Below are 56,453 nucleotides of genomic sequence, written 5' to 3'. Positions count from 1 at the left end.
AGTCCCGGACTCCGTCACGATCGACGACACCGACGTCGCGCTTCGCGAGTTCGTCGTCACGACGCGCAACCAGCGGACGCTCACGCCGGCGGAACGCGACCGCGTGAAGGACGTGCGTGACCGCCTCGGCACCGAGCGGGAGCGTCGACGCGAACGCCTCGCAACCGCCGACCTGACGGTCGACGAAGCGACCGCGCTCGCCGACAGCATCGTCGGCCTCGACCGCGCGCTCGCCGCGCTCGCCGACCTCAGCGAGCGCAGCCTCGAGGCGGACCGGCACGAGCGACACGTCGAGTCCCATCGCGCCTGGCTCGACTTCCTCGACAACATCCAGCGGTAGGTGCGTTCCGGGCCGCGCGGCGTCGAGAACGTCCGCCATAACGATACGTCGTGGAGACGTCACCTCGTCCGAACAGATGCGGTCTCGGAAGACGACTCCCACGCGACACAACCTCCACGCCATCGAGGACCGCATCGAACTCGCGGAACGCGGCCATCACGTCCTGGAACGCAAGCGCGACGGGCTCGTGCTCGAGTTCCTCGACCTCCTCGACGAGTACCAGGACGCGCAACGCGAACTGCAGTCGCGGTTCGAGCGCGCCCAGTCGCTGTTCGACCGCGTTCGCGCGCTCGAAGGCCAAGTCGTCATCGACGGACTCGTGCGTGCTCGCAGCGTCCACCCCGAGATAACGACGTCTCGAAAACCCATCCTGGGGGTGGCGCTCCCGCAGTTCGAGGCCACCGGCGTGCGAACCGACCTCGCGCATCACGGGTACGGGTTGCTCGGAATGAGCCCGGTCGTCGACGAGCTCGTGGACGCGTACGAGGCGCTCGTCGAGCAACTCGTCGCGTTCGCGGAACTGGAGACGGCCGCTTTGCTGCTCGTGGACGTCATCGAGACCACGCAGCGACGCGTCAGGGCTCTCGAACACGCTGTCATCCCTCGGTTACAGCACGACGCCGAACGTATCCGACGGCGTCTCGACGAGCGCGCGCAGGAGGAACGCGTCCGGCAGAAGTGGTTCAAGGAGAAGCAGGAACGCCGGCGCATCCACGCCGACCCTCCCGGTGGCCGCGTTCGACCGCATCGGAACGGCCGGAGCGACGAGGACGAACGCTGAAGATCGACGCGACAGTGGTGCGTGACGACTGTCGATGTCGGCGTCGAGCGATTATCGCTGCCAGTCGGTGTCGAGTTCGAGGGCGCGCTCCAGGAGGCCGTCCGCGTAGACCTCGCTCGTCTGGTCGGGGTGGCGGGCGTGGATGGTACGGACGGTCTCGACGGTGTTCGCGAAGTTCTTGAACGTCGCCTCGTCGACCATCTGCCCGTCGACGGTCACCGCCCCGGTGCCTTCTGATTTCGCCTGATTGAAGCGCTCTATCTTCGAGACGTCGCGCTCGAGTTCGGTCGGCGTCGGCATGTGGATGCGGTTCGCCTGGATGGTCTGCTTGGGGTAGAGGCTCCAGGAGCCGTCGAGCCCGACCGCGGCCTCGCGCTCGACCTGGTCCGCGTACGCCGGGGCGTTGTAGTACGTGACGCCGGCGCGTTCCTCGAAGAGCTTGTCGAACGGGCCGCCGACGGCGACGACGTCGTTCGCGCTCGCCTCGTTCGACAGCGCTTCGAGGAGGCCGTCCCAGCGCGGGCGGTCGCCGTCGATGGCGCGCCCGCCGAGTTCGGCGGTGTAGTCGACGGGTCCGAAGACGAGGCCGGCGAGGCGACCGCCACCGTGAGCGTCCTCGTTCCCGAGCATCGCGATGTCCCGGAGGTCCGAGCGCGCGGCGGCGGTCTCGACGATGACTGAGAGCTCGGTCGACCCCTCGGGGAGGCCCGCTGCTTCCTCGGCGCGTGCGACGACGTCGATGGCTCGCTCGACGTCCGCGACGCGGCCGACCTTCGGGACGACCACGCCGGTGAGTTCCTCGCCGACGGCTTCGAGGAGCGTCCGGATCTCCTCCTCGCCGCGGTCGCGGAGCCCGGCGTCGTCGTACGCCCACTGGACGCGCGGCCAGATCTCGCCGGAGAACTCGACGCCGCCGTCGAGACGGTCGATGGTGTTCTCGAGCCCCTCGGCTTTCATGTCGGGTGCGGTCCCGTCCTCGAGGTCGGGGACGAGCCAGTCGGGCGCCTGGAATCCCTCCGAGGCGAGCGCGGAGTCGAGGTACTTCGCCGTGTTCTCCTTGGGGACGGCGGCCGGTGCGGTCTGGAAGGTGCGTGCGATTCTCATCTGAGTCAGTTGCCTGCGTTCGTCGTCGAGCGTTTCTGTATCTGTGCGGTGCGCGTCCCCGAGTACACGGGGGTGTCGTCCTGGTTGAACGCGACGTGCTCGAACTCGACGACACCGTACCGGTCGTCGCCGTCGTCGCGAGCGTCGCGGACGTGCGTGAAGCAGTACACGGTGTCGCCGGGCGTGACGAACGTGTGGAAGCGCTCGTCGTCGAACCCGACCTCGCGCCACGTCGCCTCGTCGCTGCGAGCGTGCCCGAGTGCGGTCGAGCGCGTCACGTCGCCGTACGCGACGAGGTCGCCGGACGGGGAGTCCGCCATCACGGCCGCGTCGTGGTGCTGTTTCGCGGTGTTCAGCGTCATCAGCGGGAGCTGGCTGACGGTGACGGCGTCCATCGTCCGACCGCGCTCGTGGCGGTACGCGACCGCGGCGTCGCCCCCGTGCCTGTCCTCCGTCGTCGCGAGCGCCGCGGCGAAGTCCTCGAAGTGCTCGCCGTCCGGTTCGACGAACGTCCCCGGAAGGCCGAGATCCATCGTCTCGCCGCCGTCCGGTTCGACGTCGTCGAGGGACTCGTGCTCGCCGCCGTCGGTCGCCGGCGGGGTCCGTCGCGGGATCATGTTCGTGCGCTCGTAGGACAGCAAGCGGTCGCCGGTGTCGGCGTCCACGCCCTCCGTCCGCCACGTGACGATGCCGTAGTCGGGGCGCGACGAGGACGTCGCGGTCGACTCGACGGTCGACCGCACCTGGAGTGCCGTCCCCAGGGGTACCGCGTCGGCGTGGAACCGGAGGTCGGTACGGCCGAGGAAGTACCCGCCCTTCTCGGAGAGGTCCTCGACGGTCGGCCCCATCACCGCCGCGGTGAGGTAATCCGGATGCGCGGGCACCGTCTCGAACCCGCGCTCGCGGGCCGCGTCCGGCCGCCAGTACGCCGGGTCGTGGTTGAGCGTCTGGCCCGCCCACGTCTCGCTCGCGTGTCGCGTGAGCGTCAACCCGGGTTCGTGCTCGAGTTCGTCGCCCTCCGCGAAGTCCTCGAAGCAGTTCCCCTTCCCTTTGGTATCGACGCGGTCGAGTGCCGCGCGGAACGTCTCGCCGTCACTGAGGTCGAAGTCGTCTGTCATGTAGATGAATCGGTAGCGTGTACCAGCTCAGTCGTCCGCGACGGCGCGCGTCGTCGCGTCGGCGTCGTCGCGAGCGAGTGCGCGCCGCATCTCGTTCTCGACGACCATGTAGCCCTCGTCGAACCCCATCCCGGGTTTCGCGAGCACCTGGAACGCGTCGGTCGCCAGCGCGACGTGCGCGCAGGCTCGCGCCGAGGTCACGGTCTCGTTGCACGTCCCGCCGAGGTACGCGCGGACGTCCGTGCCCTCGCAGTACCGCACTGCCTCCCCGGAGCGATGGATGCCGCCGAGGTCGGGGGTCTTCACCTGGACGACGTCCGCGGCGCCCGCGTCGACGAACGCCTGGACGTCCTCGAACGTGTTGCACCACTCGTCGGCGACCAGGTCCACGTCGACGTCGGCGTCCGCGAGCGCGTCCCGGAGTTCGGTCATCGCGTGGATCTGCTCGGCGCGCCCGCCGACGTCCATCGGGCCCTCTATCTGGATGGGATGGTCCTCGGCCGCCTCGCTGAGCGACTGGAAGTAGTCGACGACCTCGGCGCGGTCGTACGGTGCGCCGAAGACGTCCCCGATGACGCCGTAGACGTCCAGGTGGAGGCGCGGCCGGTAGTCCGCGGGCCCGAGTTCGTTCGCGCGCTCGACGAGCCACGCGACGTACTCGCGGAGTCCCTCGCCCGATTCGCCGAGCTTCTCGACGCTATTGAAGAGGCCGTGTGGGAGGACGGGGACGCCCTTTATCATCATCTTCTCGGCGTTCACGTACCGGTCGTCGCCGGACTGCCCGAACACCGGCACCGGTTCGGTCGCGGGCGTCGTCCCGAGGTGGTCGGCGAGCGTTCGCGCTCGCGTCCGCCCCTCGGCGTGCGCCGCCGCCGCGAGCAGCGCCTGCGAGACGCCGTACCGGACCGCGGTGTGGAGTTGCTCGCGGCCGTCCTCGCCGGGCATCGCGGCGAGCTCGGCGACGTTCGTCCCGAACTCCGTCGCCGACCGCCCCTCCAGGGCGTCCGCGACGCGATCCTCGACGACCGGCTCGTAGCGAGCTGCACGGAAGAGCGGGTCGCGGCCGCCAGCGCCGGAGTACTGGACGGCACAGCAGTCACCCGAGACCGTGCGACCGTCGCTCAGGTCGAGTTCGACGGTCAACGCCTCGCCGGCTTCGCGGACGGCGTCGAACCCCTCGGTGACGGGGTCGCCGTCGTACGCGAACCCGTCCTGGGTCGCGCCCCCCTTGATTGCGCGCTGGTCGTCGAAGAAGAACCCCGAGACCGACGGGACGGCGCGAACGCGCTCAATCCGCACGCGACTCACCTCCGTTCGGCGCACCGGGGTCGTCGCCACTTCGACTGTTTCCGCCAGCGTTCGGCCGGCCGATGAGGCGGCCGTCGCTGATGGCGTCGACGTCGTCGGCGACCATCTTGAACGAGCGCTTGCGGCCTTCGGTGCGGGCGCGCTCGTCGAGGAAGTTCCCGTGGATCTCCTTGACGTCGTCGCTGACGTCGAGTTCCGCGAACTCGAAGATGCGGACGCGGCCGTCGTCGTCCCTCGCGGGGAGGACCGCGCCCATCGCGGCGTCGCTCGGCGCGAACGGGACGTCGAGCGCGCCGGAGGCGAACGCGTCGACGACGCCGAGTGCGACGTCGCCGTCGCCGTGCCGTTCGACGGTGTCGACGAGCTCCATCGCCGTCCGCTCGATGAGCTCCTGTTCCTCGTCGACGCCCTCCAGATTGATCGCCTGCTCGCGGACCATGTCCAGCATCTGCCGGGTCGTCCGCAAGCCGGCGGCGTTCGCTTCCTTCGTCGGGACGCCCTGGAACTCCTGGGGCGACTTGGTGATGACCTTGTCCGGTTGCGCGATCGCCGCGGTCGTCCCGCCGAGCCCGATGACGCCGTTCGCGCGCGCCTCGTCCGGCGGGAACCCACCCATCCACTCGTGGAAGACCGTCGTGACCGTGACGTCGTCGTTCAGGTACTCGTTCCCGAGTTTCTTCAGCGCGCGGAGCGCGGCGACGTCCTGGACGAGGTTCCCGACCTGGCCGTACCCGAGCGTCAGCGACCGGACGCCCTGGGTCGCGGCGAGCTTGCCTTCGACGAGCATCACCGCGATGGCGATGCTCGGCGGGACGAGCGTCCCCGTCAGCGGCCCGAACGGCTCGCGGTTGATGGTGATGCCGCGTTCGGTGTACGCGCCAGCGAGCCGGTCGACGAACTGCCAGTGCTCGATGGTGTCCGCGAGCGAGTTCTCCTTGCAGTACGGGATGTTGTAGCTGATGGGGCCGCCCTCGAAGCTCTGGAACCCGCCCGCGAACGTGATCGCGGCGAGCAGGCGCGCGTCGGGCGTCCCGTGGCGGACCTCGATGGGTGCGTCGAGCGCGTCGACGAGTTCGCGGCAGCGTTCGACGCCGTGGTTGACGGCCGGGAACCCGTTCAGTGCGGCCTTCCCGGTCTCGCGTGCCTCCTCGAGTCCGGTCTGTGCCTTCTCGTACTGGTTGTCCCGCGTGTAGGAGTCGATGGTCGTGGGCAGGAGGTCCGCCTGCCCTTCGTTCTGGAGGTGCTCGAGGAGCGAGATTTGCTCTTCGAGGCGCGCGACGCCCGCTCGCGGCTGGAGGAGCGGGCGGTCGGCGTTCTCGAGGACGTCGGCGAATCGCTTGCTTGCGGGGAGGGACTCGTGGAACTCGACGGCCTCCTCGAAGTCGACGGCCTGGCCTGTCGGCCAGTTCCCGCGGACGTCCCCGTCGATGCGTCGCAACTGCTCGGCCGGGATGCGTTCGTCGCGTAACATCGAGTCAGGCGGTGACGCGTTCTGTGTCGCGCTCGCTGTGCGCGCAGTCCATCTCGAGGGCGCGGATCGCTTCCTCGGGACTGGTCTCGCTGTCGAAGACGCGGTCGAAACCCATGTCGCGGAACGTGCGTCGGGTCTCCTCGAAGTCGTTCTGTCCGACTGCGAGGTTCCCGCCGATGTACGTGACGGCGTCGACGCCCGCTTCCGTGAGGGTCTCGTGGAAGCCGCGGCAGTCCTGCTCCGCGTGACCGTAGAGCGAGGAGACGAGTACAGCGTCGGCGTCGTGGGTAGCTGCGGACTCGGCGAACTCCTCCTGGGAGGTCTGGACGCCGAGGTTGTGAACCTCGAACCCTGCTGCGGAGAGGGCCTGCTCGAGGATGGTGATACCGACGACGTGCGCGTCGGACCCGATGACACCGAGAGTGACTGTCGCGGCCATGTAACTCCACTGTTGTATGAACAATAGTTAAAGATAATGGTCTATCATGATAATATTCCTTATACACGTTGAAGGGGGCGTTTGAGAATAAACCACACCATCATTATCTATTGGGAAGGTTTTTGCGTGACGGCGTCCACGAACGCCCCATGCCAGGACGCGACGCCGGCGACGAGCCGGCATCGAACCGCGCCGACAGCCACACCGAGCGCGACGACGCCGACCCCACCACCGGAACCGGCGCGAACCGCGCCGGCGACGAATCCACGCCCGACGACGAGGGCCCGCTCTCGGACCTCCGCGTCGTCGACCTCACGCAGGTACTCGCCGGCCCGTACTGCACGATGCTGCTCGCCGACCTCGGCGCGGACGTCGTGAAGGTCGAACGCCCCGGCGGCGACCTCATCCGCGCCAACCCACCCCACGTCGGCGACGCCGCCGACGAACCCTACGGCGGCTACTTCCAGAGCGTCAACCGCGGGAAGCGCTCCATCGAACTCGACCTCGGCGACGACGACGACCGCGAGGACTTCCAGTACCTCGTCGAGTCCGCGGACGTCGTCGTCGAGAACTACCGCGCCGGCACCATGGAACGCCTCGGGTGCGCGTACGAGGACCTCAAGGAACTGAACCCGGAACTCGTCTACGCGAGCATCCGCGGGTTCGGCGACCCCCGCACGGGCGAGACCCACAGACAGGGCCAGCCGAGCTTCGACCTCGTCGCGCAAGCGCTCGGCGGCGTCATGGAGATCACGGGCCAGGAGGACGGCCCACCGACGAAGGTCGGTCCCGGCATCGGCGACCTCTTCACCGCCGTCCTCGAAGCGGTCGGCATCCTCGCCGCCGTCCACCGCCGCGAACGCACCGGCGAAGGCAGCTACGTCGACACCGGCATGTACGACGCGATGGTGTCGATGTGCGAGCGCGCCGTCTACCACTACTCCTACGACGACGACGTCCTCACGCGCCAGGGCAACAGTCACCCGACGCTGTTCCCGTACAACGCGTTCGAGGCCGCCGACGGGTACGTCGTCATCGCCGCCTTCTCGGACGGTCACTGGCGCGAGCTCTGCGAGGCGATGGACCGCCCGGACCTCGCCGCCGACCACCCCGACGCCCCCAGCAGGATCCGCGCCCGCGACGACCTCCGCCCCCAGATAGCCGAGTGGACGCGCGAACACGACGCGGACGACATCGTCGACCTGCTCGACGGTCGCGTCCCCGCCGCACCAGTCCAGGACGCCGCGGACGTCTTCGACGACCCGCACGTCCACGACCGCGGGATGCTCGCCGACGTCGCCCAGCCCGGCGCCGACCGCGACGTCACCGTCGCCGGCTGCCCCATCAAGTTCGGCGACGCCCCCACCGGCCCGCGCGGCCGCGCCCCGCTCCTCGACGAACACCGCGACGAACTCCTCGGCGACCGCGATCGCGAACGCCCGCGCGCCAGCGGCGACGACTGAACGCACCGACCGCGCAGCACCTGGGAGGGTCACGCGCCCGTCGGTGCGACCTGCCGTGAGCGTCGTGCGAGCACGCGTCGCTTCGGTTTTTTGCCGTTCGCCGACGTATCCAGTGGCATGCACGCCAGACACGTCGCCGTCCTCGCGGTCGCCGTGGCCCTCGCCGTCGTCGCCGGCGGTTGCCTGGGGTCACCGAGCTCCGGCCCGAACGCACCATCCGGGAACGAGTCGTTCACCGTCGAGATGCTCGGGAACGCCACGCACAGCGTCTACGTCGCCACCCACCTCTACACCGACCGCCCCGAGTTCGTCACGCTCGAGTACGCGAACGGAACCACGCGCGAGTTCGAACTCCCGACCGAACAGGGCCTGTTCCAGGGCGACACCCCCGATGGCTTGCGGAGCGTCGCGACGCCCGAGGACGACGGCGGCGTCTACTTCGAGGGATCGCCCACGTTCACCGCGAGCGCGAACGAGATCGCGCCGATGGAGACCGTGGTGTTCGTCGTGCGCGTCGACGGCAGCAACCAGGTCGCCGCGTGGGGGGTCGCGAACTGCGACGGGCACGTCGACCGCGTCACGCTCGACGCCGACGGTCGGAACGTCACCGTCGGCGGCCTCGCCTGCAGCAACTGACCGCGAGCCGCGACTCGGCTCTCGCCCAGCGAGAACGATGGCGTCGACTATCCGGGCGGCCACCGAACGCCCACGTACCGCGACCATGTCCCATCCAGCCCGCCACTCGCCCGACCCGGAGGCGTACCCGGACGACGCCGACCTGGGCGAACAAGCGCGACACCTGCTCGAGTACGCCGTCCTCGCGCCGTCCAGCCACAACTCCCAGCCGTGGGCGTTCGACGTCGACGGTGGAACGATACGCGTGTTCGCGGACACATCGCGCCAGCTCGACGTCGCCGACCCGACCGGTCGGGAACTGGCGGTGAGCGTCGGCTGTGCGGTGGAGAACCTCGTCGTTGCGGCCGTGCACTTCGACCGTTCGCCGCTCGTCGAGTACGTGGACGCGTCCGCGCCGATGGACGCACGCCCGACCGCAGACGCCGACGCTCCCGACCGCTACCGACACCTCGCGACCGTCCACCTCGAAGCGGGAACGACCGACTCCATCGAGGGGGCGCCGGACGAGGCGCTGTTCGACGCGATACCCGTCCGACGCACGAACCACGGGTCGTACGACGACCGTCCGCTCCCTGCCGCGCTCCGCGAAACGTTCCAGGCGACCGGCGACGCCCTCGGCGTCGACGTTCACGTCGTCACCGACCCGGAGACCAAGGATGCGGTCGCCGCGCTCCAGGCGCGCGCCGACGAGACGCTGTTCGACGACCCGACGTACCGCGCGGAACTCGCCGAGTGGATCCGGTCCGGCGCGCTCGGCGCCGGCCCGATCAGGGCGCGAGTGAGCGCGACCGCCGTCAGACGCCTGGACCTCGGCGACCGCGAAGGCCGGAAGAACGCCACGCGCGTCGAGAACGCGCCGGCGGTCGTCGCGCTCGCCACGGCCACCGACAACGCCCCGGCGTGGCTCCGTGTCGGTCGCGCCTTCGAGCGGATGGCGCTCGCCGCCACCGGAGCCGGCGTGGCGGTCCATCCGCTGAGTCAGGTACTGGAGTTACCCGCGCTCCGCGATCAGTTCGCGGAACTGCTCGATACCGAGTCGACACCCCAGCACCTGTTCCGCGCCGGCTATGCCGACCCGGACGGAACGACGACGCCCCGACGCCCCGTCGACGACGTACTGCTCTCGGACTGACCCATCTCCAGGGGCCGGCCTCGAGATTCGAGCGAGCGCCTGCGAGTCGGTCGCGGGACCGACGTGAAACGGGGCCGACGAGCGTCCCGCTCACACGGTCGCGCGGTCGACGAACTTGTAGAACCGACTCGAGTCCGCGCCCGCGTCCTCCTCCGGCTGATACACGAACGCCAACCCCTCGCGTTCGAACGCCGCGAAGAACTCGCCCCACGAGACGACCCGGAACCGGTCCGTGTCCGGGAACGCGAACCGGAGGCTAGCGTCGCCGTCCCCGCTGGCGCGGGCCGGTTCCGCATTCCGGTCCTCGGCCCACCGCCGGATCGTCTCGTGGTTCGTCGTCGCATCCCCGTGGCCACCGGCGGGACAGACGGATTCGGACATTCCTACGCGTTCCTTGGAGCGTCCGACGCCCAAGTCACCGGCCAAACCCGCTAGGTCCCGTTACCGTCGGCGACGTCGTCGGGGAGAGAAACCCTTTTGCGCCTGCCATCCGGACGCTCTCGTATGACCGACTGGCCGTTCGACCCCGACGGAGACGAAGGCAGTGAGGGCATGCGGAAGTACGGGATGGCGATCCTCGCGAAGCGCCTCGACGAGGACGAGGACTTCCCGCTGAAGGCAGCGGACTTCGTCGACGAACACGGCGACGAACCCGTCCGCCTGAACCACCGTCGCGTCGTCAGCGTCGCCGACATCTTCGAGCACGTCGACAAGGGCGAGTTCGACGACATCGTCGACTTCCACAAGACCATCGGTCGCGCGATGCGCTCGGGCGACTTCTGGGAGTACCAGCCGAAGGCCGGCGAATCCAACATCAAGCCCGCCTGAAACGCCGGTTCTTCGGCCGACTGACGCGACTCGCTGCGCGCTGACGGACGGGTTCGCTCGCAGTGCTGGACTCGCTCGCGATCTAACGGACGTCCTTCTCTCGGCAGTCCTCTCGAGCGCATCACCGCCAGTAATCGGCTTCCGGAGGCGAACACGCGGCATCGCGTTTAGGGTGACTTAAGCCGTCGGCTCCGCTACGTCGCGGTAACGTGACGAACACTCAGGTCACTCTCTTCCAGATCGACAACTACGGTCCCTGGACGGTGACGCCCGAACCGCGCCGGGAGGTCGACCTCCAGACGCTGCAATCGCGCCTGTACGCCGACCTCTCCCAGCTCGTCGGGAATCGCGGCGGATACGTCTTCTTCACGCGGTTCGACAACATGGTCGCGGTGACGAACGGGCTCGAGGACGCCGACCTCGAACTCATCCAGGAGTCCGTCCGGAACCGGTATCCGGTGACGTTGAGCGTCGCGACGGCGACGGGGACGACGCCCGCGCAGGCGCTCGTCGACGCGACCGGGCTCGTGCAGGACCACGGGAGCGCGCAGGACAAGTCCCGCCGGGAGGTGCTCGCGGGACGGACGATAGCGAGCGAGCATCGGCGCGACGACGACGTCCACATCGCGCACTTCGACGTGGTGGACGCCACCGGCAAGTACACGGACGAACTCGACGCGTTCGAGACGTTCACGCACATCGAGCAGGGGTACGCGTCGCTGATGCGGCACCTCTACACCGAGTACGAGGGGCTCGCGTTCTTCGTCGGCGGGGACAACGTCATCGCGACCGTCCCGGAACTCGCCGAGGCCGACTATCGAGCGGCCATCGAGCACGTGCAGGCCGACGCGGACGTCGAACTGCAGGTCGGCGTCAGCTCGGATCGAACCGCGCACGAGGCGGGGATGGACGCGAAGCACGCGCTCGAGGACTGTCGCGCCCGGAACACGACAGTCGAGTTCCACTGAGGAGGCGGTCTCGCGGCGCGCGATGGCGGATCGTTCGGCGCGCTCACCCAGCAGTGCTTGGGTGGAGCGAACCGGCGTTGCGCCGGCCGGTTTCCGCCCTATATCCGTTGGGACGGGCTTAAGTCTGCTGGAGGTACCTTTTAGAACGGCCGTGCCAATCACTCACGTATGAATGCGGACGTGTCGATTCGCGACGTTGCAGCCAGGAACTTCGTCGGCGTCACGGAGACCGACTCCGTGAACGGCGCGGCGAAACTCATGTACGAGGACGACACCAGTTGTGCGGTCGTCCTCCGGGGCTCGGAGCCCGTCGGCATCGTCACAGAACGCGACGTCGTCGGCCTCATCGCGGAGGACGGCGACCCGATGAACACCGAGGTGAGCGTCGTGATGAGCGAGCCCGTCGTCACGATCGACGCCGCGGAGTCCCTCGCGGTCGCCGCCGAACGCATGGGGACCGAGACCATCCGGCATCTCGTCGTCACTGCGGGCGACGAACTCTTCGGCGTGCTCGCGGCCGACGACGTCCTCGCGGCGCGCTCCGCGACCGCACCCGTGAACGGCGAACCGACCGCGGGCGACCTCGTCGAGAACGGCGGGATGCCCGTCGCGGACGACCGAAGTCAGCCCGCCGAGGACGCCACGTACGACCCGCAGAGCATCTGCGAGGTCTGTGGGTCGCTCAGCGACGCGCTCACCGACCGGAACGGTCAGCTCGTCTGCGACAACTGCCTCGACGTCTGACCGCGAGGGAATCCTCGCGGAGGGGCGGCGCGGCAGACGACCCGTCATGGGCGACCCGTCCGTCGAACACCACCGGTCGCCCGTCGATTTATTTACTCGCCCCCGCAAGAAGCCCGTTTACCCGTTCGAGAGCCACTGGAACCACCCCACGAAACGGTGGTCGCGGGGCCAGACTTATTACACCCGCCTTTGTAAAGGACTCACATGGCACGGAACGTGCGAAGACGTGACGTACTGAGTGGCATCGGCGCGGCTGGACTCGCAAGCACCGCAGGCTGTATCGGTGGCCTCGGCGGCGGCGGCGGTGGCCCCGACATGCTCACCGTCGTCGGGTACCCCGAAGACGGTATCCAGCTGTTCCGGGACTTCTACAGTTCCTACAGCGACGACGTCGATATCCTCATCCCCGACGGCCTCCGCGACGGCGACCTGCCGGGTCAGGTCGGGAACGACATGAGCAACGTCACCGGGACCGCGCCCGCCGCGGGCGGCCCGAACCAGGAGGCGTTCACGTCGCTGTACGAGGACGAGTACGGCGAATCGCCGGGCGTGTTCACGACGCAGTCCTACGACTCCGTCGCCATCGGCATCCTCGCGAACGCCGCCGCCGGCGAGAACGACGGCACCGCCATCCGCGACCAGATGCGGAACGTCGCCAACCCTGGCGGCATGGAGGTCGGCGTCGACAACTTCGTCGAGGGCGTCGAAGCCGCCGCGAACGGCGAGGACGTGAACTTCCAGGGCTCGTCCAGTTCGGTGAACTTCGACGAGAACGGCGACCCGGCGTCCGCAGCGTACGCGATCTGGGAATTCACCGAGGACGGCACCGAGACCGCGGAAGTCCAGCAGTTCGAAGGTGCGAACCCCGACGGGAACGGACCGTCCGCTGACGAGATACCCGGCGGCATGGGCCGCGAGATCATGGTCGGCATCCTCCTCCCGGAGACCGGTGCGCTCGCGTCCACGGGGGCGGACATGATCAACGCCGCCCAGCTCCCCGCGATCCAGGTGAACGACAGCGACATCGACATGGAGGTCACGACGCAACTCGAGGACACGGAGACGAACTCCCAGTCCGGTGTCTCCGCGGCGAACACCCTGGTCAACGCCGGGTTCCCGTACATCTGCGGGAGCGCGTCCTCCGGTGTCAACGTCCCGGTGAGTCAGGAGGTCCTCATCCCGAACGAGGTCGTCGGTTGCTCGCCGTCCTCGACGGCGCTGTCGGTGACGAACCTCGAGGACAACGACTACATCTTCCGGACGGCACCGTCGGACCGCCTGCAGGGCCGCGTCATGGCGCAGGTCGCGAGCGAACGCCTGGAAGCCGGGAGCGCTGCGACGCTGTACGTCAACAACGACTACGGCCAGCAGCTCTCCGAGCGGTTCTCGGGCGTGTTCGAGGACGAGTTCGACGGGAGCGTGTTCCGTCAGGTGGCGTTCAACCAGGGCGAATCCTCGTACAGTTCCGTCGTCAGCGAAGCGATGTCCGCCGAGTAAGTCGGTCGCGACCACGGACAGATTCTCGTTTTTTCGACGCCAGATACGATAGCGACGCGACCGTGGTCCAGAGTCGACCGTCGTTCACTCACACCGATGGAGGTCCCGGTCGCGACGGACGTTTCACGCGTGAATCTTTCACAGGAAGCTGTTACGTGCCGGTAATGCCACGGTCACGTTCTCGCGAGCGGAGTGACGACGGGATTACTACCCGGTTCGTGTCCTCGCGTCGGATCGGAGCGAGTGGCCGACTGGAGGAGGTAATCCGGGATGACGTCGCAGTCTCCAGAGTAACGCGACTGATCGCGGGATAGTTCGCTCGTTACCGCATGGCACCGACCCCGGACGCCCGCCGGCTGCGGCGCCCCCGGGCGTGTGAAACCGGTACACGATTGTTACGCGAACGACCCGTTCCAGAGTGATTCGACACCGCGTCATAACAAAGCGACGAGCGACCGCGGGGGCACTTGTGCGCTTAAACACCACAGCAACGAAGCTACTCGCCATCGTACTCGCCGTCGGCCTCGTCGGCAGCACGGTGGCGTTCGCGTTCGCCGTACCGCCCGCACAGACGACTGACAGCCACGTCTCGACGCAGGACACGTCGTACCTCCGCGTCGTACACGCGTCCCCTGACGCCCCGGCAGTGGACGTTCGCGTCGAGAACGAGACCGTGCTCTCGAACGTGAGCTTCGGCGCCGTCAGCGACTACCTCTCCCTGCCCGCGGGGACGTACAACGTCTCCATCGTCGTGACCGGCACCGACACCGCGGTGTTCGACGACGCCGTCACGCTGTCGGCGCGGTCGCTGACGACCGTCGCCGCGAGCGGCGAGGTCACCGAGAACGCGAGCTCGACGTTCGAACCCGTGTTCTTCGTCGACGACGCGTACACGCCCGCCGAGAACGAGAGCGCGCTGAGCGTCATCCACCTCTCGCCCGACGCGCCCGCGGTCGACGTCACGACCGCGAACGGGAGCGTCGTGCTCGCGGAGAACGTCACCTTCCAGAACGGCTCGGACTACGTGTCGGTGCCCGCGGGGAACTACACCGTCGAGATCCGGCCGGCGACCGCCGGGAACAACGGGACCGTCGCCGCCACGTTCGACGTCGCGCTCGAGGGAGAGACCGCGTACTCCGCGCTCGCCGTCGGCTACCTCGACGCCGACGCCGCGCCCGCGGACACCCCGTTCGACCTCGTCCTCACCGAGGACGCGACCCTGACGGTCGAACTGCCGTCCGCGAACGAGTCGATGAACGAATCGATGAACGAATCGATGAACGAGACGACGGGGAACGAGACGACCACGACGGACGAGGAGACCGGCACCGAGCCGACCACGACTGACGAGGAGGCTGGCACCGAGACCGACACCGAAACCGAGGCGCGAGTCGCCATCTAGGCGTCTCGGAACGACCGAGATAGACTCGGCGTGGACGACGCGGCACGAGGAGCCGAATCCACGAACGGACTCGAAACCGCATCTCGATGCCACGTCGCGCGTTCGACGTCGAAGTCACGGTCGCACTGTCGCCGCGTCAGCGGCGAGCACGCTCGACGGACGGACCGGCACGAAGAAATCGACGTCGCTGGGAGGACACGACCGACTCCGATCGGTCGCGCGAGTCCGTACCGCCTTACCCGCCGAGGAAGTCCTGGCGGACCTGCGGGTCGTTCAGGAGCGTCGTCCCCTCGTCCTCGTAGCGGTTCTTCCCGTCTACGAGCACGTACCCGCGGTCGCAGCGACGCAGCGCCTCCTTCGCGTTCTGCTCGACCATCAGGATAGCCGTCCCGGCGTCGTTGATCTCGTCGATCTTGTCGAACATCTCCGCGACGAGGTCCGGCGCCAGCCCCGCCGAGGGCTCGTCGAGCAAGAGGAGTTCGGGGTCGAGCATCAGCGCTCGACCCATCGCGAGCATCTGCTGTTGCCCGCCGGAGAGCGTCCCCGCCTTCTGGGTCTGGCGTTCCTCCAGTATCGGGAAGCGCTCGAACACCTCGTTCAGCGAATCCTGCGGGACGTCCTCGAGGATGTACGCGCCCATCTCGAGGTTCTCGCGGACGGTCAGCGTCCCGAACACGTTGTCGTTCTGCGGGACGTACCCGAGCCCGAGGTGGATGATGTCCTCCGGACGCATCGTCGTGATGTCGTTCGTCTCGAACTGGACGGTCCCACCCATGTGGCTCGTCAACCCGAACACGGACTTCATCACGGTCGACTTCCCCGCGCCGTTCGGGCCGACGATGGTGACGTACTCCTCGTCGTTCACGTCCATGTCGACGTCCGTCAGGATCTGGAGGTCGCCGTACCCGGCGTCCAGGTCGCGGACGGACAGGATGCTGTCCTCGTAGAGCGTGACGTCCGTCGCTGCGCTCGTCGTCGCGCCACCGTCCGGCTCGAAGCCACTCGACGCCGCGTCCGGCGTCGCGTCACTCGGCGTCGATTCGTCGGTCATACCTCACCTCCGAGGTACGCCTCGATGACGTCTTCGTTGTTCCGCACGTCCTCCGGCGTCCCTTCGGTGAGGATGCGGCCCTGGTGCATGACGATGACTTTCTCGCAGTTCTCCATGATGAGGTCCATGTCGTGCTCGACGATGAGGAACGTGTACCCCTGGTTGCGGAGTTCGTGGATGTGCTCCAGGAGCCGCTCCTCGAGCGTCGGGTTGACGCCCGCGAACGGCTCGTCGAGCAGGAGCATGTCCGGGTCCGTCAGGAGCGCACGCGCCATCTCCAGGAGCTTCCGTTGCCCGCCGGAGAGGTTCCCCGCGTACTCGTTCGCGAGGTGCTCGATGTCGAAGAACTCGAGGGTCTCCCACGCGCGCTCCAGGATCTCCTCTTCCTGCTTGTTCACGTCGTTGCGCGCGAACACCGACCGCCAGAGCGCTTCGCCGCGCTGATGCATCGGAGCGACCATCATGTTCTCCAGGACGGTCATCTCCGAGAGTTCGCGCGCGATCTGGAACGTCCGCACGAGGCCGCGCTCGGCGACCTCGTACGGCTCCAGGCCCGTGATGTCCTCGCCGTTGAACTCCACGACCCCGGAGTCGGGCGTGTACGTGCCCGTGATGCAGTTGAACGTCGTCGACTTCCCCGCGCCGTTCGGCCCGATGAGGCCCGTCATCGAGCCCTTCTTGATCTCGAAGCCGGCGTTATCGACCGCGGTGATGCCGCCGAACGTCTTCCGGAGGTCCCGTACCTTCAGTGGGACGTCGACCATGTCCGCGCTCTCCGAGACCGCGTCCAGTTCCACGTCCGCGTCCGCGTCAGGGACCGTGACACCGCCGGAATCGGTCTCCGAGTCGGTTGCGTCCGAGGGTTCGGCGTCACTCATTGGTCCTCACCTCCGTCGGTCGCGGCCTTCTTCGTTGGCCGCGTGAGCGGGATGCTCGACGCGGACTCCTTCCGGTGACCGAGCAGGCCGTCGGGCCGCCGGTGCATGAGCCAGATGAGGACGACCCCCATCAGGAACAACTGCAGCTGGCGGATGGAGTCGAGCGTGTAGAGGAGCATCGGGAAGATGTCTCCGCCGCTGAGCGGCGCCATCGCCTGCCCGAAGCTCGACGGCGCCTCGGGGTTCCCGAGCACCGTCTCGACGATGTTCTTGAAGTACCGCGGGCCCTGGAAGAGGAACGCGGCGAAGATCGCGCCACCCATGACGCTCCCGGTGTTCGACCCGGAACCGCCGATGATGAGCGCGATCCACACGTAGAACGTGATGCGTGGCCGGAACGTGTTCGGCGTCACCGACCCCTGCGTACCGAACCAGAGGATGCCGATGAGGCCCATGAGCGCGCAACCGACCATGAACGACTTGATCTTGAACACGTTCGTGTTCTTCCCGAGCGCGTTCGTCACGTCCTCGTCCTCGCGGACGGCCTTCAGGACGCGACCGAACGGCGAACTCCCGATGCGCGTGATGAGGACGTAGAACCCGCCCAGCACCAGGAGGAGGACGAACGCGTACGCGAAGTTGTCCACGACCGGCTTCGGGTTGTTCGGGATGGCGCTCCCGACGGCTTCGACGAGGACGCCGAGATACACCTCCTCCCATAACCACCCGGATTGGCCGAACACGAGGTCGAACGGCACGGACGCGGTGCGGACGAACACCTCGAGCGGGTCGCCGTAGTCGAGGATGACCCCGTCACCGCCGCCGAGACCGACCTTGTAGCCGGCGACGTCCGCACTGCTCAGGGTGTCCGAGAGCAGTGAGAACCGGACGATCTCGGACAACGCGATGGTGACGATCGCGAGGTAGTCCGCGCGGAGTCGAAGCGCCGGGAGTGCCGCGATGAGGCCGAGGATGGCGGCTGCGGCCATCCCGCCGACGATCCCGACGAGGAGCGGTAGCCCGAAGCCACCGACCTCGGCGGCACTGGTCCCGGAGCCGAACACGGGCTTCGAGAGGACGCCCGTGATGTACACGCCGGTCGCCATGAAGCCGACGATACCGATGTTGAACAGGCCCGTGTACCCCCAGTGGAGGTTCAGCGCGAGCGCCGACATCGCGAACACCGCGATCCAGAAGCTCAACTGACCGAGCTGGTTCATCAGCCCGCGGAACGGCAGGCCGATGACGACCCCGCCGATGAGGTACAGCGCGAACACGCCCACGAGGAGCGTGAGGAGCATGTACTTGTCGTTCCGGAAGTCGATCCCGAACAGGACCGACTGGTCCTCCTCCTCGCTCTGCCCGTACCCCTTCGGTTCGTCGCCGCTGTCGGTCTCGCTCATGCTGTCGACCTCCCAGAGAACAGCCCCTGTGGACGCGCGACCAGCACGAGGATCATGACGACGAACGCGGCGGCGCGAGCGAACCCGGACGGTATCCAGATGACCGCCGTCGACGCCGTCAGGCCGATGACGAGGCCGCCGAGGATGGCGCCGTACACCGACCCGATGCCGCCGAGGATGACCGCTGCGAAGATGAGCAGGAGCAGCAGCCAGCCGTCGTTCCAGGAGAGCGTCCCCTTCCAGAGGACGAACATGTAGCCGGCGATGCCGGTGAGGCCGCCGCCGATGATCCACGTCGACCGGATGACGCGTTCGGTCGGGATGCCCGTGATGCGTGCGAGCGACTCGTCGTCACTCATCGCGCGCATCGCCTTCCCGAGCTTCGTGCGCTGCAGGAGGAAGTGCACGCCGAGCATGAGGCCGCCCGCGACGACGACCAGGAAGCCGTCGTGGAGCGTGAGCGGGACGGTCCCGTCGAGGACGAGCGGCCGGATGTCTGGGACGGTCCCGGCGTCGGTCGTGCCGCGCGTACTGGAGTCGAAGACGAACAGGATGAGGTACCGGAGCGCGAACGCCACCCCGATGCTCGTGATGAGCAGCGGGATGCCGCCGGCGTCCCGGATCGGTTTGAACATGAAGCGGTCGATGAAGAGCGCGAGCCCGATGGTGAGGCTCCCGGCGACGATGAGACCGGCGAGCACGGCGAGCGGCGTGTTCACGATGTTGACGCCTAGTGCGCCACCGAAGACGGAGCCGCCGGCGCCGACGAGGGCGAGCGACCCGATGTTCGCCTCGGCGCCGAAGCCGCCGGCGATGAGGTACGTGACCGACCAGCCCGAGAACGCGCCGGCGGTGATGTAGTCGCCGTGGGCGAAGTTCGCGAAGTTCAGGATGCTGTACGTCATCGAGAGCCCGATTCCCGCGAGACCGATGACGAGGCCGCGCATGAGGCCGTCCTTGATGAGTCCGAGCATGCCGGATATCGCCAGCTCTCCCGTGAGGAGCTGGCGTAGCATGTCCAGTAGGAGGACGACGCCGATGAAGACGAGAGCGGCTGTCATCGGCTTCTCGACGATGAGCTCTCTACCTCTCGTTACTGATTCTGATGCTCCCATGTGTGTGGCTTACAAGGAAAGCGCGACAAGGAGATAGTTAAGTCTTGCCCGACCTATCACTTCCGTTGGATACGGAGTGGCCGACGTGGAGCGTTCGGTCGACGCAGTCGTTCGTCCACAGCCGCCCGGTTACTACGTCGGGTTTCTCCCGATTCCAGACAACGTCGGCGTTCAGAAACTACAGAAGAATAAATTTGAGTTTATAACAAAACAGACTAGTCTGCTCGCCGTCGAGACCTCGGCGGTACCGCCGGCAGACGCCGGGACTACATCCCCTACGCCGGTCACGTCGCCTGGAAGGTCATGGCACCCGCCGAATCTATTCAGGATGCTGTCACACCCCACGAGCGTTCAACTCACACACGGTCCCGGGGCAACGAACCCCTCCTGTCGAACAAAGAAAGGTCTTTCACGGGGCCACGCGGAACCCCAAGCATGCCGTTGGAGACCCTGGACGACGCCACCCTTGACGGTGCCGCCGTCGCGGTCCGCGTGGACGTGAACAGTCCACTCACAGCGGACGGCGCGCTCGCCGACGACGCGCGCCTCCAGGCCCACCACGATACGCTCGCAGAGTTGACCGACCGCGGCGCCCGCGTCGCCGTCCTCGCCCACCAGGGCCGCCCCGGTGGCGACCAGTTCTCGCAACTGCGTCCGCACGCCGAGCGGTTCGACGAACTCCTCGACGCCCCCGTCTCCTACCTGGACGCGACCTACAACCAGCAGGCCAGGGACACCGTCCAGGCGCTCGACGACGGCGAAGCGGTCGTCCTCGAGAACACGCGGTTCTACAGCGAGGAGTACATGGAGTTCGACCCCGTCGACGCCGGCGAGACGCATCTCGTCGAGGGACTCGTCCCAGTCCTCGACTACTACGTGAACGACGCGTTCGCCGCGGCACACCGCTCGCAGCCGTCGCTCGTCGGCTTCCAGCAGCACCTCCCGAGTTACATGGGTCGCGTGATGGAGGAGGAGATATCGGTGCTCGGGAACGTCGACGAGACGCCGCGCCCGCGCGTGTACCTCCTCGGCGGCGCGAAGGTCTCCGATTCGGTGGACGTGGCGTGGGACGTCCTCGAATCCGGGATGGCCGACCAGGTGTTGACGACGGGCGTCGTCGGGAACGTGTTCCTGCTCGCGGACGGCGTCGACATCGGTGACGCGTCCTCGGACTTCATCTACGACCAGGGGTACTGGGACCAGATCGACCGTGCGGCGGACCTCCTGGACGCGCACGGTGACCGCGTTCGGTTCCCGCAGGACGTCGCCGTCGAGCGGAACGGCGAACGTCACGAACTCGGACTGAACGCGCTCCCGAGTGCGGACGGCGAGGCGGCGATGGACGTCGGGAGCGAGACCATCCGGCTCTACCGGAGCGTCCTCGAATCCGCGGAGACAGTCATCCTGAACGGTCCTGCGGGCGTGTTCGAGAACGACCTCTTCGGTCGTGGCACTCGCGAGCTGTACGCGGCGGCGAGCGAGGCGTCGTACAGCATCGTCGGTGGCGGTGACACCGCTGCGGCGATCCGGAAGTTCGACCTGACGGGGTTCGACCACCTGTCGACGGGTGGGGGCGCGTGCCTGCGGATGCTGACGGACGGCGACCTCCCCGCGGTCGAGGCGTTGCGGAACGCGCCGACGGCGACGGAGGCGTAGCGTGCGTATCGAGCCGGCGCGCGCTCGCGACGTCGATGCACTCGCTGACGCGTGGGTGGCGCTCGCCGCGGAGCAGCGCGCGCACGGCTCGCACCTCGAGGCTGCAGCGAACCGCGGTCGGATACGCGAGTCGATGGCGCATCACGTCGTCGACGATTCCTGTCTCGTCGCTCGCCGGTCGGACGCGGCGACTGCGGACGAGAGGACGGACGAGGATGCGTTCGTCGGGTTCGTGACGTTCTCGGTGGACGACGGCGGGTACGCCATGGACGCGTCGCGCGGCAGCGTCGAGAACCTGTACGTGCGACCGGAGTCGCGCGGAGACGGCGTCGGCGCGTCGCTGTTGTCGGCAGCGGAGGACGCGCTCGCTGCTCGCGGCGTCGACGTGGTCTCCCTGGAGGTGCTCGCGCGGAACGACCGCGCTCGCGAGTTCTACGACCGCGAAGGGTACGCCGAACAGCGCGTCGTCGTCGAGAAGCGATTCGATGTCGAAACGGATACAAAGGGCAACCTCGGAGAGTGAATCACGTGCCAGGAGAGCATGGGCGGTTCATGCACTCGACTTGTAATCGAGACTTCGGGGGTTCGAATCCCCCTCCTGGCTTGTCGCTCAGAACGTAGGTGAGGAGCGACCGCCACCGGGGAGTTCGAATCCTATCGGTCGCGCGTAGCGAACCCGGTGAGAGCACGTCTGGTGTCGGTTCGAATCCCGTGGTCGGTGGTGGGCCGTGGGGGTGGTGTGTTGCCGGCATGGAGCGAGTGGTGTGTTCGCAATCCACACGATAGTCTGGTGGTGGGCGGGGGTGTCGAGAGCGACGTGTCGGTTTCCGTTCCGGTCGAAGCGGTGATACGGGTGGGGTCGGGTGGCGTGCCGACCGCCTTGAGGGTGCATGTTGCGAGACTGCGGTCGAACCGCCGCGGTTCCTAACCCACGCATACCTCTCGGAAGTTAGAACAGTGGTCGCGGCATTTATGAAGCATTGTCTCCATGGGTCGAACGTGGCAGCAAACGACGGACAAGAGGGAGGTGGTCCATCCGATGGGGGGCTGGAGGTCCTCGTCGTCGACGACGAGTCGCGGCTGGCCGATCTCTTCACCGCCTGGCTGACGACAGAGTACGAGGTGGAAGCCGCCTACGACGGCGAATCAGCACTGGAACTGATGAGTGAGTCCGTCCAGGTCGTCCTGCTGGACCGACGGATGCCCGGACTCTCCGGCGACGAGGTCCTCGAGGAGATCCGCGACCGCGGCTACGACTGCCGCGTCGTGATGGTGACCGCGGTCGACCCCGACTTCGACATCATCGAGATGGGGTTCGACGACTACCTCGTCAAACCAGTCTCCAAGGACGAACTCATGGAGGTCGTCGAGAGCGTGCAATCGCGCTCGTCGTACGAGAACGACATCCAGGAGTACTACGCGCTCGTCTCGAAGAAGAGCCTGCTGGAGTCCGAGAAGTCCGAGCGCGAACTCGCGGACAACGACGAGTACCAGGAGCTCACGGCGCGCGTCGACGAACTCCGCGGGCGCGTCGACGACGCGGTCTCCGGGATGGAAGACCACGACGACTTCGTCGGCGCGTTCCAGGACCTCCCCGGCGAACAGTAACCAGCAGCCCCGACCACTCGACTCCCTCAGGCGCCGTCGACGTCCTCGAACTCGAACCGAGCGCCACCGTCATCTTTCTCCACGACGTCCACCGTCCAGCCGTGCGCGGACGCCACCTCTCGCACCACCCAGAGGCCGATACCGAGGCCTTCGTCGCTCGTCGTGAACTCCGAGTCGAACGCGTGCTCGCGGATCTCCGCGGGCATCCCCGGGCCGTCGTCGGCGACGTAGAACCCCGTTCGTGGCGGCGAGTCGTCGCCGGCGAACTCGAACTCGCTCGCGTGGTCGTCCGCGAGCGGGCCGACGGTCACCGCGACGTCACGGCCGCCGTGCTCGATGGCGTTCCGGAACAGGTTCTCGAACGACCGCAGGAGCCGCGACCGGTCGGCGGCGAACCGGAGGTCGCCAGCCACGTCGAGGGTCGCCGACTCCGTCTCGACGTTCGACCACGCCTCGCGTGCCAACCCGACGAGTTCGACGGGTTCGGTCTCCGTGACCGTCTGGCCCTGGCGAGCGAGCGCGAGCACGTCCCCGATGATGTCCTCCATGCGTTCGAGGCCGTCCTTCACGTGCCCGAGGTAGTTCGCGACGGACTCGTCGCTCTCCTCTCTCGCGAGGTCGAGGTAGCCCTGGGAGACCCCGAGCGGGTTCCGGAGGTCGTGACTGACGATGCTCGCGAACGCCTCCAGGCGCTCGTTCTGGCGCTCCAGTTCCTCCTCGCGTCGTTTCCGTTCTGTGATGTCGCGGACGACACCGACCGTGCCACGGAACTCGTCGTCGTACGGCAGGAGCGCGATCTGTACCTCGCCAGGGTACGGGTCGCCGGCCTTTGGGCGGACCTGGACCTCCTTGGTCTCTGCCGTCATCTGGTTCCGTTCGTACATCTCGCGGACGAGCTGCCGGCCGGCGTCGACCGCGTCGTCCTCGAGGATGATGGAGATGTGCTCGCCGAGCAACCCCTCCCGGGAGTACCCCGTCATCTCCATGAGGCCGTTGTTCACCGTCATGAAGTGCCCGTCGGAATCCAGCGCGTACATGCCGTCGCCGACGGTCTCCACGAGGCGCTCGTAGCGCTTCAGGACGCGTTCCTGCTGGTCGATACGACCACGGATCGCCATCGTATCCAGCGCGTACGAGACCGTTCGCGATATCTCCTCGACGCCCGACACCTCCATGTCGCTGAACCCGTCGGGGTCCTTCGAGTACACGCCGAGGATGCCGTAGAGTTCGTCCTCGACGTACAGCGGTGCGACGAGCGCGCTCCGACAGCCGCGGTCGCTCGCCGCTCGCCGCCACGGCACCGCTATCTCGTGGTCGTCGACGTCCTGCACGACCTGGACCTCGCGCGTCCTGAGTGCCCGGTCGACGACGCCACCGGTGCCGACGGGGAACGTCGTACTAACCGGCCAGTCGTCGATGCCCGCGGACACCCACGGGACGACCTGGCCTTCGCCGCGGTCGTACTCGCCGATGAACGAGAACGCGTACCGGCCGCCGAGCGTCAGCTGGTCGCAGACCGCGGACTCGATGTCCATCGGGGATTCCGCGTCGACGAGCGCGCGCTTGACGTCGCGGACGACGTCCTCGGGTCGGTTCCCGCCGGGTGGTGCGGCGTCGCCACCGCCTGGCGTCCGGACCACCGAGTTCGCGACCCAGCCCGCGAACGCGTCGTCGCTCCCGGGGTCGCCGACGCCGTCGAGGTACTCGACGACCTCCATGATGGCGGCGCCGTCCCCGCGGTCGGTCGCGTACTCGACGACGACGAGCAACGTCAGCTCGGGGTGGCGTTCCCGCGCCGCTTGCAGTATCGCCGGTGCGGCCTCGACGGTCGCGAGGTCGCTGACGACGCAATCGGGGTCGCCGGCGGCGAGCTGTTCGATGATGCCCTCGAAGCCGGCGGCGGTCTCGACGTCGACGTTCGGGTACGACCACTCGAGTGGGGCGGCGAGCCGGTCCCGGAGCTGCGCGTCGTTGCTGATGACGAGGACCGAGTTCGTCGAACTCATCTGGTCAACTCCCTGCCGGGGCTGTCGTGCGACGATGACCCACGCTACCTACCTCCACCCTTGACCATTCCGGGTAATAATGCTTGCCGTCGCGCCCGGATCGCCGACGGCGACTTCGGAGTGCCTACGCGGTCAGGTCCCGGGTCGCTGCCCGTAGACGAGGTTCCGCTGGACCTCGCTCGCGCCCTCGTAGATCACGGGGATGCGGACGTCGCGGTACACCCGAGAGATGCGGCGGTCCGTGAGGACGGACCGGCCGCCGTGGAACTGCATGCCCTGTTCGGCGCAGTCGACCGCCGTCTCGGTCGCCTTCGTCTTCGCCATCGCCGCCCAGTACCCCGAGTCCTCGTGGTTCGCGACCTTGTCCGCGGCCCGCCACGTGAGCGCTCGCGCACTCTCGAACTCGATGAGCATGTCAGCGAGCCCGTGCTGGACTGCCTGGAACTCGGAGACGGGTCGGCCGAACTGTTCGCGTTCGTGCGTGAAGTCCCACGCCTCCTCGATGGCGGCGGCGGCGAGCCCGAGGCCGTGCCCGGCGACGACGACCCGACCCATGTTGAAGAACTCCGCGAGCATCAGGAACCCGTTCCCCTCGAACCCGATGACGTTCTCCTCGGGGATGCGTGCGTCGTCGAACGTTATGTGCGCCTGCTTCGACGCCCGGAACCCCATCTTCTCGGGGATGTGCTCGGCCTCGTACCCGTCGATGTCGGTGGGGACGATGAAAAGCGAGTGGTTCCCGTACCGGTTGTCGGAGTCGTCCGTGCGTGCGTACACCGTCAGCCAGTCGGCTTCGACGCCGTTCCCGACCCAGTACTTCTCGCCGTTGAGCACGTACTCGTCGCCGTCCTTCTCGGCGAACGTCGCGATGCTGGAGAGGTCGCTCCCGACTTCCGGCTCGGAGACGGCGAGCCCCGAGATCTGGTCGCCCTCGGCGACCGGTCGCAGGTACTCCTCCTTCTGTTCCTCGTTCCCGTGGTCGTAGAGGATCTCGCACCCGAAGCTCGCGAGCTGGAGCGTGAGTGCGATTCCGGCGTCGGCACGATAGAACTCCTCTGTCATCGCGAGCAACTCGTGGAGCGAGAGCCCGCGTCCACCGTACTCCTCGGGGATGTCCTGGGCGACCAGGTTCGCTTCCTGGCCGGCCTCGAGTATCTCGTGGGGATAGTCGCCCGTTCGATAGTACTCCTCGGCGTTCGGCGCGATGTGCTCGGCTGCGAACTCGCGGGCCTCCTGCTTGATGTCGCGCGCTTCCTCGGGGACGACGCTGTCGTCTAGGAGTTCCATACCTCGGCTTCGGGCCTCGGATACTAATACGGTCGGGCTGGGCGAGCCCGTCCGCGGCGCGATCCGGGGTCTCGACCCGTCGCCGTCGTCGATACCGGTCGTCGACGTTCGCGGACCGGGCGCGCCGTTCACCCGTAGGTCATCGCGTACGGGTCGCCGTCGTAGGTGAACGTGAGACCGCTGCTGTTCGGGTCGATCCACGCGACGGTCTGGCCGATGTCGGCTGGCTCGGTATGGTAGACGACGGCGTCGACGTCGCTCGGGGCGTCGCGGAGTGCGACGATGGCGTCCCGGAGGGCGTCGCGCTGGAGGACCTGCTCGGTGATGAGTGGTACTGCGTCCGCGTGGTCGTCCGCCGCGAGTCGTTCCAGGCGGAGGGTACCGACGGCGCTCTCGTCGGGCGTGGTGTGGAGGTGGCGGACGCCGTCGCGGTCGGTCGCGTGGTCGACGGCGCCGGTGCCGTCGACGCGTGGCGGGTTCCCGACGAGCGTGACGAGCGCGGCCGTGGGACGGGTCGAGCCGCTGCCGGGTCCAGGGACCGAGAGCGTCCCGGGGTACGCGACCGCGTACCGGCCCTGGCCGAGTCCGCCGACGGCGCGCCGGTCGTCGTCGCTGGGCGCGTCAGCGTCCGTGTGCAGGGAGAGCGCGAGCGTCGACGTCGTTCCGGGGTAGATGGACCGCGCTGCTGGGTCGTCGGCACGCCCGGTGAGCGGCGCGATGGGGTGCCAGCGGTCGTCCACGAGCTTGTACAGCGCCCACACCGACTCGTCGACGACGATGCGACGGTACGACTGATTGCGGAGCGTGAAGCGAGCGGTCGTCGACGGCAGCCCGAACTGCTCGCTCCGCGGCCGCAGGAAGCGGTCCGCGTCGGCGTCGTGGTACCAGCGCGTGCCCGCGAACCCCGGGAGCGAGGGGACGTCGACGTCGGCGTACGCGGAATCGCCGGGCGGTTCGCGGACGAACGAGCAGACCGAGAACCGCCAGCCAGCGTCCGCTTCGAACAGGTACGTGCCGGGTTGGAGGCAGCGGTCGGTCGCCCACGGCGTGACGAGGTAGTACTCGCGAGCGAACGACTCCCCCGGCGACATCGTTCGCGTCCCGGTGGTCCCGTCCTCGGGCCCGACCGGGAGCTTCGGCCGCCAGCATCCCTGGTCGCGGCGGACGAGCGCGTCGAACGCGACGCCTGCGCGACGCGGGACGAGGAACATCGGGCGCGACGACCCGTCGTCGGCCTCGTGGACGCCACGGTACGCACTCAGCGGTGGTGTCGCACCAGCCGGGAGCTCGACTGGCGAGTCGGCGCTCTCCAGGACCTGCACGCGGACGTACAGCGTCGCGGGCTCGTCGGTCGTCGGCTCGCTCGTGAAGCCGAGCGTGACCGCCACGTCGTCCGGGACCGCCGTCGGGACGGTGGCGGCGACGTGGAGGGACTGCGGGCCCGGGACGGCGACCCCGCGGCGGACCTCGCCGGACGGCCGCTCGAACGCCATCGTCGTCGTCGGCTCGGTCGTGGTCTCGGACACGGCGAACGTCTCACGCGGGCGCTCGCTGTCGTCGAACATCGAGCACCCCGCGGTCGCGGACGCCGAAGCGGTGAGGGCTGCGAGGAGGGCACGGCGGCGCATAGCTCCACGTTCACGGGCGAACGAAAAAAGAACCGCGGGTCGCACGCTATCGAGTCGTCAACCGACCCACTTCAGTCGTCTTCGGGTGCGGCCTCGTCCGGGACCTTCCCCTCGACGAGGCTCTCGTCGGCGTACTCCTCGCGGAGCACCTTCTTGTCGAACTTCCCGGTCGCCGTCTTCGGGACCTCCTCGATGAAGAGGACGTCGTCGGGCACCCACCACTTCGGGTACTCCGACTCGATCGTCGCGAGCACCTCCTCCTTCAGCGCGTCCGCGTCCGCGCCCTCCGACGGCACGACGAACGCGACCGGTCGCTCCTGCCAGCGCTCGTGAGGCACGCCGATGACGGTCGCTTCCGCGACGCCGTCGACCGCCATCAGCGCGTTCTCCAACTCCACGCTCGAGATCCACTCGCCGCCGGACTTGATGACGTCCTTCGCGCGGTCCACGATCTTCACGTACCCGTCCTCGTCGACCGTGACGACGTCACCGGTCTTCAGCCAGCCGTCCTCGAAGTCCTCCTCGTTCGCGTCCGGGCGCTCGAAGTACTCCTGGGTCACCCACGGGCCCTTCACCCAGAGCTCGCCGAAGTCCTCGCCGTTCCAGGGGAGCTCCTCGCCGCCGTCGCCGATGATCTTCATCTCGAGACCGGGGACGATGAGGCCCTGCTTCGCGCGCTTCGCGTACCGCTCGTCGTCGCTCAACTCGTCCATCCCGGGCTTGAGGTGGCTGGCGGTGCCGAGCGGACTCATCTCCGTCATCCCCCACGCGTGCAGGACGGTGACGTCGAACTGCTTGTCGTACGTCTCGATGAGGGACTCGGGCGCGGCGCTGCCGCCGATGACGATGCGGTCGAGCGACGACAGGTCCACCTCGTTGTCCTTCGCGTACTCGAGGACGCCGAGCCAGACCGTCGGCACGCCCGCGGTGACCGTCACGCCCTCCTCCTCGATGAGGCGAGCGACGTCCGCCGGCTCCGGACTCGGGCCGGGATAGACGTGCTTCGCGCCCGCTGCGGTGCACGTGAACGGCAGCCCCCACGCGTTCACGTGGAACATCGGCACGAGGGGCATGACGACGTCGTCCGCGCCCAGGTCGAGCCCGGACTGCGGGAGCGTCGCCATCGTGTGCCCCCACAGCATCTCCTGGGTGTACTCCACGCCCTTGGGCTTCCCAGTCGTCCCGCTCGTGTAACACATCCCCGCGGGCTGGTCGCCCGGGAGGTCCGGCCAGTCGTACTCGGTATCGTGGCCCTCGAGGAAGTCCTCGTAGCTCGTCACCGGCGAAAGCGACGTGTCCGGGACCTCGCTGCTCGTGACGACGAACTGCTTCACGCCGTCGAACGCGTCGTCGTCCGCCGCCCCCTCCAGCTTCTCGACGAGCGACGGGCTGACGAACAGTATCTGGTCGTCGGCGTTCTCGACGATGTACTGGATGTGGTGGTCGGGCAGCAGCGGATTGATGGTGTGCAGTTGCGCGCCCATGCTCGGCACGCCGAAGTACGTCTCGAAGTGCCAGTGGTCGTTCCAGCAGAACGTCGCGACGCGGTCGCCGTGCTCGATGCCGGCGTCGTCGAGCGCGTGCGCGAGCTGTGCGACGCGGTCGGCGTACTCGGCGTACCCGTAGCGTTTCTGTCCTTCGAGCGTCCGAGAGACGATCTCTCGGTCGGCGAAGAGTCGTTCGGCGCGCCACAGGAACGGTCGAAGGGTCTGTGATGAACCTCCTGGCATGGCATGCACTCGACCCGGCAGTGGCTTGTGCTTTGCCCACAACCATCTCGGTTGCCGGGACTCGACCGAACCGTCGCCACCCGACGCGCTCGGCGCGTCGCGCTACTCGCAGGGGTCCGGGTCCAGCGTGGCGTCGTCGTCGGTTATCGTGACGTTCGCGGACGGCGTGGCGTCGCCGCAGTCGACGAGCCCGACCGCGAGGTAGGTGCGGCCGTCCGGGTCGCCGTCGTGGACGACGTAGACGAACCGCGATCCCGTCTGGCTCGCGTCCGCGCTCGCGGTCCCGTTCGGGAATACGGGGACGGCCTCGCGGGACGTGTTCGCTGGCACGCGGACCGTGGTTACGTTCGCGAGCGAGCCGACGTCCTCGGGCTGGGTCGACGTCGTCGTCCCGTCGGCGCGTTCGACCTCGACGGTCGCGTCGGGACCGACCTGGTAGAGTTCGACCACGGCGGTTCCCTCTCGCTCGTTCGTGATGGAGACCGTCTTCGCCGGTTCACCACCGAGGACAGCGAAGCCCCCGGCAGCGACGAGGAGGGCGATGAGGACCGCCGCGAGGACTCGGTTCCGGTTCACGGTCGCCCTCGTCACCTCGCCGGGGTAAGCTTTGGGTACGCCCGGCCACGATCCATACCTCGGCGGTCCGCGACGCCGCGTTCGGCGGCGAGGTCGCGGGCGAACGCGAGCGATTCCGTCGAGAGGTCGACGCCATCCCACCCTCAGTTCAGAGCGACGTCCACGTCGGCCTCCGCCTGGAAGTGCTCGGCGGTCGCCTCCCACCGCTCGCGGACGTCCTCGATCATAGCCGCGGACCCTGGCGCCGCGGCAAGTGCCCTGCCCCGGCGCGCGAACGGGTCGCAGTCGAGCGTGCCGCGGCAGTAACCCATTTCCGCGTCGCCGCCGCCACGTCGACCATGTACCTGCCCGACCACGCGTGGCCCGACCTCGGCGAGTACTTCCAGCGGGAGTCGCTCGCGCTCGTCCCCGTCGGCTCCACGGAACAGCACGGCCCGCACCTCCCCGAGTCGACCGACCACGTCATCGCCGAGAACCTCGCTCGCGAGGCCGCCGACCGCGGCGACTACCTCTGCACCGCCCCCGTCAAGGTCGGCGTCAGCACGCACCACATGCAGTTCCACGGGACGATGAGCGTCGACCCGCCCGCGTTCCGCGACTACGTGGAGAGCCTCACGCGGAACCTCACGAAGCACGGCATCGACCGCGTCGTGTACGTGAACGCCCACGGCGGGAACATGCAGCACCTCCGCGAGGTCGGCCGCAGGCTCCGCGAGGACCGCGACGCGTACGCCGTCGAGTGGATGTGGGACGAGTCCATCCCGGACCTCGTCGACGACCTCTTCGAGCACAACGGCCCACATGGCGGCCCGAAGGAGACGGCGATGCTCATGCACCTCGACCCGGAGAACGTCCACACCGACCGCCTCGAGGACGCACGCGACGGCGGCCGCGTCCACCTCGAAGACGGCGACCCGACGGTGCACGGGGCGCGGAACTACTACGACGCCATCGACAACTCCCCGAACGGCGTGTTCGGCGACCAGACCGACGCCACCGCCGAGAAGGGCGAGGAACTGTTCGAGGCCGCGACCGAGGAACTCGTCGCCCTCTGCGACTGGCTCGACGACCGCGCGTTCGACGACCTCATGGCGAAACCCCACGTCGACTGACTCCCCGAGCCGGTCGCTCCTCGACCCGGGAGACGAGGGTCTGCGGCGACCGCGTCGCCAGCCTCGTGTTTCGAAACGAATATGCCGCCACTCTGGCAGTATTTACCTATGGACGAACGCCTCCACGAGCACGCCGAGATCATCGTCGACCACTGTACGCGCGTCGAACCCGGGGACAACGTCCTCGTTCAGGCGCCGACGGAAGCCGAGGACCTCGGCGTCGCCGTCATGGAGAAGCTCGGGGATATCGGGGCGACCGCGACCCTGAACCTCGGGTCGAGCCGCGCGAGTCGCGCGTACCAGCTCGCGATGGACGACGACGACTGGGAGACCCCCGAGCACGTCCTCGCGATGGCCGAGAAGACGGACGTCTCCATCTCCATCCGCGCGGACTCGAACACGTTCGAGTCCAGCGACGTGCCGCCGGAGACGAACCAGGCGCGCCAGCAGGAGATGCGGCCGTTGATGGACGAGATGATGGACAAGCGCTGGCTGCTCACGCAGTATCCGGCGCCGGGGAACGCGCAGGACGCGGAGATGAGCACGGAGGCGTACGCTGACTTCGTGTTCGACGCCGTGAACAAGGACTGGGACGAGCAGGAGGCGTTCCAGGCGAACATGGTCGAGATCCTCGACGACGCGGACGAGGTCCGCATCGTCTCCGGCGACACGACCGACGTCACGATGTCGGTCGGTGGGAATCCGACGAAGAACGACTGGGCGGAGCACAACCTCCCCGGTGGCGAGGTCTTCACGGCACCACGGCCAGAGAGCGTCGAGGGCGAGGTCCTGTTCGATATGCCCGTGATGGTGCAGAGTCGCGAGATCACGAACGTCCGGCTCGTGTTCGAGGGAGGCGAGGTCGTCGAGCACTCCGCGGACAAGAACGAGGAGGTCCTCACGAGCGTCCTGAACACGGACGAGGGCGCGAAGCGCCTCGGCGAGCTCGGTATCGGGATGAACCGCGACATCGACCGGTTCACGTACAACATGCTGTTCGACGAGAAGATGGGCGACACCGTCCACATGGCCATCGGGCGTGCGTACGACGACACGGTCGGCGAGGACAACGAGGTCAATCAGTCCGCGGTCCACCAGGACATGATCGTCGACATGAGCGAGGATTCGCGCATCGAGGTCGACGGTGAGGTCGTCCAGCGCAACGGCACGTTCAAGTTCGAGGACGGGTTCGAGGAGGAGGCCTGAGAAGCGGGCTTGCGCTGGCGGTTTTTCATCGACGTTTTGCGCGGCCCGAGCGCGGCGAGGGCCGCGACAAAAGGTCGTACTGGCACGTTCAAGTTCGAGGACGGGTTCGAGGAGGAGGCCTGAGAAGCGGGCTTGCGCTGGCGGTTTTTCGTCGACGTTTTGCGCTGCTCGAGCGTGGCGGGTGGCGTTCGCGTGGTCGTATTGTGAGGACTATTCGCAGGGTGGCGTGATTGTGCGGGTCGTTCCCGAACAGACGAGAATATATAAAATTTCAGAAACTTATAGGTGGGTTGGTCGCAGGTACCTACCTGATGGGTTCGATACTACGACGACTGCTTCCCCGGCGTCTCCGGAGGAACTACGCGACGAAGTTCTTCCTGGGCCTACTGCTGGTGACAGTCGTCGCCGGTGGAGTCGGTGGGTTCGTCTACGTCGACGCAGGTGAACAACTGGAGAAAGAGACGGAGAACGAGTTGACGACCACTGCGACGCTCCAGCGCGACCAGATCGACGAGTGGTATCGTAGCTCCACGAGGAACATGCAGCGGCTACGAGTGAGCGTCGGCACGATGCAGGGCCAGCCCGAGTTCTCGGGCGAAGCGATAGAGAACGCGCTCTCTGCGTCGGTGGAGCGACGAGACCACGTCGTCGCCGCGTACTACCTCGACGCGAGTGATGGACAGCTAGAGATCGTCACCGGCGATCAACGGTTCATCGAGCTGGGCGACGGTCGAAAGACCCTCCGGGAACCGATACGAGAGCGGCTGGTACGCTCGCTGAACGAGAGCGGGAGTGCAGTTGGCACCACCCAACCGTTCCAGATCGGTGGCGACGACGCGCCGTACGTTGGCTTCGCGACGACCGTAGACGGACAACGGAACGAGACGGTCTTCCTCGTCGCCGACGTCCAGTCCGTCGGCGAGGACTACCTGCTGGAACAAGCATCGGGTGAAGCCTTCCTCACGGACGGCGACGGTCGCCTCCTGGCGTCGACGGAGGAGAACTACACCCCGATGGAGATGGCGAACACGAAGGGATTCGACCCGAGTGACGGAGCCAAGCGCAACGGCGACACCGGGTTCACGTCCAGGACAGCGGTCGACGGGCGATCGGTCGCGGTCGGCTCGGCGGTCGGCGAGAGCGCGCCGTGGGTCGTCGCGACGCGCGTCCCGACGAGCGACGCGTACGCGCTCCAGCACGCCATCTCGAACCAGATGCTCGTGCTCGTCGCGCTCGTGGTCGCGAGCCTGGGCGTCCTCGGGATGACGCTCGGCCGGAACACCGTCGGGTCGGTGCGCGAACTCTCCGACGCCGCGAACCGCCTCCAGGACGGCGACCTCGAGGCCGAGGTGCCGACCGACCGGACGGACGAGATCGGCGACCTCGGGCGAGCGTTCGACGAGATGCGGTCGTCGCTCCGGGAGCGCATCCGCGAGGTCGAGCAGGCGCGGACGAACGCGGAGGCGGCGCGCCAGGAGGCGGAGGCGATGCGTCGCCACCTGGAACGGAAGGCCGACGCGTACGAGGCGACGATGACCGAGGTCGCGGACGGTGACCTGACAGCGCGCCTCGACCCGGACAGTCGCTCGGACGCGATGACGTCGGTCGCGGATGCGACGAACCGGATGCTGACGGCGATCGAGGACACGGTCGCGGACGCGAAGTCGTTCGCCGCGGCCGTGGAGGCCGCGAGCGACAGCGCGGCGGCGTCGACGGGCGAGGTCAAGCGGGCGAGCGCGCAGGTAACGGAGTCCGTGCAGGAGATCTCGGTCGGCGCGGAGCGCCAGCACGACAACCTCCAGTCGGTGAACGTCGAGATGGAGGAGCTGTCGACGACCACCGAGCAGATCGCAGCGACGACGAACGACGTCGCGGAGCGCGCGGAGCGAGCCGCCGAAGCCGGTCGCGAGGGGCAGGCGGCGGCGTCGGACGCTATCGCGGGGATGGAAGACGTCGAGGCCGAGTCCGCGGAGGCGGTCGAAGCGATCGAGACGCTGGAGGCGGAGATGGCCGCGATCGACGAGCTCGTCGAGTTCATCGCGGACGTCGCGAACCAGACGAACATGCTGGCGTTGAACGCGAACATCGAGGCGTCCCGGGGCGCGAGCGGCGACGGCGATGGCAAGGGGTTCGCGGTCGTCGCCCAGGAGGTCAAGGACCTGGCGCAGGACACGCAGGACGCGGCGGCGGACGTCGAGGAGCGATTGGAGCGCATCCGCGCGGAGACCGACGGGACTGCGGCGGCGGTCCGCGCGACCAAGGAGCAGGTCGCGGCGAACGCGGAGGACGTCCGCGAGGCCGCGCGAGCGCTCTCGACGATCGCGCAGCAGGTCGAGCGGACGAACGAGGGCGTCCAGGAGATATCGGCAGCGACCGAGGAGCAGGCGGCGAGCACCGAGGAGGTCGTCGCGATGGTCGCGGACGCGACGACCATCAGCGAGGAGACGAGCGCGGAGGCGGAGACGGTCGCGGCCGCCGCCGAGGAGCAGACCGCGAACCTCTCGGACGTCTCGGGGCGCGTCGAGCACCTCGCGTCGCAGGCTCGCACGCTGTCCGAGCATCTCGCCGCGTTCGAGGTCGCGGACGAGGAGGTCGACGTCGACGCGGCGTCGGTGCCGTTCCAGTTCGACGAGTCCTCCGTGAAGTGACTGCCACGCCCGTCGTCTGGTCGTGGACCGTGGGTCCTCGAGGGGGGTTCGGTCGGGGTGCGCGCGAGCGCGTCGCCGGCGACTCGCGGGCCGTCGGTGCACCCGCCGATTCGTGCAACACGTATGGGGGCTGATTCAAACTCGCGGAGCGTAAAATACGCGCACGAAAACAGGATTCTACATAGCTACGGACGCTAGTATGTTTGGTTAGGCGACACACCCGAGCAGGGAATCCGCTATATATATTAACGAGTGTTCATTTTGCGCGGCCGATGGGATTGATGGGGCGAATCTTGCCGGACGCGGTCACGGACAGTCTCCGAACGAAGTTCCTCGTCGCCGGGGTGGTGGTCGTCCTCGTACTGGGCGGGATCGGTGGCGCGGTCTACGGCGCGGTGAGTCAGAACATGAGCGAGGACGTTCGCACCGAGTACGTCGAGGACGCGACCGTCCAGAGCCAGCACCTGGAATCCACGATCGATGGGCTGGAACGCCGTGCGACGACGCTCACGCGGATGCGGCCCGTGCAGAACGACGTCACGGGCGATTCGGCGGTGCTCTTGCGGAACGCCGAGGAGCCGTCGTACGTGGCCGCGGCACTCTACGTCAACCGGACGAGCGGGGACACGCTCGCTCGCGCCGGCATCGACTGGGGACTGTTCAAGCCGAACAGCACCGACCTGACCGCTGAACACGTCGAGCGCGTGAACGCGACGCAGGCCGAGGAGGTCGGCGCAGTCGGCGTCTCCGACCCGGTCGTCATGCGGTACCAGAACCGGCCCGTGGTGTTCGTGTCGACGCCCGTCGAAGACCACCCGCATCGCTCCATCGTGCTCGTCGTCGAACTCGCCGAGCTCTCCCGGAGCGTCCTCCCGGCGACCAGCGACGGGTCCTACGCCGTCGTCGACGGCGAAGGGACGACCGTGCTCTCCCAGCGCGAGTCCGAGATCATGGCGTCGGACCAGCTCGTGAACGCCGGGCTCGACCTCTCCTCGTCCTTCGACCGTCTGGAGAACGCGAGCGACGTCTCGACGGTCGTCGGCGTGTCGAGCGTCGACGGCACCGACTGGTACGTGACGCGACGGACGACCGCCCAGCACGCGTTCGCCGTGCAGTCGTTCGTCGAACTCGGCGTCGCGGGGATGCTCGGCGCGCTCGCGCTCGTGCTCGCCGTCGTCGGCATGACGCTCGTCCGCGGCACCGTCTCCGGCATCTCGTCGCTCTCGGAGGACGCACGACGCCTCCGCGAGGGCGACCTGCACACGGCCGTCGAGGTCGAACGCCGCGACGAACTCGGCGAACTCGGCGACGCGTTCGACGAGATGCGCGTGTCTCTCGGCGACCAGATAGCGGAAGCGCGGGCGGCGCGCGAGGAGGCCGAGGAACGTCGGCGTGCGGCGGACGCGTTCAGCGACCACCTCAAGGAGCGCGCGGAGGCCTACAGCGACGCGATGGACGCCTGCGCGGACGGCGACCTCACGCAGCGCCTCGAGGGCTCCGAGGAGAGCGAGGCGATGACCGCGGTCGCGACGTCGTTCAACGAGATGCTCGACGACCTGGAGGAGACCGTGCGCGCGGCGCGCGAGTTCGCCGCGGCGGTCGAGGACGAGTCCGGGAGCGTCGCGACGTCGACGGACGAGGTCCGGAAGGCGAGCGCGCAGGTGACCGAGTCCGTCCAGGAGATCTCGGTCGGGGCGGACGAGCAGCGCGAGAAGCTGGACGCGGTGAGCGCGGAGATGGAGAGTCTGGCGACGACGACCGAGGAGATCGCGGCGTCCGCGAACGAGGTCGCTGACACGGCCGCGCGGTCCGCGACGGTCGGCCGCGAGGGCCGGGAGGCGGCCGAGGACGCCATCGAGAGCATGGAGGAGATCGCTGGCGAGACCGCGGACGCGGTCGACGAGATCGACGCGCTGGAAGCGCAGATGCGCGAGGTCGACAAGCTCGTGGAGTTCATCAGCGACGTCGCGCACCAGACGAACATGCTGGCGTTGAACGCGAACATCGAGGCGTCCCGGGGTGCGAGCGGCGACGGCGACGGCGGCGGGTTCGCGGTGGTCGCCCAGGAGGTCAAGGACCTCGCTGCGGAGGCGAAGGACGCCGCGGAGGACATCGAGGGACGCCTGGAGCGCATCGACGAGCAGACCGCGAGCACGGCCGAGCAGGTCCGCGACGTGAACGAGCGCGTCGCGGCCAACGCGGAGGACGTCCGCGAGGCGGCGGCGGCCCTCGACGAGGTCGCCGAGCACGCGCAGGAGACGAACACGGGCGTCCAGGAGATATCGGCGGCGACGGAAGAGCAGGCGGCGAGCACCGAGGAGGTCGTCGCGATGACCGAGGGCGCGACCGAGATCGGGCATCGGACCGCGAGCGAGGCGGAGACGGTCGCCGCAGCGGCCGAGGAGCAGACCGCGAACCTCTCGGACGTCTCCAGCAGCGCCGACCGCCTGAGCGACCGCGCCTCGGACCTCTGGAACGCGCTCGAAGCGTTCGAGGTCCACGACGTGGACGAGTCGGTCGGCGGCGAGGACGAGCACGACGGCGGGGACGACGACGCGGACCCGTTCGAGTCGGCGACGCCGACGACCGACGGCGGCGTCGACGAGTGACGCGAACGCGACCCGGTATCGGTCAGTCGACGCGGTAGCTGACGGCGATGCCCTCCCCGAGTGGGAGGACGATGGTCTCGAAGGCGTCGTCGTCGCGGACCGCGTGGAGGTACTCCGCGATGCCCTTCGTGGCGTCGCTGGCGTCGTCGAGTGCGGCGTCGTCGGCGAAGTGCGCGAGGAGGTCGTCGAACGAGATGATGCCGGCACTCAGGGTGTTGTCGGCGACGACGACCCCGCCGGGCGCGACCTTGTCGCAGACCGCGTGGAACGCTTCGGCGTACCGCTCCTTCTGGTGGTCGACGAGCACGGCGTCGAACGGGCCGTCGTAGCGCTCGATGGCCTCCATCGCGTCGCCGTGCTCGTACCGCGCGATGGCGTCGAACCCGGCACGCGTCATGAACTCGCGAGCGTCGTCGAGTTCGTCCGCGTCGAACTCAGTCAGGACGACCTCGCCGTCGTCGGGGAGCGCTTGCGCCCACCAGTACGCGCTGTACCCGAACCCGCTCCCGAACTCGAACACGCGCTCCGCGTCGACCATCCGCGCGAGCATCCGGAGCGTCGCGCCGACCGCGGGGCCGACGTGCGGGAACCCCATCTCTGCGGCGTACGCGTCCATCTCCCGGGCGAGTTCGTCGGGCGCGGGCGCGGTCGCCTCCACGTACCGCTCGACGTCGTGGTAGTCCATGCGCGAGAGTGCGCCCACGGACACCGTAAGGGTTGCTCCGTCGCCCTCGGGGGTCGCGAGCGCGGATCGAACCGCGGAGGTCAGTCCGCGAGCGCGTCGCGGTCCATCCGGAACGCGTCGATGGGGAGGTCGGTGTCGCCGTCGACCGCGAGGTCCGCGAGCACCTCGCCGATGGCGCTCGCCATCTTGAACCCGTGCCCGGAGAAGCCCGCGGCGACGACCACGTTCTCGTGCTCGGGGTGCGTGTCGACGACGAAGTCCATGTCCGGCGAGTTCGTGAACAGGCACGTCTCCAAGCCCATCGTCGGCCCGTTCGCGCCCGGGAACTGCTCGCGGAGCGCGTCACGGAGCAGTTCCTCGTCCTCGCGCCGCGGCGCGGCGACGTCGTCCGGGTCGACCGCCTCGTGGAGGTGATGGTAGACGCCGAGCTTCACGCCCGGGCGGTCGTACCGCGGGAACCCGTAGTACTCGGTGCCCGCCTCGTTCGCCGTCAGGAACACCGGGAACGCATCGGGCGTGAACGCGTCCGGGTCCGCCGGCGGCTGGAACCACCCGAGCACCTGGCGTTCGGGGACGGCGACGCCGTCGAGCTCGTCGACGAGGTCGCCGGTCCACGCGCCCGCAGCGAGCACGAGTCGGTTCGCACGGTACGTGTCGCGGTCCGTCTCGACGACCACGCCGTCGTCGTCCGCTGCCCAGTCAGTCACCGTCTCGCGAGCGCGAACGGTGCCACCGGCGGCGTGGGCGCGCTCGACGTGCGCGCTCACCGCGCGCTCGCAGTCCAGGAACCCACCTTCGGGCTGGACGAGGACGTCGTAGTGCTCGGGCAACCCGTACCCCGGATAGCGGTCGTTCAGTTCCGCGCCCGTCAACTCCTCGTACGCGAGGTCGTGCGTCTCGCAGGCCTCCCGAGCGTTCGCGACGAGGTCCGCGTCCGGCGGACACGCGTTCACCGACCCAGTGACGTGCAGGAGGTCGCGGCCGGTCGCGGCCTCGAGGTCGCGCCAGTTCTCGTACGCACGCTCCAGGAGCGGCACGTAGTCCGGGTGCTCGTGGTACGCCTTCCTGATGATGCGCGTCGACCCGTGCGACGACCCCTTCGAGTGGGGGACGTCGAAGCGCTCGACGCCGACGACGTCGACACCTCGCTCGGCGAGGTGCGCGCACGCCGCACTCCCCATGCCGCCGACGCCGACGACGATGACGTCGTGAGACTCGACCATGACGGGAGTACTCCCACCGCGGCCTTCAACCTCCCGTCGACCGCGACCGTCGCCGTTCGAGCAACCGCGACCGTCGGCCCCGTCCGACGCGTCACCGGAAGCGGCCGACCGGGTAACTGATGCGGTCCGGGTGATCCTTGAACGCGGTCAGTATCGCCGCGTAGAGGTCGTTCTCCGCCGTCTGGATGTTCCGGGGGTCCACGAGCACGCGGACGTGTAGTTCCACCCACGACTCGGCCTGTTCGACGTTCACCGTCGGCCGGTCGTTGACGTCCAGGTCGACGGGCGTCTCCTCGAGGTGCTCGCGGTACTCCGCGATGCGCGCGGCCATCTCGTCGCCGCAGTAGTCGTCGGCGACCTCGCGAGCGAGGTCGCGGGCGAACGCGAGGTCGGTCTCGTAGGACACCTGTATCGTCGTCTCCGTCCACACGTACGGGAACGCCTCGTTCGTGTAGTTGTACACCTCCTCCTGGAGGACGACGCTGTTCGGGACCGTGACGCGTCGCCCGGACGGCTGATGGGATTCGACGAGGTCCCCGTGGACCTCCCAGAGCGTCGTCACGAGGAAGTCGATCTCGGCGACGTCCCCGCGGGCCTCGTCGATCCGGACGCGGTCCCCGACCTGGAACGGTCGCATCGTCATCACGTACACCCACCCGAGTAGCGAGAACATCGGCTGTTGGAGTGCGAACGTGATCGCGAACCCGACGACGCCGAGGCTGAACAGGACGCCCACCCACTGGTCGGTGACCGCGCCGGCGACGCCGACCGCGCCGACGAGCCCGAACCCGAGTCGGAGGAGGTTCCGGAGGTCGTGCTGGCGGCGGCGGTCAGCGCTCCAGCGAGCGACGACCCGGGACGCGAGCAGGTACCCGCCGTACGCCGCGAGCCCGACGGCGGCCGCGAGCAGCCCCTTGAGCACCCACACCTCGACCGTCGTCAGCTCGCGGCCGGCGGTCCACGTACTGCGGAGGACGTTCGTCGCGACGAACAGCCCGCCCGCGGCGAGCAAGGAACCGTACCCGACCGGTCGTTTCACGCCCGCATCCACACGACGCCCCCACTAATGCCTTCGGTCACGGCGGAGCCGTCGCCGTGGGGCTTTTTCATCCGGCCGCTCCTAGGTCGACGTATGCCGGAACTCACCGACGTCGTCGATGGTTTGCTGCATCCCGAGACGCAAGTGGACGAGCGCGGCGTCGACCTCACGGTCGCCGCCATCCACGAGGTCGCTTCGCCGGGGCGCGTGGACTTCGGCGGGGACGAGCTCGCGGAGGCGGACCTGGAGCCCTGCGAGTTGACGCGTCGGAACCCCGACGACGAGTACCAGTGGTGGCATCTCGACGCCGGCCAGTACGTCGTCCAGTACAACGAGTTCTTCGTCGGCGAGGACCCGATGCACCTCCAGGCGCGGAACAAGGTGCTCGCTCGCGGCGCGTCCCATCCGTCGCTCCGCGTCGACGACCACCTCCCGCTCGTCCCGCTGTCCGTCGGCGGCGAGGGCATCATGATCAAGGAGAACGCGCGAGTGTCGACGCTCCGTCCGCTCGTCCCGGGTCCGGCCGACGCGTAGTCCAGCGACCCGGTGACCAGTACCGCTCTCTCCCCTACCACTCGTCCTGTCGCGAACGCTCGGTAACGACGCGTTACCGAACGCTGTGGGCTTCGAACCCTGCTACCGCAACCAATCATGTTAATACCTAACACGACGTATATGTGACGTGAACAGATTCAACGAAGTGGGGGACGACCGCGCTGGAACGGCGAGTCGAGCGGTCCTCTGGACGACCTACGAGACCGACGGTCTCGTCCACGCAGTCGCCGACGTCCCGACCGACATCCCGAAGACGAACCTCGGAGTCGCCGCCAACGACACCGAGGCCACGGTCTTCGTCGGCAGCCCGCGCGGCCCACGCTGGACGGTGACGCTCCCCTCACTCGTCAACCCCACGCCGGTCACCGTCTCCTACAACAACGGCATCATCGAGGTGGTCTTCACGGAAGCCGCCACCGACCCTCTCGACGCCATCGACGAGTCCAGCATCGAGACCGCCTAAGCCGAGTCCAGCATCGAGACCGCCTAAGCCGAGTCCAGCATCGAGACCGCCTAAGCCGAGTCCAGCATCGAGACCGCCCAAGACGACTCCGTCCACGCTCGATCCTCCGGGTCCTATCCTATCTACGCTCGATCGTTCGCCGATTCGACGAGTTCACTGACCCGTTCCGGGTCGACGCGGTTCGTCGTCTCCGCTGCCTTCTTGAGCGCCGTGCCGACGATCACGCCGTCGGCGACGTCGAGCGTCGCCGCGACGGTCTCGTTCGTCACGCCACTCCCGACGAACAGCGGCGTCTCCGGCGCCACCGCGTCGAGCGTCTCCCGGACCGCCGCGAGCGTCTCGTCGTCCGTCGGCCGCCCGGTCCCCGACCCGGAGACGACGACGCCGTCGGCGAGCCCGCGCTCGACGACGTCCGCGACGCGCTCCGCGAGCGGCCGCCCACCGAGCGGTGCAGCGTGCTTCACGTCGACGTCGGCGAGGACCGCGACGTCCGCGTCCAGCCGCTCCCGGCGACGCATCGTCTCGAACGCCCGTCCCTCCAGGACGCCCTGGTCGGTGACGCTCGACCCGACGTGGACGTTCACGCGAACGAACTCGCCGCCCGCCGCCGCGGCCGCCGACAGCGCCGCGTCCGCGTCGTTCCGCAGGACGTTCACGCCCACTGGGATATCTACCGCCTCGACGACCGCGCGAGCGAGCACGCTCACGTCCGCCACCGTGTGCGTCGGCACCTCGTCCGGATAGAACGGCGCGTCACCGAAGTTCTCGACGAGCACCGCGTCCACGCCACCCGACTCGAGCGCTCGCGCGTCCGCTACCGCTCGCTCCCGGAGCGCCACCCGGTCCCCGTCGAACCCGGGCGCACCCGGGAGCGGCGGTAGATGCACCATCCCGACCACCGGCGACGTCGTCCCGAACCGCGACGCTAGCTCCATACCGAATCGGTCGAACCGCGCAGACAAAGACCGTTCCGACTCACCGGTTCCGACGGTTCACGTACCGGGAGGCGGCGAGGGTCGGCGATGCACTGAGCCGCGGTGCGTCGGTCCAGACGGGAGCGTCACCCGCCGACGCACCGACCCCCACGGGTGACCTGCTCGCCACGGCTGGCAGCGGCAGCGTCGCCGACCTCGCCACGCGTCGCGCCCACCACCACGCTCGTCGATACCGCCACGCCTCGCGCTCATCACGCCCGGACTCGCTGCGTCCGCCGGCAAGTCCCGCATCGTAGCGCGACCGTTTTCCGAACGCCACGACAATCCCGCGTCGATGAGTGACCTGTTCAGCGACCTCTCCATGCGCGACCGAACCGCGCGAAATCGCGTGATGGTCTCGCCGATGTGCCAGTACTCCTGTCCCGAGCAGGACGGGCTCGCGACCGAATGGCACCGCCAGCACCTGGAATCGCGCGCCGTCGGCGGTGCGGGTATCGTCATGACCGAAGCCACCGCCGTCCGCCCCGACGGCCGCATCAGCACGCACGACCTCGGGCTGTGGAGCGACGCGCACGTCGACGCGCTCGAACCGATAACCGAGTTCTGCGAGGAGTACGGCGCGCTCTCGGGCGTCCAGCTCGCCCACGCCGGCCACAAGGGGAGCAAGCGCCCGCCGTGGGACGATTCGGTCCCGGTCGGTCCGAACGGCGACGGCTGGGTGGCGCCGTCGCCGAGCGCCGACGCGTACCCCTGGCGCGAGGGCGACGACGAACGCAGCGACGACGCCGACGTCAAGCACGTGGAGACGATGTCGACGACGGACGTCGAAGCGCTCGTCGACGACTTCGTCGCGGCGGCCGAACGAGCCGACGACGCCGGGTTCGACGTCGTCGAGGTGCACGCTGCACACGGGTACCTGCTCCACGAGTTCCTGAGTCCGGTCACGAACCGTCGCGAGGACCGCTACGGTGGGAGCTTCGAGGCGCGAACGCGCGTCGTCCGCGAGGTCTGCACCGCGGTTCGCGACGCGTTCCCCGGCGAGAAGCCGGTGTTCGTGCGGTTCTCGGCGACGGACTGGCTCCCGGACCGCGACTCGTGGACCGTCGACGACTGCGCCGCGCTCGCAGCGGACCTCGCGACCGACGGCGTCGTCGACCTCGTCGACGTCTCCGCCGGTGGCCTGCATCCCGACCAGCAACTCCCGGACGCAGGTCCGAACTACCAGGTACCGTACGCCGAACGCGTCCGCGAGGCGGTCGACGGGAAGGCGCTCGTCGGCGCGGTCGGCGGTATCACGACCGCCGAACAGGCCGACGCGCTCGTCCGAAACGACCGTGCGGACCTCGCTATCGTCGGCCGACAGCACCTCCGCGACCCGTACTTCGCGGTGCACGCCGCCGAGACACTGGATCGAGAGGACGCCGTCGAGTGGCCGCGGCAGTACCGGCGGGCGGTCTGACGAGGCGGTCGACGACCACCCTATCAGACACGTGCGTTTTCTGTCATGCTGTTCGTCTGATTGGGACCGATAGCGACGTCAGCGTGCGTCAGACGCTACCGCTGGAAATGGTTGGTTGTCCGGGATGAGGGACAACTATTATTCGGTCGCCGTGTCAAGGAAGGGCATACGATGTCACTCTCCTCGCCAGGACTCACGCGGGTGTCCCAACGACAGATAGGGGCGACTGGCGAAACGTGCCTCGCCGAGGGGCTCTGCGTTCCCGCCGACGTCCTCACGCAGGCGCTCGCCGCTGTCGCGACGGTCCTGTTCGCCGCAGCCGTCCTCCTCGCGCTCTCCCGACTCCACGACGCGGTCGACGCGCTCGACGCGGAACGCGACCGAACGCAGAGCGAACGCGACGCGTTCGCCGCGTTCGTCGACGCCCTGAGCGGTATCGACAGCGAGAACCCGCGACTCACCGACGGCGGTCCGATGACGGCCACCGGGTCGCGCGTCGGCCGCCTCACGGACGTCGTCGACGCCTACCGGCAGACGGTCATGGACGTCCCGCACTACGACGACGAGTACGACGACTCGCTCGTCGAACACATGGCCGCCGAGTTCGGCGACGACGTGGCGCTCGCCGTCCAGAACGGTGCCATCCTCTCCCCACAGTTGAAACGGACGCTGCACGCGTCCGCACTGCAAGCCAAACAGCGCCGCGAGCGGCTGCTCGCCGCACTCGACGCGGAACAGGAGTCGGTGTCGTCGTGTACGCGAACGCTCGCCGACGTCGACGAGACGCTCTCGGACGTGGACCCGAACCCGGACCGACCGCGAGCGGACCTGATCGCGGACTGGCAAGCGATCCAGTCGACTCGCGACACGACCGTCTCGCTCCTGGAGTCGCGGCAGGCCGACATCCACGAGCAACGGCACGTCGTCGGACAAGCCGGCGGCCCGGCGACCCTCTACGAGTACGTGTACGGTGACCTGCCGTCGAGTTACCCGGTCCTCTCGCTCGGGACGAGTGCGGTCGAGGAGACGCGCTCGCTACGACGCCGGGTCTCGCGAGTCCTCGTCGAGCACTGACAGCAGAGAGAGCGGGGACGGCGGCCGGGGGTCAGTTCTCACTCCACTTTATCGAGCAGCCCTGCGAGGGCTGCCATTCCACGTCGACGTCCTCACCCGCGAGGACGGCGTCGATGGCTTCGCGGATCTGGAACCGCGACGGTTCGTCGTCGGGGTTGAGTGCGTCGTCGAGCCGGCCGTGGTACGCGAGCCGGAACGTCCCGTCGTCGTTCTCGAAGAGGAACGGGTCGGGCGTACAGACGGCGCCGTACGCGGACGCGACCGACTGGGATCCGTCGCGGAGGTACGCGTCGTACTGGACGCGGCCGTCCTCGACGTACTCGACCATCGCGTCGAAGGAGTCGTCGGGGTACTCCTCGGCGTCGTTCGGGTTGATGCCGACGACGGCGACGTCGTCGTACTCGGCGGCGAGCTCGTTCAGGAGGTCGAACTTCGCCTTCGCGTACGGGCAGTGGTTGCACGTGAACACGACGAGCAGCGCTTCGTTGTCGGCGAAGTCGTCGAGGCCGTGGGTCTCGCCGTCGGTGCCGCGGAGTTCGAAGTCCGGTGCGACGTCGCCTGCGCCGAGCGTCGAGTCTGACTCCTTCAGGACCATGACTGCTCGTACGTCGGCGTGAGCTTAAGAACTGGTGTTCGCGGTGTCGTCGAACCCGCCGGGTCGGTCGTCGAGTCGGTCGGCGACGGCGTCGAGCGCGTCGAGTCGGTCGGCGACGGCGACGCGGTCGGTCGGGAAGTGAACGAGGCCGTCGAACGCGTCGAGGGTGTCCTCGTGGCGGTCGTTGTCGTCGCCGCCGTCGTCGTCGTCCCGAGCTAGCTCGTCGGTAGCGGCGTCGGTGTCGGTCGCGTGGAGTTTCCGGAGGGCGGCGGCGAGCGGGGCGGCGTCGCCGACGAGGACGGCGCCGTGTTCGTCGGCGGTGATGACGGCGTCGGTCGCGATGTCGCGAGCGAGCCATCGTGCAGCCTTCGTGATGGCGAACCCGGTGACGAGCGTGCCGCTTGCGTACCCGAACGCGACCAGGAACGGGTTGACGTCCAGGACGACTCCGAGGATTCCCGTCGGGACGACGAACAGCACGAAGAGGGCGAGGAGGGCAGCGACGAGCTTCAGGGGGGCGACGAACCAGTACGGGAGGCGGACCTTCCCGCCGGCTCGCGCGTCGTACACCTGGGTCGTGACGGGGTCGACGAGACGCGAGACCGCGAACGCGAGCGCGCTCGCCCAGAACGACGCGAGCGCTTCCCGGTCGACGACGCGAGTGAGTTCCCGAGCGACCACCGCCTCGCGTTCGTGGTCGTCGAGGACGTCGGTCGCACCGGCCGTGAACCCGAGGACCGCGCGTCGGCCGTCGTCGACGACGTACACGGCGGGGTCGCTGTCGTCGAGGACGGCGACGTCCAGTCGCGGCGGAGCGTGTGCCGCGAACCGGTCGGCGAGCGCGTCCGTACGGTCGACGTCGGTGACGGCCGTGTCTCGGAGTTCCCGCCACGCGTATCGATGGACTGCGAGGGGGACGGCGACGGTGACGAGGACGGCGACGACGAGGACCGCGGCGGCGGCCTGGACGGCCCCGAGACCGACCGTCTCGACGACGCCGCCGAACTGGAGGGTGGGCCCGAGCTGGCCGACCCCCCAGTACGTGCCTGCAACGAGGATGCAGACGCCGAGCGGGACGACGTACTTCGGCTCCAGTCCGTCGCTGTCGAGGGCACCGAGGGCGATGTACCCGGCCACGAAGAGGACCGGTAACGGGCCCAACTGGACCATGGGGGCGACGAGGACCGATGCGAGTAATCCGGCCACCGCGAGGAGGGTCGCTGCGTAGAGGGCGGCGACGGCGAGGAGTCGTGCGCGTGCCATCCACGTTCGTCTCGCCAGCGCCACGTAGTGAAATCAACGGTTCGCGGTCGCCCGCTCGGGGGCGACGTCGCGGGCGTCGCGGAGGCGGTCCTCGATGCGGTCCAGGGCGCGTACTCGCTCGTCGACGGGTACGCGATCGGTCGGGCACTGCGCGAGGACGTCGAGTGCGCCGAGGACGTCGCCGTCGTCGTCCTCGTGTCCCTCGCGGTACGCGTCGGTGGCGTCGTCGAGCGTCCGGAGGGCCGAGGCGAGCGCGGCCGCGTCCTCCGCGAACACGGCACCCCGTTCGTCGACCGTGACGACGTGCGTGGTAGCGACGTGACTGGCGAGCCAGCGAGCCGTTCGCGAGAGCCCGAACCCGACGACGACGGCCCCGATGGCGTAGCCGAGGCCGAGCGTCAGCCCGGAGACGGGGAGGTACTCCGAGAGGCTGCCGACGTACAGCACGAAGAACACGAAGAGGCAGGCGACCGTCACGAGGATCTTGAGCGGGCCGACGACCCAGAACGGGAGGCGGACCTTCCCGCCCGCCCGCGGGTCGTACGCCTCGGTCGCGACCGGGTCGAGCACGTACTCGACGGCGAGTGCGAGCGCGCTCGCCCAGAACTGCGGGACGGCGCCCCGCTCGACGACCTGTACGACCCCGCGAGCCACCACGGCGTCGCGCTCGCGGTCGTCGAGCGCGTCGAGTGCGCCGTCGGTGAACCCGAGGACGGCGCGGCGACCGTCGTCGAAGAGGTAGACCGCCGGTTCGCGGACGTCGAGTCGCCGGACGTCGAGCCTCGCCGGGAGGTCCGTGGGGAGCGAGTCCCCGATGCCGTCGAGTCGCGACTCGCCGTCGTCGAGCGCCCCGCCAGGACCGTTCGTAGCTTCGGTGACGTCGGTGATGCGCCCCCACGCTCTCCGACGGGCCGCCACCGGAATCGCCGGGACGACCACCGCGGTGAGCGCGAGCGCGGACGCGGCGAGCTGGATCGTGGTGACCGCGATCACCTGATTGGAATATTCGAACAGCGGCCTGCCGCCGACGAGTATCGCCGGCCCGGCAGCGACGATCGACAGGACCAGTGGCACCAGCAGCAGCCAACCACCTTCGGGGTCGTCCTCCTCGGGGTCGAACTCGACGAAGAACAACAGGAACCCGACGACTCCGAAACCGAGCATCGTTACCATGACCGTAACGTAGACGAGGTTTCCAGGCCCTACTTGGGTGAGCATCCCCAGGATCGACGCCAGCACCAGTTCCAGCACGACCACGATGGTGAGTGCGTACACGCCGACGACTGCGGCCGAGCGAGACACGAGTCGTTTGCGTGACTCGCCGCCCGCTCCCTGAAACTACTGGCTCGGAGTCGACCGAGCGTGAACGCGCCGGGAGCCCTCGCCGCCGTGGAGCGTCCACGCTTAAGAGGGCTCGCTACGACCGTGCGGACATGCCGAACATCGACGTCTCCGACGAACAGCAGGCGTTCCTGCGAGCGCTGCGGGACGAACTCCAGAACGAGGTCCAGTACGGGTCCGTGCGCGAGCAGGACGCCCTCCAGTACCTCATCGATCACTTCGAGGGCGGCGGCGAGCTCGACGTGGACGCGGACGTCGACGTGGACGCCGGTGCGGTCGCCGAGAGTGGTGACGACGCGACCGCGGACGGTGGCGCCGTCGCGGCCGACGCTGCCGGCGACGCGGACGCCGCAGCCAGCACCGCGAGCGACGACGACGGCGACGACGCGGGAGGGAGTTCGACGAGCGGCGGGCCGACGCCGGAGCCCGAAGGCGACGGCGACGACCGGCTGAACGCCATGATGAACCTCCTCGATACGCACGACGAGAAGTGGCGCGAGGCCTCCAAGGAGGACGCGCGTTACGAGATCGACATGCCGGACGGCACCACCGAGTACGTCCAGACGAAGGACGACGTCCGCGCGCACATCTTCAAGAACTACGACTGACGGCGTCGCGACGACCGACCCACGACGACTGGCGTCGTTCGCAGTCCGCGGGGGTCGTTGCGCGAGTGCCGCCGCTGAGGAAACCCTTATCCCGGTCCCGGATGGTCGTTCGTGTATGACTGCGAGTGCGCGAGATGCCTTGCTCGAGTCGCTCCTGGAGAACGCTCGGTACACGACCGAGGACCTGGCACGGATGACGGGTCTGGACGAGGGCGACGTCGAGGCGGCGATCGCGGAACTGGAAGCCGACGGCGTCGTCCGCGGCTATCGGCCGGTCGTCGACTGGGAGTCCACGGACCGCGAGCGCGTTCGCGCGGTCGTCGAGGTGAACGTCGAACTGGACCGCGAGACGGGGTACGCGGACGTCGCCGAGCGTCTCGCGGGCTACGACGCCGTCGACACCCTCCGACTCGTCTCCGGTGACTACGACTTCCACGTCGAGATCCTCGGCGAGTCGATGCGGGACGTCTCCGCGTTCATCGCGGACGAGGTCGCACCGCTCCCGGCGGTCACGCAGACCGTGACCCACTACGCGATGACGACGTACAAGGAGTCCGGCGTCGAGTTCGGCGACGGCGACGACGACGACCGCCTGTCGGTGAGTCCCTGAGGTGCCCGAGATGGGTATCGAACTCTCCGAGCGCGTGCAGGCGGTGCCGCCGTCGGGTATCCGGAAGTTCTTCGAGCTGGCGGAGGAACGCGACGACGTCATCTCGCTGGGCGTCGGCGAACCGGACTTCGCGACGCCGTGGCGTGCGCGCACCGCCGCGGTCGATTCGCTGGAGCGCGGGCAGACGAGTTACACCGCGAACCGCGGGATGGCTTCGTTGCGCGAGGCGATCAGCGACCACGTCGGCGCGAAGTACGACCTCGCGTACGACGCCGAGGACGAGATACTCGTCACCGCCGGTGCGAGTGAAGCGGTGGACCTGGCGTTCCGCGCGTTCGTGAACCCCGGCGACACGGTCGCGGTCGCGGAACCGGCGTACGTGTCGTACGCGCCCGGCGTGACGTTCGCGGGCGGGGAGGTACTCCCCGTGCCGACCTACGAGCGCGACGAGTTCCGGTTGACGCGCGAGGCGCTGGAGGAATCGGGCGCGGCGGACGCGGAGGTGCTCGTCATGTGCTTCCCGAACAACCCGACGGGTGCGACGATGCGCGAGGAGCACCTGCGGCCGATAGCGGAGTTCGCGGTCGAGAACGACCTCACCGTGGTCAGCGACGAGATCTACGCCGCGCTCCAGTACGAGCACGAGCACACGAGCATCGCGACGCTCCCGGGGATGCGCGAACGCACCGTGGTCGTGAACGGGTTCTCGAAGGCGTACGCGATGACGGGCCTCCGACTCGGGTACGTGATGGGGCCGAGCGAGGCCGTGATGGGCATGAACCGCATCCACCAGTACGGGATGCTGTCCGCGCCGACGACCGCCCAGCACGCCGCCCTGGAGGCCCTGGAGTCGTGCGACGACGCGGTCGCGGAGATGACGGCGGCGTACGACCGCCGCCGGAACTTCCTCCTCGCGCGCTTCGAGGAACTCGGTATCGAGTGCTTCCGCGCGAAGGGCGCGTTCTACGCGTTCCCGGAGGTCCCGACCGACCAGACCGGCGACGCGTTCGCCGAGGACCTCCTGAAGGCCGAAGGCGTCGCGGTCGTCCCCGGGAGCGTCTTCGGTGACGGCGGCGAGGGCCACCTGCGGGTGTCGTACGCGACCGGCCTCGAGGACCTCCGGGAGGCGACCGACCGCCTCGAACGGTTCCTCGACTGAACTCCCCGCGTCGTCGCGTGCGGTAGTCGTTCGCACGCTGCGGGAACCTTCTTGTGGGACGGGAGTGCTTCTCCGCGTATGGATTACCGCGAGATAGAACCGCCGGACGAGCGGTTCGTGGAACTCGTCCGGTACGCGTTCAGCCCCCAGCAGGGTCCGTTCGACCCCGACGAGTTCGACCCCGAGGACCGGCCGGCGCCCGTCGGCGGGCAGCGCGGGCTGTTCGACGGCGACGACCCGGCAGCGGTCTGCAATCACTACTGGTTCGACGTGGACGTCCGCGGCACGTCGGTGTCCGCGCCCGGGCTGTCGGCGGTCGCGTCCCCACCGGAGCGCCGCCGCGGTGGGAACGTCCGCCGAATCCTCGAGGGCTCGCTCGACGAGTACCGCGAGCGCGACGACCCGCTGAGTCTCCTCTGGCCGTTCAGCGCGCCGTTCTACGGCCAGTACGGGTGGGCGACGACGAATCGGTACGTCGTCCACGACGTCGACCCCGCGGACCTGGCGTTCGCGACCGACACCGACGCCGCCGACGCGGTCTCGTTCGAGCAGGTGGACGCCGACGACTGGCGCGACCTCCACGCGGTCGACCGCGAGACGTGGACTCACACGCTCGCGCTCGACCGCAGCGAGGACTTCTGGCGGCACCGCGTCCTCGAATCCTGGGGGACCGACCCGTACGCGTACGTCGGCTACCGCGACGACGACCCGGTCGCGTACGTCACGTACACCGTGGAGGACGGCGACGACGGCCGGACGCTCTCCGCGTCGTACTTCGGCGCGGTCGACCACGACGCGCTCCTCGCGGTCCTCGCGTTCTGTCACGCCCACGACTCGCAGGTGTCGACCGTCCGCCTGAAGACGCCCGTCGACTTCGAGCTCGAGTACGTCCTCGACGACCCGGGCGCGGCCGACACCGACCTCCGCGCGGGCCCGATGGCGCGCGTCGTCGACGCCGTCGACGCTCTCGAAGCCATCCCCGTCGAACCGGGCGTCGATACCGGCGTCATCCTCGACGTCGCGGACCCGCTCGTGGACTGGCACGACGACCCCATGCGGCTCTCGGTCGCCGCCGGCGACGCGACCGCGGCGCGAGCACCCGACGCCGTCCCGGACGTCGAACTCGACGTCGGCGCGCTCGCACAACTCCTCCTCGGGACGCGCACCGCGACCGACCTGGCGCGAACCCGCGACCTCACCGGACGCGACGGCGCCGACCCACCCGAGGGCGTCCTCGACGCGCTCGACGCCGCGTACCCCGAGACCGACGCCTGCATGCTCCAGTTCTTCTGAGCGGCTCCGCGAGACCACGAGCCCGGTGGTCGTTCGCGGACCGTCCACGGGCAGGGTCGGCCACGAGAGTCAAGTAGCCCCTCACCCGTAGACCAATTCGAGTAGATGGACCAGCCCCCGGCCTGCCCCGGGCACCACCCCACCCCCACGCTGCCCTCGCGGCCGCGAGGTGGTCGCCCACGATGAGCGAGACGCCCGTCCCCGACCCGAGCGAGCCCGTTCTCGACCGCGTCGAAGACGTGTTCTTCGCGCTCGACGCCGACTGGCGGTTCACGTACCTCAACGACCGCGCCGAATCCCTCCTGTGGCGGTCCCGCGAGGACCTCCTCGGCCGCGTCATGTGGGACGAGTTCCCGGAGACCGTCGAGACGCAGTTCCCCGAGAGCTTCCACGAGGCGATGGAGACCGGCGACCCGGTCGCGTTCGACGTCTACCACAAACCACTCGACACGTGGTTCGAGGCGCGCGCGTACCCCGGCGACCACGGCCTCTCGGTGTTCATGCAGGACGTCACCGACCGGCGCGTCAGGAAGCGGAAGCTCGACGAGCACGCGCGCGTCGTCGAAGCCGTCAACGACGGCGTCATCGTCGTCGACACGGACAACCACGTCGCGTCCGTGAACGAGGCCATCGAGGAGGCGCTGTCGACGGACCGGGAGGCGCTCGTCGGCGAGCACGTCGACCGCCTCCACGAGCTCGCGGCGGTCGATCCGCGGTCGACGACGAAGCTCGGACAGGCGGTCGAAGCCATCCGCAGGGGCGACACGAGCTTCGAGCGGTTCGAGCTCTCGTTCCGCGGTGACGCGGGCGACGAACGCATCGGCGAGGTCCGGATGGTGCCCCTCGACGAGCGCCGCGAGCGCGTCGCTGGCGTCGTCAGGGACGTCACCGACCAGCGCGAGTACGAGCGCATCGTCGAACGACTCCACGACGTCACGCGCTGGCTGTTCCAGGCGGAGGACGCCCCCGAGATCTGTTCGGTGGCGACTCACGCCACCGGGAAGCTGCTGGGACTCCCCATCTCGGGCGTGTGGCTCATCGACGACGAACGCGGCGTCCTCGACCCGATCGCGGCCACGGCGGGCGCGCACGAGGAGCTCGGTGGGCTCCCGCAGTTCCCGGAGGGCGACGGTCTCGTCTGGGAGGTGTACCGGGACGGCGAACCGCGGCTGTTCGACGACGTCCACGAACACGACGGGCGGTTCAACGAGGACACGCCGCTGCGCGCGGAGATCGTCGCGCCGCTCGGCGCACACGGCGTGGTGATGACGGGCGCGCTCGAACCGGACGCGTTCGACGAGGCGGACCTGGAGCTCGTGAGTCTGCTCGCGGAGAACACGACCGCGGCGCTCGACCGCATGGACCGCGAGCAACTGCTCGACGAGCGGCGTGCGAGCCTCGAGGAGCAACGCGAACGTCTCGGTGCGGTCGCGGACATCCTCAGCGAGGACCTCCAGGCGCACCTGGAGACGGCGGCGGACGACCTGGCGTCGGTGTCCGCGGTGAGCGAGGGCGCGCCGACGGAGACGCTCAGTCGCGCGGAGGCGCTCGTCGACGACATCCTCGAGTTCGCGAAGGACTCGGCGACGCTCGGGTCGCGCGAGTCCGTCGGGTTCGAGAGCGCGCTCGCGGACGCGCTCGACGGGTCGCTCGCGGACGACATGACGGTGTACCTCGAGTTCGAGGGGTCGTTGCGCGCGGACCGCGAACGGTTCGTGCACATGCTGGAGACGTTCTTCAACGACATCCACAGTCGCGCGCAGGACGCCGGGGCGACGGTCCGAATCGGCCCGGAGCGCGCCACTGACGGCCGCCCAGACGGGTTCTACATCCTCGACGACGCCGCGGAGATACCGGAGACCGAGTTCGACCGCGTCTTCGAACCGCAGGGGTCGAGCGACGCGGGCGTGGGCCTCGGGCTCCCGGTCGCTCGCCAGATCGCGCAAGCGCACGGCTGGGACGTCGACGTGACGACCGGCGACCCGGGCGGGACGCGATTCTCGATAACGGGTGCGCCGACGTTCACCGTCGACCGCGAGTGAGCCACTTGTCTCGGTCGGCTACCGCAACAAGCGACGCCGGTCCCGGTCGACTACCGTGCGATGACCGCGAACTCGATGCGGTCGTCGTGGAGGTGGACGACGACGCCGCGACGCGGCCCGCCGCCGTCCCAGTCGTGCCTGCCGGCGAGTCCGTCCGCGGTCTCGACCGTGAGCACGCCGCTCGCCCCGACGACGTCGACGTCCGCGAACGCGACCCGCGCCGGCGGTTCCGCGTGCACGGGCGCCCGCAGCGACACCGTCTGCCGGAACCGCGGTTCCAGCCAGTCCGGCCCGTAGATGGCGACGTACGCGGTCACGCCATCCTCGCCGTCGTTCACGAGCGCGAGGTCCGGGAGCGTCGCCCACCACTCGCGGGGGTCGTCGCTCCCCCACTTCGACGCCGGCTGGTCGCGTATCGGCGCCGGCGGTTCGTTCGCGTCGTCCTCGTCGTTCCGCTGGCGGCCGCTCGTACAACCGGCGAGGGCGACGGCCACTCCGAGCGCGAACGCACGACGACTCCGACCCATGGCGTGCTAGTCGGTGCCAGTACCCAAACGTCTTGCGTGGCCGTGTACGGCCGACGTCGAACGAACCGTCAGAGCGTCCAGAGACAGGGCGAGGTGGGCCGGAGCGGTCAGGTCTTCCGCGAGATGTCGCGGACGACGCGCTGGTACGCGTCGTGGTTCGACAGTTCGCTGATGGTGTCGTCGACCTTCGCCCGCATCACCGCGAGCCGGTCCTCGAGCCGGCGGTACTCCTCGCTCGCACGTAACTCCGCCTCGGTCTTCTGGGAGTCGAGCAGCGCCTTCTTCGACGCGAGCGCGAAGAACTCCTGGAGCTGGTCGTCGTACGTCGACCGCAGGAGGAGCTGGTCGACCGTCGACAGGAGGTCGTCCTTCGAGACGGGCTTGACGAGGTAATCGTCGAACCCCATCTCGATGATGTCGAAGTCCGGCTCCACCGCCGTCACCATCGCGACCCGCGTATCGAGGTCGCGGTCGCGGATCGTCGACAGCACCTCGTCGCCCGAGAGCCCCGGCATCCGCCGGTCCAGCAGGACGATGTCGACGGTCTCGTCGATGGCTTCGAGCGCCTGACTACCGTTGTACGCCGTCTCGACGTCGCAGGCCTCGCGGAGCCACGCGGCGTACAGGTTCGCCAGGTCCGGCTCGTCCTCGACGATGAGGACCGTCGGTTCGTTGGTCATCCGTTACCTCCCGGAGCACGCATTGGGAATTACTTCAGACTTGACCGTTAAGTAGATGACGGGGACGCGAAGCCGACGAAGCGGCGGTTCTCGGTCTGCGTTCCACGGACCGCTCTCGTGCCTCTCGCTCGCGGTCAGTCGAGTTCGTTCTCGATGGTCGCGCGGAGCGCCGCGATGTCGTCGACGTCGTACGACAGCTCCGTCCAGGAGACCGAGAGGTCGAGTCGCGGGTCGCGCTGGCCTTCGCCGACGCGGACGACGGGCGCGACGCCGCTGAACGCCTCGCGGACGCGCTCCGGGTCGGTCGTCTGCACGAGCACGCGCCCGGTGGCCTCGTTGAACAGCCACCCGACCTGCTCGCCGACCTCCGAGAGCCCGCCCTGCTCGGGGACCTGCGCGACGATGCCGGCGTCCTCGGAGACCATCTCGGCGAGCGCGACCGCGAGCCCGCCGTCGCTCACGTCGTGGGTCGCCTGGACGTGGTCCTCGCGCGCCACGGCGGCGAGCAGTTGGACGAACGCGCTCGCGTCCTCCGGAACCGACGGGAAGCGGTCGCTCCCACCCTGCTGGCGGAGGTACTCGCTCCCGCCGAGGCGCGCCTCGGTGTCGGGGTCGGCGAGCACGCGGTCGCCGACGAGAAGGAGTTCGCCCTCGGCGCTCGCCTCCATCGACGGCGCGTCGTAGGACGGCGTGGCACCGACCATCGCGAGCGTCGGCGTCGGCGGGATCGGGCCGGACGGCGAGTCGTTGTACAGCGAGACGTTCCCGCCGACGACGGGCACCTCGAGGTCACTGCACATGTCCGCGAGCCCGTCGACGATGCCCTTGAACCCGCCGTAGACGTCGGGCTTCTCGGGGTTCCCGCCGTTCAGGCAATCGACCGCGGCGAGCGGCGTCGCGCCCTTCGCGGCGAGGTTCGTCGCGTTCTCGAGCGTCACCGCCTTCGCGCCCTCGTACGGCGCGGCACTCGTCCAGTTCGGGGCCGCACCAGAGGAGATGGCGACGCCGACGCCGGCCTCGCGGACCGCGACGACGCCCGCGTCGTCGCCCGGTCGTACGCTCGTCCGCACGCCGACCTCGTGGTCGTACTGGCGGTACACCCAGCGCTTGCTCGCGGTGTTCGGCGACGCGACGACCGCCTCGAACGCCTCCGGCAGG

52 protein-coding genes and 1 tRNA gene (2 of these 53 only partly in view) are annotated in these 56,453 nt (G+C 68.7%); 27 read left to right on the top strand and 26 right to left on the bottom strand.

Annotated features, from left to right (window positions below; all coding sequences use genetic code 11):
* Positions 1-340: the 3' portion of a DUF5788 family protein gene (locus LI336_RS02805; RefSeq protein ID WP_227131101.1), read on the top strand. 83 nt of this gene lie to the left of the window's left edge; the window shows 340 of its 423 coding nt (coding positions 84-423); the start codon falls outside the window, past its left edge; its stop codon occupies positions 338-340.
* Positions 341-416: 76 nt separating this feature from the next.
* On the top strand, positions 417-1,121 hold the full coding sequence (locus LI336_RS02800) for a V-type ATP synthase subunit D (protein ID WP_227131100.1): 705 nt from the start codon (positions 417-419) through the stop codon (positions 1,119-1,121).
* A 51-nt stretch (positions 1,122-1,172) separates the two neighbouring features.
* On the opposite strand, the gene citE is transcribed toward LI336_RS02800, so the two are convergent.
* Genes citE through glmS form a run of 5 tightly spaced genes read right to left on the bottom strand, consistent with a single transcriptional unit; the run spans position 1,173 to position 6,561 of the window.
* Positions 1,173-2,225 carry an L-malyl-CoA/beta-methylmalyl-CoA lyase gene (gene citE, locus LI336_RS02795; RefSeq protein WP_227131099.1) on the bottom strand — a complete coding sequence of 351 codons (1,053 nt, stop codon included), beginning with the start codon at positions 2,223-2,225 and terminating at the stop codon, positions 1,173-1,175.
* Between the two features lie 5 nt (positions 2,226-2,230).
* Positions 2,231-3,343, bottom strand: a complete 1,113-nt coding sequence (gene mch, locus LI336_RS02790; RefSeq protein WP_227131098.1) for a 2-methylfumaryl-CoA hydratase — start codon at positions 3,341-3,343, stop codon at positions 2,231-2,233.
* A 27-nt stretch (positions 3,344-3,370) separates the two neighbouring features.
* Positions 3,371-4,642 carry a methylaspartate ammonia-lyase gene (locus tag LI336_RS02785; protein WP_227131097.1) on the bottom strand — a complete coding sequence of 424 codons (1,272 nt, stop codon included), beginning with the start codon at positions 4,640-4,642 and terminating at the stop codon, positions 3,371-3,373.
* Positions 4,632-6,122, bottom strand: a complete 1,491-nt coding sequence (locus LI336_RS02780) for a methylaspartate mutase subunit E (protein ID WP_227131096.1) — start codon at positions 6,120-6,122, stop codon at positions 4,632-4,634. The genes LI336_RS02785 and LI336_RS02780 overlap by 11 nt, the downstream gene beginning before the upstream one ends.
* Positions 6,123-6,126: 4 nt before the next feature.
* Entirely contained in the window at positions 6,127-6,561 is a 435-nt protein-coding gene (glmS, locus tag LI336_RS02775) for a methylaspartate mutase subunit S (protein ID WP_227131095.1), read from the bottom strand.
* A gap of 149 nt (positions 6,562-6,710) precedes the next feature.
* Here glmS and mct point away from each other — a divergent pair, with 149 nt between their 5' ends.
* The 3 genes from mct to LI336_RS02760 all read left to right on the top strand — a co-directional run bounded on the left by mct (position 6,711) and on the right by LI336_RS02760 (position 9,792).
* Positions 6,711-8,024, top strand: a complete 1,314-nt coding sequence (mct, locus tag LI336_RS02770) for a succinyl-CoA:mesaconate CoA-transferase (RefSeq protein ID WP_227131094.1) — start codon at positions 6,711-6,713, stop codon at positions 8,022-8,024.
* Positions 8,025-8,141: 117 nt separating this feature from the next.
* Positions 8,142-8,660, top strand: a complete 519-nt coding sequence (locus LI336_RS02765) for a hypothetical protein (RefSeq protein WP_227131093.1) — start codon at positions 8,142-8,144, stop codon at positions 8,658-8,660.
* An 85-nt stretch (positions 8,661-8,745) separates the two neighbouring features.
* Positions 8,746-9,792, top strand: coding sequence for an Acg family FMN-binding oxidoreductase (locus LI336_RS02760; RefSeq protein WP_227131092.1), 1,047 nt, complete (start codon positions 8,746-8,748; stop codon positions 9,790-9,792).
* 90 nt (positions 9,793-9,882) lie between these two features.
* Here the strand turns inward: LI336_RS02760 and LI336_RS02755 are convergent, their stop codons facing one another.
* Positions 9,883-10,173 (bottom strand): hypothetical protein, encoded by a 291-nt coding sequence (locus LI336_RS02755; RefSeq protein WP_227131091.1) that lies wholly within the window; start codon positions 10,171-10,173, stop codon positions 9,883-9,885.
* A 123-nt stretch (positions 10,174-10,296) separates the two neighbouring features.
* Between LI336_RS02755 and LI336_RS02750 the strand changes: the two genes are divergently transcribed.
* The 5 genes from LI336_RS02750 to LI336_RS02730 all read left to right on the top strand — a co-directional run bounded on the left by LI336_RS02750 (position 10,297) and on the right by LI336_RS02730 (position 15,231).
* On the top strand, positions 10,297-10,620 hold the full coding sequence (locus LI336_RS02750; protein ID WP_227131089.1) for a DUF5785 family protein: 324 nt from the start codon (positions 10,297-10,299) through the stop codon (positions 10,618-10,620).
* Positions 10,621-10,829: 209 nt separating this feature from the next.
* Positions 10,830-11,588, top strand: coding sequence for a GTP cyclohydrolase III (locus LI336_RS02745; RefSeq protein ID WP_227131088.1), 759 nt, complete (start codon positions 10,830-10,832; stop codon positions 11,586-11,588).
* 168 nt (positions 11,589-11,756) lie between these two features.
* A complete protein-coding gene (locus LI336_RS02740; protein ID WP_227131087.1) occupies positions 11,757-12,332 on the top strand; it encodes a CBS domain-containing protein in 576 nt (191 codons plus the stop codon).
* A gap of 204 nt (positions 12,333-12,536) precedes the next feature.
* Positions 12,537-13,829, top strand: a complete 1,293-nt coding sequence (locus LI336_RS02735; RefSeq protein WP_227131086.1) for an ABC transporter substrate-binding protein — start codon at positions 12,537-12,539, stop codon at positions 13,827-13,829.
* 469 nt (positions 13,830-14,298) lie between these two features.
* The gene (locus LI336_RS02730; RefSeq protein WP_227131085.1) at positions 14,299-15,231 is read left to right on the top strand and encodes a DUF4397 domain-containing protein; all 933 of its coding nucleotides are present in this window, start codon (positions 14,299-14,301) and stop codon (positions 15,229-15,231) included.
* Positions 15,232-15,466: 235 nt separating this feature from the next.
* Here the strand turns inward: LI336_RS02730 and LI336_RS02725 are convergent, their stop codons facing one another.
* The 4 genes from LI336_RS02725 to LI336_RS02710 all read right to left on the bottom strand — a co-directional run bounded on the left by LI336_RS02725 (position 15,467) and on the right by LI336_RS02710 (position 19,678).
* The gene (locus LI336_RS02725; protein ID WP_227131084.1) at positions 15,467-16,282 is read right to left on the bottom strand and encodes an ABC transporter ATP-binding protein; all 816 of its coding nucleotides are present in this window, start codon (positions 16,280-16,282) and stop codon (positions 15,467-15,469) included.
* A complete protein-coding gene (locus tag LI336_RS02720) occupies positions 16,279-17,160 on the bottom strand; it encodes an ABC transporter ATP-binding protein (protein ID WP_438267260.1) in 882 nt (293 codons plus the stop codon). Before LI336_RS02720 ends, LI336_RS02725 begins: the two co-directional genes overlap by 4 nt.
* The gene (locus tag LI336_RS02715) at positions 17,157-18,461 is read right to left on the bottom strand and encodes a branched-chain amino acid ABC transporter permease (RefSeq protein ID WP_368408344.1); all 1,305 of its coding nucleotides are present in this window, start codon (positions 18,459-18,461) and stop codon (positions 17,157-17,159) included. Before LI336_RS02715 ends, LI336_RS02720 begins: the two co-directional genes overlap by 4 nt.
* 98 nt (positions 18,462-18,559) lie before the next feature.
* On the bottom strand, positions 18,560-19,678 hold the full coding sequence (locus LI336_RS02710) for a branched-chain amino acid ABC transporter permease (RefSeq protein ID WP_227131082.1): 1,119 nt from the start codon (positions 19,676-19,678) through the stop codon (positions 18,560-18,562).
* A gap of 435 nt (positions 19,679-20,113) precedes the next feature.
* Here LI336_RS02710 and LI336_RS02705 point away from each other — a divergent pair, with 435 nt between their 5' ends.
* From LI336_RS02705 to LI336_RS02690, 4 genes are all read left to right on the top strand, one after another.
* A complete protein-coding gene (locus LI336_RS02705; protein ID WP_227131080.1) occupies positions 20,114-21,334 on the top strand; it encodes a phosphoglycerate kinase in 1,221 nt (406 codons plus the stop codon).
* 1 nt (position 21,335) lies between these two features.
* The gene (locus LI336_RS02700) at positions 21,336-21,857 is read left to right on the top strand and encodes a GNAT family N-acetyltransferase (RefSeq protein WP_227131079.1); all 522 of its coding nucleotides are present in this window, start codon (positions 21,336-21,338) and stop codon (positions 21,855-21,857) included.
* A gap of 7 nt (positions 21,858-21,864) precedes the next feature.
* Positions 21,865-21,938 (top strand) — tRNA-Thr (locus LI336_RS02695).
* A gap of 395 nt (positions 21,939-22,333) precedes the next feature.
* Positions 22,334-22,942 carry a response regulator transcription factor gene (locus LI336_RS02690; protein WP_227131077.1) on the top strand — a complete coding sequence of 203 codons (609 nt, stop codon included), beginning with the start codon at positions 22,334-22,336 and terminating at the stop codon, positions 22,940-22,942.
* A 26-nt stretch (positions 22,943-22,968) separates the two neighbouring features.
* On the opposite strand, the gene LI336_RS02685 is transcribed toward LI336_RS02690, so the two are convergent.
* The 6 genes from LI336_RS02685 to LI336_RS02660 all read right to left on the bottom strand — a co-directional run bounded on the left by LI336_RS02685 (position 22,969) and on the right by LI336_RS02660 (position 30,480).
* Entirely contained in the window at positions 22,969-24,948 is a 1,980-nt protein-coding gene (locus tag LI336_RS02685) for a hybrid sensor histidine kinase/response regulator (RefSeq protein ID WP_227131076.1), read from the bottom strand.
* A 132-nt stretch (positions 24,949-25,080) separates the two neighbouring features.
* Positions 25,081-26,235, bottom strand: coding sequence for an acyl-CoA dehydrogenase family protein (locus LI336_RS02680; RefSeq protein ID WP_227131075.1), 1,155 nt, complete (start codon positions 26,233-26,235; stop codon positions 25,081-25,083).
* 128 nt (positions 26,236-26,363) lie between these two features.
* Complete coding sequence (locus LI336_RS02675; protein ID WP_227131073.1) at positions 26,364-27,863, bottom strand: hypothetical protein; 1,500 nt, start codon at positions 27,861-27,863, stop codon at positions 26,364-26,366.
* 71 nt (positions 27,864-27,934) lie between these two features.
* Positions 27,935-29,593, bottom strand: coding sequence for a long-chain fatty acid--CoA ligase (locus LI336_RS02670; protein WP_227131072.1), 1,659 nt, complete (start codon positions 29,591-29,593; stop codon positions 27,935-27,937).
* Between the two features lie 102 nt (positions 29,594-29,695).
* Complete coding sequence (locus LI336_RS02665; protein WP_227131071.1) at positions 29,696-30,169, bottom strand: hypothetical protein; 474 nt, start codon at positions 30,167-30,169, stop codon at positions 29,696-29,698.
* 143 nt (positions 30,170-30,312) lie between these two features.
* A complete protein-coding gene (locus LI336_RS02660) occupies positions 30,313-30,480 on the bottom strand; it encodes a hypothetical protein (RefSeq protein WP_227131070.1) in 168 nt (55 codons plus the stop codon).
* A gap of 27 nt (positions 30,481-30,507) precedes the next feature.
* Here LI336_RS02660 and LI336_RS02655 point away from each other — a divergent pair, with 27 nt between their 5' ends.
* The 4 genes from LI336_RS02655 (at position 30,508) to LI336_RS02640 (ending at position 37,744) form a co-directional block, all read left to right on the top strand.
* Positions 30,508-31,281 carry a creatininase family protein gene (locus tag LI336_RS02655; protein WP_227131069.1) on the top strand — a complete coding sequence of 258 codons (774 nt, stop codon included), beginning with the start codon at positions 30,508-30,510 and terminating at the stop codon, positions 31,279-31,281.
* A 108-nt stretch (positions 31,282-31,389) separates the two neighbouring features.
* Complete coding sequence (locus LI336_RS02650; protein WP_227131068.1) at positions 31,390-32,487, top strand: aminopeptidase; 1,098 nt, start codon at positions 31,390-31,392, stop codon at positions 32,485-32,487.
* Positions 32,488-32,798: 311 nt separating this feature from the next.
* Positions 32,799-35,135, top strand: a complete 2,337-nt coding sequence (locus LI336_RS02645; RefSeq protein WP_227131067.1) for a methyl-accepting chemotaxis protein — start codon at positions 32,799-32,801, stop codon at positions 35,133-35,135.
* A 281-nt stretch (positions 35,136-35,416) separates the two neighbouring features.
* Positions 35,417-37,744, top strand: a complete 2,328-nt coding sequence (locus LI336_RS02640) for a methyl-accepting chemotaxis protein (protein WP_227131066.1) — start codon at positions 35,417-35,419, stop codon at positions 37,742-37,744.
* Positions 37,745-37,766: 22 nt separating this feature from the next.
* On the opposite strand, the gene LI336_RS02635 is transcribed toward LI336_RS02640, so the two are convergent.
* The 3 genes from LI336_RS02635 to LI336_RS02625 form a co-directional block, all read right to left on the bottom strand.
* Positions 37,767-38,429 (bottom strand): O-methyltransferase, encoded by a 663-nt coding sequence (locus LI336_RS02635; protein WP_227131065.1) that lies wholly within the window; start codon positions 38,427-38,429, stop codon positions 37,767-37,769.
* Between the two features lie 80 nt (positions 38,430-38,509).
* On the bottom strand, positions 38,510-39,652 hold the full coding sequence (gene solA, locus LI336_RS02630) for an N-methyl-L-tryptophan oxidase (RefSeq protein ID WP_227131064.1): 1,143 nt from the start codon (positions 39,650-39,652) through the stop codon (positions 38,510-38,512).
* A 91-nt stretch (positions 39,653-39,743) separates the two neighbouring features.
* Positions 39,744-40,691: a mechanosensitive ion channel family protein gene (locus LI336_RS02625; RefSeq protein WP_227131063.1), complete on the bottom strand. Its 948-nt coding sequence runs from the start codon at positions 40,689-40,691 to the stop codon at positions 39,744-39,746.
* A gap of 93 nt (positions 40,692-40,784) precedes the next feature.
* On the opposite strand from LI336_RS02625, the gene LI336_RS02620 reads away from it, so the two are divergent.
* Both LI336_RS02620 and LI336_RS02615 read left to right on the top strand, forming a co-directional pair.
* Positions 40,785-41,225, top strand: coding sequence for a dCTP deaminase/dUTPase family protein (locus LI336_RS02620; RefSeq protein ID WP_227131062.1), 441 nt, complete (start codon positions 40,785-40,787; stop codon positions 41,223-41,225).
* 148 nt (positions 41,226-41,373) lie between these two features.
* A complete protein-coding gene (locus tag LI336_RS02615) occupies positions 41,374-41,709 on the top strand; it encodes a hypothetical protein (RefSeq protein WP_227131061.1) in 336 nt (111 codons plus the stop codon).
* 122 nt (positions 41,710-41,831) lie between these two features.
* Here LI336_RS02615 and LI336_RS02610 read toward each other — a convergent pair whose 3' ends face one another.
* The gene (locus LI336_RS02610; RefSeq protein WP_227131060.1) at positions 41,832-42,644 is read right to left on the bottom strand and encodes a BtpA/SgcQ family protein; all 813 of its coding nucleotides are present in this window, start codon (positions 42,642-42,644) and stop codon (positions 41,832-41,834) included.
* 334 nt (positions 42,645-42,978) lie between these two features.
* Here LI336_RS02610 and LI336_RS02605 point away from each other — a divergent pair, with 334 nt between their 5' ends.
* Together LI336_RS02605 and LI336_RS02600 are read left to right on the top strand one after the other, a co-directional pair.
* Entirely contained in the window at positions 42,979-44,103 is a 1,125-nt protein-coding gene (locus tag LI336_RS02605) for an NADH:flavin oxidoreductase/NADH oxidase (RefSeq protein WP_227131059.1), read from the top strand.
* Between the two features lie 171 nt (positions 44,104-44,274).
* Positions 44,275-45,177 carry a DUF7260 family protein gene (locus tag LI336_RS02600; protein WP_227131058.1) on the top strand — a complete coding sequence of 301 codons (903 nt, stop codon included), beginning with the start codon at positions 44,275-44,277 and terminating at the stop codon, positions 45,175-45,177.
* Between the two features lie 31 nt (positions 45,178-45,208).
* On the opposite strand, the gene LI336_RS02595 is transcribed toward LI336_RS02600, so the two are convergent.
* Genes LI336_RS02595 through LI336_RS02585 form a run of 3 tightly spaced genes read right to left on the bottom strand, consistent with a single transcriptional unit; the run spans position 45,209 to position 48,199 of the window.
* Positions 45,209-45,772 (bottom strand): thioredoxin family protein, encoded by a 564-nt coding sequence (locus LI336_RS02595; protein ID WP_227131057.1) that lies wholly within the window; start codon positions 45,770-45,772, stop codon positions 45,209-45,211.
* Positions 45,773-45,796: 24 nt separating this feature from the next.
* On the bottom strand, positions 45,797-47,035 hold the full coding sequence (locus LI336_RS02590) for a M48 family metalloprotease (protein ID WP_227131056.1): 1,239 nt from the start codon (positions 47,033-47,035) through the stop codon (positions 45,797-45,799).
* Positions 47,036-47,068: 33 nt separating this feature from the next.
* The gene (locus LI336_RS02585) at positions 47,069-48,199 is read right to left on the bottom strand and encodes a hypothetical protein (protein ID WP_227131055.1); all 1,131 of its coding nucleotides are present in this window, start codon (positions 48,197-48,199) and stop codon (positions 47,069-47,071) included.
* Between the two features lie 269 nt (positions 48,200-48,468).
* Between LI336_RS02585 and LI336_RS02580 the strand changes: the two genes are divergently transcribed.
* From LI336_RS02580 to LI336_RS02560, 5 genes are all read left to right on the top strand, one after another.
* Positions 48,469-48,984, top strand: a complete 516-nt coding sequence (locus tag LI336_RS02580; RefSeq protein WP_227131054.1) for a hypothetical protein — start codon at positions 48,469-48,471, stop codon at positions 48,982-48,984.
* A 115-nt stretch (positions 48,985-49,099) separates the two neighbouring features.
* Positions 49,100-49,594, top strand: a complete 495-nt coding sequence (locus LI336_RS02575) for an Lrp/AsnC family transcriptional regulator (protein ID WP_227131053.1) — start codon at positions 49,100-49,102, stop codon at positions 49,592-49,594.
* Between the two features lie 10 nt (positions 49,595-49,604).
* Positions 49,605-50,753: a pyridoxal phosphate-dependent aminotransferase gene (locus LI336_RS02570; protein ID WP_227131052.1), complete on the top strand. Its 1,149-nt coding sequence runs from the start codon at positions 49,605-49,607 to the stop codon at positions 50,751-50,753.
* Between the two features lie 78 nt (positions 50,754-50,831).
* On the top strand, positions 50,832-52,046 hold the full coding sequence (locus LI336_RS02565; RefSeq protein ID WP_227131051.1) for a GNAT family N-acetyltransferase: 1,215 nt from the start codon (positions 50,832-50,834) through the stop codon (positions 52,044-52,046).
* A 182-nt stretch (positions 52,047-52,228) separates the two neighbouring features.
* Entirely contained in the window at positions 52,229-54,088 is a 1,860-nt protein-coding gene (locus tag LI336_RS02560) for a PAS domain-containing protein (RefSeq protein ID WP_227131050.1), read from the top strand.
* A gap of 50 nt (positions 54,089-54,138) precedes the next feature.
* Here LI336_RS02560 and LI336_RS02555 read toward each other — a convergent pair whose 3' ends face one another.
* The 3 genes from LI336_RS02555 to purL all read right to left on the bottom strand — a co-directional run.
* The gene (locus tag LI336_RS02555; RefSeq protein WP_227131049.1) at positions 54,139-54,615 is read right to left on the bottom strand and encodes a hypothetical protein; all 477 of its coding nucleotides are present in this window, start codon (positions 54,613-54,615) and stop codon (positions 54,139-54,141) included.
* Positions 54,616-54,722: 107 nt separating this feature from the next.
* A complete protein-coding gene (locus LI336_RS02550) occupies positions 54,723-55,295 on the bottom strand; it encodes a HalX domain-containing protein (protein ID WP_227131048.1) in 573 nt (190 codons plus the stop codon).
* 134 nt (positions 55,296-55,429) lie between these two features.
* A protein-coding gene (purL, locus tag LI336_RS02545; RefSeq protein WP_227131047.1) for a phosphoribosylformylglycinamidine synthase subunit PurL crosses the window boundary here: on the bottom strand, positions 55,430-56,453 show its final stretch. The gene runs 1,157 nt beyond the window's last position; 1,024 of the gene's 2,181 nt are visible here — the last part of the coding sequence; its start codon lies off the right edge, out of view; it ends in the stop codon at positions 55,430-55,432.

Origin of the sequence: Halorubellus salinus, assembly GCF_020567525.1 — an archaeon.
Classification (GTDB): Archaea; Halobacteriota; Halobacteria; order Halobacteriales; family Natrialbaceae; genus Halorubellus; species Halorubellus salinus.
This window is presented reverse-complemented; position numbering and strand designations above follow the sequence as displayed.

Excerpts from the sequence above, each read along its gene's own strand:
- LI336_RS02800 (WP_227131100.1), top strand. The coding sequence starts at position 417 with ATGCGGTCTCGGAAGACGACTCCCACGCGACACAACCTCCACGCCATC.
- citE (WP_227131099.1), bottom strand. The coding sequence starts at position 2,225 with ATGAGAATCGCACGCACCTTCCAGACCGCACCGGCCGCCGTCCCCAAG.
- mch (WP_227131098.1), bottom strand. The coding sequence starts at position 3,343 with ATGACAGACGACTTCGACCTCAGTGACGGCGAGACGTTCCGCGCGGCA.
- LI336_RS02780 (WP_227131096.1), bottom strand. The coding sequence starts at position 6,122 with ATGTTACGCGACGAACGCATCCCGGCCGAGCAGTTGCGACGCATCGAC.
- glmS (WP_227131095.1), bottom strand. The coding sequence starts at position 6,561 with ATGGCCGCGACAGTCACTCTCGGTGTCATCGGGTCCGACGCGCACGTC.
- mct (WP_227131094.1), top strand. The coding sequence starts at position 6,711 with ATGCCAGGACGCGACGCCGGCGACGAGCCGGCATCGAACCGCGCCGAC.
- LI336_RS02765 (WP_227131093.1), top strand. The coding sequence starts at position 8,142 with ATGCACGCCAGACACGTCGCCGTCCTCGCGGTCGCCGTGGCCCTCGCC.
- LI336_RS02760 (WP_227131092.1), top strand. The coding sequence starts at position 8,746 with ATGTCCCATCCAGCCCGCCACTCGCCCGACCCGGAGGCGTACCCGGAC.
- LI336_RS02755 (WP_227131091.1), bottom strand. The coding sequence starts at position 10,173 with ATGTCCGAATCCGTCTGTCCCGCCGGTGGCCACGGGGATGCGACGACG.
- LI336_RS02750 (WP_227131089.1), top strand. The coding sequence starts at position 10,297 with ATGACCGACTGGCCGTTCGACCCCGACGGAGACGAAGGCAGTGAGGGC.
- LI336_RS02740 (WP_227131087.1), top strand. The coding sequence starts at position 11,757 with ATGAATGCGGACGTGTCGATTCGCGACGTTGCAGCCAGGAACTTCGTC.
- LI336_RS02735 (WP_227131086.1), top strand. The coding sequence starts at position 12,537 with ATGGCACGGAACGTGCGAAGACGTGACGTACTGAGTGGCATCGGCGCG.
- LI336_RS02725 (WP_227131084.1), bottom strand. The coding sequence starts at position 16,282 with ATGACCGACGAATCGACGCCGAGTGACGCGACGCCGGACGCGGCGTCG.
- LI336_RS02720 (WP_438267260.1), bottom strand. The coding sequence starts at position 17,160 with ATGAGTGACGCCGAACCCTCGGACGCAACCGACTCGGAGACCGATTCC.
- LI336_RS02715 (WP_368408344.1), bottom strand. The coding sequence starts at position 18,461 with ATGCTCCTCACGCTCCTCGTGGGCGTGTTCGCGCTGTACCTCATCGGC.
- LI336_RS02710 (WP_227131082.1), bottom strand. The coding sequence starts at position 19,678 with ATGGGAGCATCAGAATCAGTAACGAGAGGTAGAGAGCTCATCGTCGAG.
- LI336_RS02705 (WP_227131080.1), top strand. The coding sequence starts at position 20,114 with ATGCCGTTGGAGACCCTGGACGACGCCACCCTTGACGGTGCCGCCGTC.
- LI336_RS02685 (WP_227131076.1), bottom strand. The coding sequence starts at position 24,948 with ATGAGTTCGACGAACTCGGTCCTCGTCATCAGCAACGACGCGCAGCTC.
- LI336_RS02680 (WP_227131075.1), bottom strand. The coding sequence starts at position 26,235 with ATGGAACTCCTAGACGACAGCGTCGTCCCCGAGGAAGCGCGCGACATC.
- LI336_RS02675 (WP_227131073.1), bottom strand. The coding sequence starts at position 27,863 with ATGCGCCGCCGTGCCCTCCTCGCAGCCCTCACCGCTTCGGCGTCCGCG.
- LI336_RS02670 (WP_227131072.1), bottom strand. The coding sequence starts at position 29,593 with ATGCCAGGAGGTTCATCACAGACCCTTCGACCGTTCCTGTGGCGCGCC.
- LI336_RS02660 (WP_227131070.1), bottom strand. The coding sequence starts at position 30,480 with ATGGGTTACTGCCGCGGCACGCTCGACTGCGACCCGTTCGCGCGCCGG.
- LI336_RS02655 (WP_227131069.1), top strand. The coding sequence starts at position 30,508 with ATGTACCTGCCCGACCACGCGTGGCCCGACCTCGGCGAGTACTTCCAG.
- LI336_RS02650 (WP_227131068.1), top strand. The coding sequence starts at position 31,390 with ATGGACGAACGCCTCCACGAGCACGCCGAGATCATCGTCGACCACTGT.
- LI336_RS02645 (WP_227131067.1), top strand. The coding sequence starts at position 32,799 with ATGGGTTCGATACTACGACGACTGCTTCCCCGGCGTCTCCGGAGGAAC.
- LI336_RS02640 (WP_227131066.1), top strand. The coding sequence starts at position 35,417 with ATGGGGCGAATCTTGCCGGACGCGGTCACGGACAGTCTCCGAACGAAG.
- LI336_RS02635 (WP_227131065.1), bottom strand. The coding sequence starts at position 38,429 with ATGGACTACCACGACGTCGAGCGGTACGTGGAGGCGACCGCGCCCGCG.
- solA (WP_227131064.1), bottom strand. The coding sequence starts at position 39,652 with ATGGTCGAGTCTCACGACGTCATCGTCGTCGGCGTCGGCGGCATGGGG.
- LI336_RS02620 (WP_227131062.1), top strand. The coding sequence starts at position 40,785 with ATGCCGGAACTCACCGACGTCGTCGATGGTTTGCTGCATCCCGAGACG.
- LI336_RS02610 (WP_227131060.1), bottom strand. The coding sequence starts at position 42,644 with ATGGAGCTAGCGTCGCGGTTCGGGACGACGTCGCCGGTGGTCGGGATG.
- LI336_RS02605 (WP_227131059.1), top strand. The coding sequence starts at position 42,979 with ATGAGTGACCTGTTCAGCGACCTCTCCATGCGCGACCGAACCGCGCGA.
- LI336_RS02600 (WP_227131058.1), top strand. The coding sequence starts at position 44,275 with ATGTCACTCTCCTCGCCAGGACTCACGCGGGTGTCCCAACGACAGATA.
- LI336_RS02595 (WP_227131057.1), bottom strand. The coding sequence starts at position 45,772 with ATGGTCCTGAAGGAGTCAGACTCGACGCTCGGCGCAGGCGACGTCGCA.
- LI336_RS02590 (WP_227131056.1), bottom strand. The coding sequence starts at position 47,035 with ATGGCACGCGCACGACTCCTCGCCGTCGCCGCCCTCTACGCAGCGACC.
- LI336_RS02585 (WP_227131055.1), bottom strand. The coding sequence starts at position 48,199 with ATGCTCGGTTTCGGAGTCGTCGGGTTCCTGTTGTTCTTCGTCGAGTTC.
- LI336_RS02580 (WP_227131054.1), top strand. The coding sequence starts at position 48,469 with ATGCCGAACATCGACGTCTCCGACGAACAGCAGGCGTTCCTGCGAGCG.
- LI336_RS02575 (WP_227131053.1), top strand. The coding sequence starts at position 49,100 with ATGACTGCGAGTGCGCGAGATGCCTTGCTCGAGTCGCTCCTGGAGAAC.
- LI336_RS02570 (WP_227131052.1), top strand. The coding sequence starts at position 49,605 with ATGGGTATCGAACTCTCCGAGCGCGTGCAGGCGGTGCCGCCGTCGGGT.
- LI336_RS02565 (WP_227131051.1), top strand. The coding sequence starts at position 50,832 with ATGGATTACCGCGAGATAGAACCGCCGGACGAGCGGTTCGTGGAACTC.
- LI336_RS02560 (WP_227131050.1), top strand. The coding sequence starts at position 52,229 with ATGAGCGAGACGCCCGTCCCCGACCCGAGCGAGCCCGTTCTCGACCGC.
- LI336_RS02555 (WP_227131049.1), bottom strand. The coding sequence starts at position 54,615 with ATGGGTCGGAGTCGTCGTGCGTTCGCGCTCGGAGTGGCCGTCGCCCTC.
- LI336_RS02550 (WP_227131048.1), bottom strand. The coding sequence starts at position 55,295 with ATGACCAACGAACCGACGGTCCTCATCGTCGAGGACGAGCCGGACCTG.